Here is a 57,671-nt window from a genome sequence, read left to right as displayed (position 1 = left end):
GCAGCTGAAAGGGAATGATCCGCGGGTCGATTTTCAAGAAATCGTTCTTTACCATTTTACCGATGACGGTGCGGAGAAAGCCAAACTCTACAAAAAACAGGTTAAAACAGATTTGGATCGGTGTTTAGGGATCCTTCATAAAGCGGTAAACGATAATTTTTAAAAAATAATCTGAATGGAATGCAGCCAAAGGAGGAATGACCTCGTGAGCAAGAAACTGCGCTTTGGAATTATGAGTACTGCTCGGATTGCAAGAAATTCAATGATACCAGGCATATTGAAATCGGAACGCTGTGAGGTCGGGGCGGTTGCTAGCCGCAACGCAGAAAAAGCAAGTGAGCTCGCCGAGCGATATCATATCGGGAAATACTATGGTTCTTATGACGAGCTTCTGGAGGATCCCGACATTGATGCGGTATATATTCCTTTGCCGAATCACCTTCATAAACCTTGGACCATCAAAGCCGCACAGGCCGGCAAGCATATCTTATGCGAGAAACCGGCAGCCCTGACCGAAGCGGATGTCCGTGAAATGGCTGAGGCTGCTAAAGCACACAACGTGCTTTTTGCGGAAGCCTTTATGTACCGATATCATCCGAAACACGCGCGTGTACGCGAAATCATCGAAAGCGGCGAAATCGGGCAGCTTCGCGGAATTCACGGATCGTTCACCTTCAACAATGCGGAGGATAAAAGCAATGTCCGTTACAGCAAGGACATGGGCGGAGGCTCAATCTATGACGTGGGATGCTATCCCATCTCGGCAGCGCGAATGATTTATGGGCAGGAGCCCAAGGCAGTAACGGCCCATGCTTTTTTCTCTGAGGAGCATGACGGAGTGGACATGATGGTCCACGGGATGGTGGAATTTGAAGATGGATTGGGGCTTACGTTTGAGTGCGGGATGTGGACCTATTCCAAATGCTCTTTAGAGATTGCAGGTACCGATGGCAGGATTGAGCTTCCTTCAGCTTTTGGATGGGAGAGGATGGAGGACATGGCCCAGATCTGCGTTCATACGGCCAAGGGCTCCCGCGAGGAGAAGGTAGGGATTTACAACCACTTTGCACTGCAAGCGGATGCTATGGCAGCGGCCGTAATGGACGGCACGCCGCTGCCCTATGGTCCGGAAGATGCCATCAGCAACATCAGGGCCATTGAAGCATGTCTTCAAGCAGCCAGATCCTCATCGCGAGTGATCATTAAATAAAGAAGAATCGTTGTCATCCGTGAGATCGAATAAATCGCCATGTTGGCGATTTATTTTTTTTGCCTATTGCATTCCTCTTCGAAATCATTAAAATAAACTTAACGATAAAATAATTTTAACGTAATTATTATTTTAACGATCTGAAAAAGTTTAATGTTGTTATCCATTTAACGAAGAGGAGAAGGAAACCATGCAAAATGCCGCTGTTTTGGAAAAGCAAGGCTTTGGTCAGCTCTTGAAAATCCGCCCCTATCTGATTTATTTATCTGCCCAGGTCATTACCCGATTCGGGGATTCCCTGGACTCCATCGCTTACAGCTGGATGGTCTATATGCTCACAGGTTCTGAACTATTAATGGGTACATTGTTCGCCTTTAACTTTCTGCCCGGATTGCTTTTCAGTTTGTTTACCGGGACCTATGTAGATCGCTGGCCGAAGAAATTGGTGCTTGCCTTAACCTATCTCAGCCGCGGCATTGTGGTTTCGCTAACGGCCTTTCTGTATGCTGTGGGGTCTCTTGAAGTCTGGCATTTGTTCCTGTTCACGTTTCTAAATTCCACCCTGGAATGCTTCTCCAGACCCGCCGAGACTTCCATCGTCCCCCGGTTGCTTCCCAAGGATAAACTGCTTGCAGGCAATTCCTTCTCAACTTCCGTAAGTCGGAGCGCTGAATTAATCGGTTTATCTATCGCTGGTGCTCTCATCGCTTTGGTCGGAATTTCGGGGACTATCCTGATCGATGCCGTAACGTTTCTCATTGCCGCCACCATTATCGCTTTTATGCCGAATCCGGAGGCAGCCGAACAGGCTGAAGCCAAGGAAGCCTCCGCACGGCCTACGACAGAGATGACGAAAACGGTGTTCGGCGATATTAAAGAGGCTCTTCTTTTTGTGAAGCAGCATACGCTGCTCCTCATAACAACGGTGCTCGCCATGATCAATAATTTTTGTTTGGCACCGCTGAATGTACTGCAGCCGGTCTACGTTAAAGAGACCTTGGGTGCCGGAGCCGGAGGTCTGAGAGTACTGGGAACGGCCCTCCTGATCGGCATGATTTGCAGCGGGCTATGGATTGGACGTTACGGGAAGAGCTTCAAAAAGAGCACCTTGATCATGTCAGGATCTATCCTGCTCGGAATCGGTTATTTTGCGTTAGGGATTCCAGGACATCTGCCGGCATGGCGGGTGGAGTCTGCAGCGTTCTGCATGTTCATTACCGGTTTTGCCGTCTCTATGCTTACCGCCCCTATCTCGACGTATCTGATGGAAGTAACGCCAAGGCATATGCTCGGCAGAATAGGTGCCCTTATGACGGTAGCTTGCACAGCTGCCATTCCTGTGGGGAGCTTGATTACTGGATTTGTAGCGGAGCAGTACTCCCCTCCCATTCTGTTTTCGATCATGGGATTCATCATGATGCTGCCCGTGATATTCCTCATTCGGAAGAAGAGTTTCCGTGCCATTTAAATCCTCAGCGTTTTGTAATTTCGACATTCTCGGCCTATAATGAAAAGAAGTGAAAAATAACATGAAGCTGAGGTGTACGGTGTGGAAACGAAGGAACTGACTACACTGGAAGAGATCAAAATATATTCAGATCCATATCGGCTCCAGATTTTGAATGTATTGAATAAGATGGACCGTCCGGCAACGGTAAAGGAAGTCGCGGACAAGATCGGGGATGTGCCGGCTAAAGTTCATTATCATATGAAGAAGCTGGAGCGAATCGGACTGGTCAAGATCGTATCCACGAAAGAGATCAACGGTATCATCGCTAAATATTATGAACCTTTTGTCGGTACGGTAAAGATCAAACGAGGGGCAGATTCCGACGAGCCGGTCATCAAGGAATTAATTCGATCCGAAACGAACAAATTATTATCCGAGTTGTTTGACCAGAATAGAGACCGTTTCTTCAAAAATATGAGTCAAGAGGGCGAAACGACCTCCATGTTGACCAATACAACCTTGTATATGAGCGAAGATGAAGCGCGCGAGTTTTTTGTTGAGCTGGATAAAATGCTGACCCCTTATAAAAAGAAACGCGGGGAAGGTTACGACGAATATGAGTTTTTTGCTTCCAATGTTCGGACTCGTAAAGAATCCTGATCACGGAAAACAAGCTGGTACCTAACGTGCAGGTACCAGCTTTCCCTTCTATTTTGCTGTACCGGTTCATACATTCTTCTTATAATCGTCTTGTCCGGGTTTAATGGACATGCCGGGCGACGTCGACGTTCCGTAATCTTCAACGGCATCCCACGCGCCTGCATCATCAAATTTACCGTCGGCCGCTTGGCGGTTGACGCCTGCTCCGGAAGGGGGCGGTGTCATGATATCCTCTTCTACCGGCCGGTTGTCGTTGATATCTTTCCGCGGCGCATGTTCGAGGCAATGGGCCGTATAAGGCAAAGCTTCCAGCCGCTCATACGGAATTTCCAGGCCGCACACGGCACAGGTTCCGTATTCGCCCTGGTCCATTCGCTGCAAGGCAGAATGGATCTGCTCCAATTCATGCTCTAGCGTTCCCTGGATGGCCAGATCACGCTCGCGTTCGAATACCTCAGTCCCTACATCTGCAGGATGGTTATCGGCTGCACTCAGCTCACCTGTAGACTCCCGGAGAGAGTAATCCCTGTTGGTTTCATCGCGGGACTCCAGCTGCTCTTCCAATCGTTCTTTATCACTGAGCAACCGCTGTTTAAGTTCGTTGTATTGTTGTTTTGTCATCGTTGTCATAGAAAAGTCGCTCCTCTCTGGGTTGAAGTACGTAATATAGCTCCTTATGTACAATCAATACCCGAAATGGATTGGTAACAATCACATGAACCATGGGAACGGCAGCCTCTCGTTTTTGGAACATTCTCCAAAAAAGCCCCGGAGTGTTTTAATCCCAGTGCTTAATATGATATAAACAAAGATAGAGAGAGAAGGCTAAAAAAAGTAGGGCTGCACCAATATTTGGAGGTAAATCATTATGGATGAACACATGAAACGCCGATTGGATAAACAGAAAAAGCTATTTCGGCAACTAGGCATTCAACTGGACGCTTTGTCTATCCATGAAAAGAATTTTTCGAATAAACTACGGGGTTATGATCAGGAGGAAGTGGATTCCTTTCTGGACGAAGTGATTCAAGATTATGAGCGGTTTTATGCCACCATCTCCGATCTTATGGATAAATGGCAGGAGCAGCAGATTACCATTCGCGATCTCAGGGCTGGCGTTAAGCCAGAGGCAGAACGTCCGGTGCTGAACCCGGAAGAGATTGAAGAAACGGTGGCGAAGCTGGAAGCCGACCTGCGCACTCTTAAGAAGCAGATCCGCCCTGAACAAAGATTTTATATTGATTGATGTTATACGTTGCGATCGAAATCATTACATAAAAAGCGTCTCTACAACAATAACCACACATGGCCGATCACCGGCTGCGTGTGGTTTTGTTATCTGGATGCCCGGTTATGAGTAAGGGTGGGGCCGGCAGAGGTCCGCCTGAAACGTCGCTCTCCGTCTTTTTATGTAACGGGACAGGTGTTATAAGCGCCTTCGAATGAGGTTTCACGTTCACGCAATTGCATTGCAGCGCTTCTGCTTCCATAAGCGTATTAGCCCAGACTGGCGCTATGTCCATTTGGTGTGGGGACTCGGTGTTATAGATCAACAGCAAGATCGTTCCAGGGGTTAGCGCAGTTACCCAGTGACACCAACCAATGGGAGCGTGAACCACCTGACCGGGTACTACCTGATATACAAGATTCTGATGAGTGTCCGGATCAATTAGGGAATAACTGATTTCTCCGTGAATGACATAACACAATTCGTCCGTGTCCGGGTGGCTATGGGGAGAGAGACCCTTACCGCGTTCAAGATGGGTTTCTGACATCATCATGCCTTGCAGAAGGGGCAGCTCCAGTGACGACACATTCGCAACTCCAAGGCCGGCTAAACGCTCTGCCTGTTTCCTGGAATGATAAACATGCCTTGTCAATGCAGTATCCCCGCAAGCGCTCTTAAGGTCATCATATGAGGTACTCTCCTTTTTTAAGAATGAGAACGAAGGATGTTGTACAAGCGTGTTCCTTTATAATATATGCCCAAACGTTTATAAATCTGACTGCCTACGACTAAAGAATCATTGATGGCTTCAAAACTGGTTTTGCTTGTAAACCATTTTCATAACAATTACTATGAGGATAGGAGCAGACTTAGACTGATAGATGACAAGGGAGGTTAGCCATTTGTCTAACAACCTGAAATTCAACATCCGCAGCAAGATCGTAGTTGGATATTTAATGATATTATTATGTCTTGGAGCTTTTCTCTGGATTGTATCAGACCGCATCTCTTCACTGCAGCAAGAGGCGGATTTTATAGAGAAGCACGATATCGAAGTACATAATCTCACGCACGAAATTGAGAAGAATTTACTTGAAATGGAAACCGGTCAGAGGGGGTATGTCATAACAGGGGATGATACCTATCTGGAGCCTTTCAATCAAGCGCTGTCGTCTTGGCAGATTAACTATAACAAGCTGTACAAGCTTGTTAGCGATAATTCGGAGCAAGCCAATCACCTTGAAAATATTAAGGAGAATATCAAGGAGTGGATTACCAACGCCGGTCAGCCTGCTGTCCAATTGAAGCAGCTCGGACAGGATGAGGAGGCTCTTCATTTCTTTATTAACGATCCCGGTCAGCAAGCGATGAACTCGATTCATGAGCTGTTTCTCTCGTTTCGAAGCAAGGAGAGAGAACTGACAACCAGCAGAATCGAAGAGATGAAAGATAGCAATACCCATTTATTGTATACGATGTATCTCCTGTGGGCGGGAGCAGCACTGATTACCATATGTGCAGCTTTGGTGATATCGAAGAGCATTGTGAGGCCGATCACGCAGGTAACTCATATCATCTCCGATATTGTCAAAGGTGGGAATATCTCCCAGCGGATTCACGTGCGATCTAATGATGAGGTCCGCCAGTTGGCGGACACAACCAACGAACTTCTTGCACAGGTCGGCAGGCAGAACTGGGCCAAGGATCATATTTCGGTTATGTCGACGCTTCTCCAATCATCCGATCGCGTGGAGACGGCCGTACAGTTTTTCATTCATAAGCTGGCTTTGATCATGAAGCTGCCGTACGGTGCCGTTTTTATAAACCGGGGTGGATCGGAACTGGTAAAGGCAGCTGCTTTTGCCGATCCGGACGGTGAGCCTTGGAATAAGGTCAGAGATCGTTTTTTACCAGGAGAAGGTTTGGTGGGACAATGCATGCTGGAGCAGCGCATGATTATTCTGGACGATATACCACCTAACTATGTGCGAATTGAGTCGGGGCTGGGTGATGCTGAGCCTACCACGCTGCTGCTGGCGCCTGTTATGTTTGAAGGACAAGTTCTGGGTGTGATTGAATTGGCCAAGTTTAAACCGTTTGACGAGCTGGAAATTCAGCTGATCGAACAACTGAATTTTCAGCTTGGGGTAACATTGAACTCGATTCAAAGTAAGATGGAAATCCAGCAATTGTACCATGAATCCCAAACGCTGAATGAGGAGCTTCAGAGTCAGACCGAAGAGCTGCAGGCGCAGACCGAGGAACTGCAAACCCATTCTGCGGAAATGTATATGCTGAACGAACGATTAGGAGCCCAGAAGGAAGCCGCATTAATCGCGGCCAGCGAATTGGAAAAATACGCGAAAGAGCTGGAGAAGAGCTCGAAGTACAAGTCTCAATTTCTGGCCAATATGTCCCATGAACTGCGGACACCGCTGAACAGCATGTTAATTCTTTCCCAGATTTTAGCTGAGAACAAGCAAGGGAACCTGACGGAGGAAGAGCAGCATTACGCTTCTGTCATTCATAATTCAGGCAGTGAATTGCTGAATTTAATCAACGATATTCTCGATCTGTCTAAGGTTGAGGCCGGTAAGATGCAGATCGAAATGGACTTGGTTAATTTGACCGAGCTTCCAGAACTGATGGAAGGCTATTTCTCTAAAAGCGCGGAATCCAAAAATCTGGAATTTGAAATTGAGATGGCCGACGACTTGCCTGACATGATATACAGCGATGGAATGCGGCTTCACCAAATTCTGCGTAATCTGCTCTCGAATGCAATTAAGTTTACGGAGAGCGGCAGCGTTAAACTACGGGTGAAAAAGATGAATTCCATTGTAACCTCGGATTTCGCGATCAGTGGCGACGTCATTGCTTTTTCCGTTGAGGATACTGGCATCGGGATTGCTGCAGAGCATCTTCAACCGATCTTCGAAGCGTTCCAGCAAGGCGAAGAGACTACAGCCAGAAGATTTGGGGGGACTGGTCTCGGCTTATCCATATCGCTGCATTTGGCGAAGCTGCTTGGCGGGTATATTACCGTGGAGAGCGAGGAAGGAATCGGGAGCACGTTTGTTTTATATTTACCGCTGCTAACGGAATATGGCACCAATGAAAGTTTGTTTATGCTGCCTGAAGTGGCTGCCACCACGAGCAACGCCAGTTGGAGTGATCTCCCAATGGAGGCATTCGACATGGAAGTAACTACCCGATTGGAACACAAAACCGTATTGATCGTGGATGATGATATTCGGAACGTATACGGTTTGACTAATGTGCTGGAGAAACTCCAGATGACCGTGCATACTGCCCAGAACGGGTTCGAATGCTTGGAGCTGTTATACAAGCATCAAACCATCGATGCAGTGCTGCTGGATATGGTAATGCCGGAAATGGACGGAGTCGAAACGATGAAGCGGATTCGCGAGAACCCGGAATGGGCGGAACTCCCCATCATCGTGATGAGCTCCAACACAATGAGGGATACGGATCAGTTTATAGCAGACGGCGCGAATGGATATCTGCACAAGCCCATTCATATCCAAGAAGTGATCCATGCGTTACAACAATGGATCGGGGCTTGAGGAGATTTTTTTACCCGTTGCGGTAGCTTAGCATATTGTCGTAATGTCGTATGTTGACGAATGCAAGCCAATTGTTTTATGATGGATTCATAGCAGGAACATAAGACGGCGTGTTACCTTAACAGGGCATGAGCCAAGAAGAGACAGCTTTCACATGGGGTCTTTTCTTGGCTTTTTTAATGTTTTGGGGAATCGGTATGCAGCATTTCTTCGTATATGAATCCTTCGCTGTATCTCTGATTAAACTTAAAGGAAAGGGGGAAGTTAATGAGCGGGATCGAGTTGTTTACAGTCGTACGTGTTATTGGTAACAATGTCGTGATGGTCACAGGCGGTAAGAAAGAATCGGAATACGTCATCCTGGGCAAAGGGATTGGCTTTGGCGCCAAAGCAGGCGGAACGATCGCTTCGGACGATAAGCGGATTGAGAAGCTCTTCAGGCTCGAGGATCGGGAGCAGTGGAGTCAAGCTCATCATCTGCTTGAAGAATTTGATCCACTGGTGATGGAGATCACGGATCAGATACTCAATCTCATTGGACAAGAGTTTCCGGGCACATTAAATGATAAGGTGTACCTGGCGCTTCCAAGCCATATCCAGTTTACGATATACAGAATCCGCAAAGGCATGGATATTATTAATCCTTTCCTTGAAGAGACCCGGATCAGCTTCCCAAAAGAATATGATATTGCAGCCAAAGCAGCGGAATTGATCGGCCAGACCTTCGATATCGAAGTTCCGGAGGATGAGATCGGCTTCTTGACCTACCATGTGTATTCCGCCGTCAGCCATGTGCCCGTAGGCCATCTGGTGAAGGCATCGAATGTGGTGGGAAACCTGGTAAGGTATATTGAGGAGGAGCGGCAGGTCGCTTTTGACCGGGGAAGCATGGATTATGTCCGTCTTCTGATGCATTTGAGGTTCTCGGTAGACCGGATGCTGAATCAAGACATCCAAGTGGATAATCCGTTCGCGGACCAGATCCGCTCCAAGTTCACGAATGAATATGGTCTGGCTACACGTCTCGCAGGCATGATGGAGAAAGAACTCGGCAAGAAAGTACCTGAAGCGGAGGTTTGCTTTCTAGCGATGCATCTATATCGGCTCTTCACAGGCCGGCTACAGCAAAAGAATCAACCCAGGGAGGAATCTTAACATGTTTGATCGTTGGAAAAAGAAAAAAACAGCTACTGCTATTCAACTCACAGCACCATTGTCGGGTAAAGCTGTGCCTTTATCGGAAGTACCGGATGAGGCATTTGCTGCTGGTCATATGGGCAAAGGCATAGCCATCGAGCCTTCCGAGGGCAAATTAATTGCGCCTTTTGACGGGACGGTTGCGCATGTCATCAAATCCAAGCATGCCGTGATGCTGGAGGATCCGGCGACCGGTCTGCAGTATTTGTTCCATATCGGGATTAATACAGTCGGTTTGAAAGGCGAAGGTTTCACAAGCCATGTTCAAGCAGGCGATCAGGTGAAGTCGGGTCAGACGCTCATCGAATTCGACATGGCCGCAATCCAAGCCGCAGGTTATCCGACGATTACCCCGATTATCGTGACCAATGCGGATGAGGTGGCTTCCAAGGWTGACGGTCAGACCGGCAGTGTCGTGATCGGCCAGGATCCTGTCATGACCATTGAATTGAAATAGTTCAATTCTATAGGCGAATGATTTAAATATTGGTTATTGACAAAACAGGAAGTCGTGAATTAAGATAACAACATCAAATGAATACGTTTTAAGGCGTGTTACCATAAACATGGGCATGAGCCAAGAAGAATCGGACTATAACATTTATAGTCACCGTTCTTCTTGGCTTTTTTTATTGGTATCGACTCATGATGGCATCCATGCCGCCTTAAAATGATGAATATATGTACGACCAAGGAGGAGGATTTTCTGAGTTTTTTGTTCCTTGAATGGAAGGCAATAAATGGTTATTCATTCGACGCATTATGTAAACGTTTTCAGTAAAAAGCTAAATTATTGAAGTTGAAAGGATGATTGACATGCTGGCTAAATTGCAAAAGCTGGGTAAGTCCCTTATGCTGCCGGTGGCCACCTTGCCTGCTGCAGGGATCTTGCAGGGGCTTGGAATGATCGACTATCAAAAAGATATACCTTTGGGAGCTCTAGGCGCTTTTCTAAATCAATATGTAACTCCGTTCATGACCTCTGGTGCCCTTGCGATTCTGGATAATCTGCCGTTTATCTTTGCGATCGGCGTTGCAATCGGGTTCGCCGGAGACGCCGTTGCGGCTCTATCTGCTCTTATTGGGTACATGGTGCTTACAAGAGTGCTGGAACAAGTACCGCTGCAAATGCCGTTTATACCGGATGACGTGAAGCTCAATATGGGCGTTCTTGGCGGTCTCTTTGTCGGTATGTGGTCCGCATATCTGTATAATAAATTTCACAAGATTAAAATGCCGGATTGGCTGGGCTTCTTTGCGGGTAAACGATTCGTTCCGATTATCACAGCAGCTTCTACCATGGTGCTTGCGGTTCTGATCGGTATGATTTGGAGCCCAATTCAGGATGGCATTTCCGTCTTCGGCAACTGGGTTGTCGGCCTTGGAGGCATCGGATCGTTCATTTTCGGTACGGCCAACCGCTTGCTGATCCCTCTGGGTCTTCACCACGTATTAAACTCCATCGCATGGTTTCAGATCGGTGATTACACGAATGCCGCGGGCGAAGTCGTGCACGGTGACCTATGGCGTTTCTTTGCTGGAGACCCGACGGCTGGTATGTTCATGTCCGGTTTCTTCCCGATCATGATGTTTGCGATGCCGGCTGCGGCGCTGGCCTTTATGCATACCGCCAAGCCGTCCAAACGCAAGCTCGTCGGCTCCATCTTTATCGGTTCGGCAGTAGCATCGTTCCTGACGGGAATCACCGAACCGCTTGAATTTGCGTTCATGTTCATTGCACCTGTATTGTATGTGGTGCATGCGATTTTAACAGGGCTTTCCGGATTGATCATGTATGTCCTGGATGTGCATTTGGGCTTCTCGTTCTCGGCGGGCCTGATCGACTACCTGGTGAATCTGAAGCTGTCTACCAATGCTTGGCTGCTTCTCCCGGTTGGTTTGGCTTTCGGTGTTGTTTACTATCTGCTGTTCAGAATCCTCATCGTCAAGCTGAACTTGAAAACGCCAGGACGCGAGGAAGATGACGACGTGGATACGATTTCTGACGATGCTGATACAGATGCCCCGTCCCCATCCGGCGCAGCATCCAATGAGTCTAAGGCGGCCAAGGTGCTGCAAAACATCGGCGGAGAAGATAACATCGTCAGCGTTGATGCTTGTATCACACGCCTTCGTTTGGTTGTTAAGGACGAGAAGGCCGTGAAGGATTCGGAGCTGAAGAAGTTAGGAGCATCCGGTGTCATGCGTCTGGGTCAAGGTGCGGTTCAGATCGTATTCGGACCGCAGGCGGAATCCATTAAGGACGACATCAAGGAAATTATGAAGAAATAAAGAAACAACAAAAAGAAGCAGGCCGATAAAGGTCTGCTTCTTTTTGTTGTTTTCACATTTCAGGTACATGCAGCAGTTCATAGAGCCGCGTTCATCGGTTCAAGCTTTTGCGCTGTCCCCAATATCGGAGATTGACGTCAACTTCAAGCTCAAGAGGCGTTTCATCATAAATCTCCTTTTTCTGTTCCACTAGTTTCTTCCAGAGCTTCGGATCGGTTCGGTACAATTGGAGACATAGCTCGTACGGATCCGCGTGTAGCAATGCTGCTTTATGGAAGGTATTATGCATTTCTTTACGCAGGGTCTCTTCCGTTAAGCGTTTCATCTCCTCAATTCCAACCTTCTTGTACATTGTCTGTACCGTCCCGGTTACGTTAAGCTTGATTCGATATAAAGCATCGTTGGGTCTGCGGATAACTTCAATCGAAGAGTGCGGGTTCTCCAGTCTTATACTCCCGATGGCTTCGCCATCCGCCTGAACGATGACAGCAGCGTGAGTATTAGCCGATGCTAACCAGCGGGTCCCCAGCAGGTCGGAACGTTTGAGCCAGCCCATCAATTCCTTGTTCTTGATCAGAAATCCGCCGTTGACTTCCAGAATCGGATGCTGCTTCAGATTTTCCGACCAGTTCTGCGTTGAAATATGAAGGGAAGGCAGTATAACGGTGGCGGCTTTTTCCCGGTAAAGACGAATAAAGTTCACGAATTGAATCGGACGAATAAACGAGAATTGGACATAGCTTTCCCTGGGTTCATGAAGGAGCGAATGCAGGGGGGAGAGCTGAAAGAACGGAGACACCGTAAAGAGATCCTCCATCTTATCCTGGGTGCCGTAAACCCATTTCGTATACCGGATTTCCTGCGAACGGTTGGTCAGGTCAAACACTTGGGACAACTGCTTGGGTTGTAATACGGATTCCGCAAGCACCAAGGCCGTGACATGGCCCCAAGAGACCCGCTGCTGACTCGATGTATACAAATCAATAAGGGCCTCAGTCAAAGTGGTACCGGTTCCCCGGCCGACCCATATTGGCGCTTTTTCAGTTGGCTTGCTGCTTTCTTGTTTGGCAATCGTGGCGAAGTCCAGCATCTGCACATAGATAATATACTTGTCGTCCTTATAATCGATGCCCAAAGCGGTGATATAGTTGATATCCTGTACTTCTTTGTTGTCCCAGCAGCCGGAGAGCAGCAAAGACAGCATACTCAGGAGTAACAATACCCGTTTCATAGCGCGCCACCCTTTTTTCGCTTTCCCGGAAATCGCATGAGATTTCCAATGATTTTGGAAATGGAGAACGGGGAGAACGGGGCAAGGTACGGCTGTCCGAAGGGATTGTGGTGGGCTGCATACTGAACGATTAAGAAGAGCGATATGAAGAAGCCGAATAACCCGAACACCGAGGAAAGAGTTAGGACAAAAATGCGAAGGATCGTCTGCGTGACAACAAAATCCTGGTTGGAATGGGTGGAGCCCGCAACGAAGGAAAGTGCAGCGACCACCGTCATCGTCGGAGAAAAGAAACCGCCCCGAATGGCAGCGTCGCCGATAATGATACCGGATACAACCGTAATGGTTGACGCGATAGGAGAAGGCATCTGCATGCCGGCTTCTCGAAGCAGCGTGAGCAGAAACAGGATGATCAGCATCTCAAACCCGGTCGGAACAGGAAGCCCGAGCCTGGTGTTTGCAATCGTGGCCAGCAGCGGAAAGGGAATTTGATCCTGATGAAAGGACAACAGCGTTATATAAAATCCTGGAAGGAAAATGGAAAAAATGAATCCAACCATTCTCAGAATTCTCCAGGGCATGACGAAGTAAAACGGCATTTGCGGATCTTCTGCGGCAAACAGGAGCTGCATGAAGCTGGCAGGTGCAATCAATAGCACGGGGCTTCCCTGCATAATAATGACTAATCGGCCGCGAGTTAACGAGTCGTAAGCCAGATCCGTCCTGCCCGTATAATCGAACATCGGGAGCACCGTGAAGCGATACGGCGACAAATGCTCGGCAAGCTCGCCGATCCCCACGGGAGGGTCCCCGGAGTAATCATTTAGTTTATCTACGACTGCCTTGACAGTTTCCGGTATCACCTTGTCCTTTAAGTACATGATGCCGACAGAGGTTTTGCTCTTATCGCCCAGCTTAAAGGAGGAATAGACAAGTCCGGGAGATTTCAGCCGTTTGCGAATAAGAGATACATTGATATCCAGATCCTCGACAAATCCGTCACGAGGTCCTTTGACAGAGGTTTCTGTGGCACTTTCTTCAGGTGCACGTCCAATACTTTTGCTTGCGCTGTAAGCATACAGCTTGTTGTCCTTTGGAAAATACAACGCAACATAACCAGAGTATACAATATCATCGACCGACTCCATGGTGGACTCGGAAGTGTCAAGGGTAAGATGATATTCCAGATGTTTTGGATCGAACGGGTGTCTTTGGGAGACCGATATGTTCCATTCTTTACTGACAACAGGCAGCAGAATCTTCGACATCAGTTGTGAATCGCACATTAACGGACTGTAAACTAGGATCGCCCATGGCAGTAAATCGCCTTCCACACCCGGATAAGACGTAATGTAGACGTCATCGGAATCGGTATAGCGTTCTCGAAGTTGTTGTTCTGTTAAGGTCATTGTTGAGATTCTCCTTTCGCTGAAGTAGAATTCTGTTGTTGCTGCGGGGGCTTGCGGATCAGGAAGAACAGCAGCAAGCTTAAGACGGTGATATAGATGGCGGATGCCGGCAAAAAATAATCAGCCATTGCATAATACATTTTGAGATTGCTGATTGGGGAGGCGCACAAAATAATAAGTAACGTAGAGATAGCTAATATGCCGACACTTTGCTTGGACTTTGGAAGCATGGTTTCGCAGAGCATAAAAATCGAAATCGATATCGAGATGTAAGCACCGCTAAGCCACTGGAAAATGGATAAAAAATCGACATGCTCTACGAATTTGCCTAACTTTACGAGACGCCATTGTTCATAGGCAGGATATCGCTGAAGCTTCATTTCTTCCGGTCCAAATTCGGCAAGGCCTCCGACAGTGGGTCCGAACGTCAGGAATATGAGGACGGCATGAATGAGTAGGATCGTAAGAAAACTAGGCTTTTTCTGAAGATGGGGTCGCAAGAATAATATCAATATAAACTGGGATAGCCCTCCGAACATAACGGGGATCCCGCTTATCACCGGCAGGAAGCCGTCCTCCAGCACGGGCAGCAGATAGTTATAGTTTTTTACTTTAACGTTGGATAAGGATACGAAGATCCCCAGCAATACAACAAAAGGAAGCAATATGCCTGCGGATACGCCGATGGTCTTTATGCCGTGATTGATACTGACAAGACATAACACCATAAGCATTAATGCCGTTGCAATGACGGGAGTTTGGATCATATAGGAGGACTTCGTCCAATCGATAACTTCCTTCAAGGTATAGAAGGCAAAGGCGAAAAAATACAAACCTGACATACTCATCACCAGCAAGCGGAACCCTCTGCCGCTGCTTTCGTCTAACGCCTGCGTAATGGAACGATTGCCGATCTTATTGATGATCCCGTAAATAAGCAGAACCCAGGGCAAGAATAATACGGCGGACACCATAATGGTGATCCAGGCATCCCGTCCGGATTTCTCCAGAAGCACGGGTATGATCATGACATGATTGGTCAAGCCGGCCGTAAGCATCATAATCATAAACGCCTGATTCGTTGGAATACCGCGAGCTCCTGACATGTGTGATCCCCCAATTCAGCTTTCTTCCGTTTATGGTTCTCGGAGAACAACCATAATATGCGAGAGAACCCAGCAAGAGGTTAGGACATCAGCCTTCCGTTTTTCGAAAAAGGTATTTTTAGGTCAGCCGCCTTTTACATAAAGCACGGACGTTCCCTTCATAATAAGGAAAGTTTTGAACGAACCCATAACAATATTCTGGAGGATTGAACCGTGAACAAAGGGGCGAAGACGGAGGCAGGGAATTTGAAATGGTGGCAGCTATCGCTGCTGGGGGTTGCATCAACGATCGGCACAGGGTATTTTCTCGGATCCGCATTAGGTATCCGGCTGGGAGGACCGGCTTTTCTTCTATCGATAATACTGGCGGCGACAGCCACCTTCTTCGTATTCGATGTGCTGTCGCGGATGACGGCCGAGGACCCGCAGAAAGGCTCGTTCCGAACCTATGCCAAAAAAGCCTACGGCCGATGGGCAGGCTTCTCAACAGGGTGGATGTACTGGTGTTCCGAAGTGTTGATCATGGGGAGCCAGATGACGGCGCTTGCGATTTTCTCGCGTTTTTGGTTTCCTGGCGTTCCGATGTGGATATTTGCGTCAGGTTATGCCGTATTGGGATTGTTTGTCATATGGATCGGGAACAAAGGCTTCGACCGGCTCGAGAATGTATTGGCTGTGATTAAGGTCGCCGCGATTGTCATGTTTCTGGTCATTGCTGCCGCCGCCTTGATGGGGTGGTTAAAAGGAGGATCGAAGCTGCACGTTCCTGGCAGCCTGAACGCAGTTTTTCCGGCAGGCGGCATGGGCATGTGGTCGTCCTTGATTTTTGCGTTTTACGCCTTTGGCGGAATTGAAGTCATGGGGGTCATGGCGATTCGCTTGAAGAATCCGAAGGAAGCACCCAAAGCGGGTAGAGTGATGATACTGCTGCTATCCATCGTATACGTTCTTTCTATTGGCATGGCGGTGGTCATGGTAGCCTGGAATCAATTCTCCACGACGAAAAGTCCCTTTGTTGTCGCGCTTAGCTCTTACCAGCTTCCTTTTATCCCGCATATCTTTAATGCTGTATTGATTATAGCCGGTTTCTCGACCATGGTTGCCTCGCTGTATGCAGTGACCACAATGCTCGTTACGTTATCCGAAGATAAGGACGCTCCCAAGCTTTTTTCCAAGAAAAAGTTTAAGCGGGATACGCCCATATACGCACTTTCCCTTACAGCTATCGGATTGATTGTATCCATTGTGTTGTCTTTGCTCATGCCAGGCAAGATTTATGAATATTTAACGACCGGTGCAGGACTTATGCTGCTGTATAATTGGTTCTTCATCCTCATATCGGCGGGCCGGCTCATAGAGCTTACGGTTTGGGGCAAAATCAAACGGTATATCGGGATGCTTTTGATTGCGGCTGCCGTCAGTGGAACCGCGCTGCATCCCACAAGCCGCCCGGGGCTCTGGATCAGTCTCGGGTTTATCCTGGTAATCGGCCTGGTCGTGCTATTCATGCGATCCGTGTGGAAAAAATCCGGGCAAGGCCGCGCGAGAGAGGCGGACAAGCCCAAGTTCCGTCCTAAGCCGGCCCGTTAGAATATGAGCGGATATAGCAGGGCAAGAGCCCGGATTCCAAAATAAACGCCGAAGATGATCAACGAGAGTCCGGAAAGAATGGAGACCAGGGAGAGGGCTCTATTGCTCAAATATCGGCGGAATACACTGCCGAGGGCAGCCATAAACAAATCCCATATCACGACTCCTGCGATAACGGCTACACTGTAAAGAAACAGATTTCCGGATCCCTCGTCCGCCGCAGTTTTGACGAGAATGGAGCCGTAGATGCCCAGCCAGAACAGGATTGTCATCGGATTGGATACGACATGAGAAACCCGGAGAGAATACTTCTCCATAATGAATCTTCATTACTCTCTTGGCTGATCGTCACTTTATTGGCATTCAGGATGCTTTCCAGCCCGGAATAGATAAGTACAAAGGCACCGAACAGCCACAGAAAGGTCTGCATGAAAGGCGTATTCAGAAAGTGAACAACGCCCAGGTAGACAAGGATCATATAAAGGATGTCCGCCAGGACCGCACCGATGCCGAACAACCAGGCATGCCAAAAACCTTTCTTGATCCCTTTGTCGAGCTGCGCTGCATTGACCGGGCCTACGGGGGCTGATAGAGAAAGTCCCAGAATCATGTAGCTAATAAAAATACTCATTGACTTCCACCTCTCGTCATGAACATGGATAAGTATGAAAGCTTGTACCTTCATGCTCATACATTGTATTCAGCACGTGGACAAACTAAAACTTAGAATTGGAATTTTTTTCTGTCAGGTAACCGACTAACAAACCGCGCAGCTCACTCTGCGCGGTTTTGTTTGGATTCGATTATTTGGTAGGATATAGATTGGTATTAGAAAGCAGATTTCTCAGCATTTCATATCATGAAGAAGGGGGTCATCAAGATGAGTCATCCATTTCGGATTACGGTATTGTCAGACACCCATATGTCAAGAAAAGCGAAAGAGCTCCCTGCCTCGCTGCTTGAAGATATAAGGCATTCGGATCTTATCCTTCATGCTGGTGACTGGTCCAATTGGGAGCTCTATGAACAGCTTAGTCAATATGCCACGGTGGAAGGTGTAGCCGGAAATGTGGACGATGAGCGGATCATCGAACGTTTAGGTTACAAGAAGCTGGTCGAAATCGAAGGGAAACGCATCGGTATGGTGCATGGGCACGGACAAGGAGGAACAACGCCCTCCCGCGCAAGGAAGGCTTTTGCGGACACGGAGGTGGATTGTATCTTGTTCGGTCACTCCCATATCCCGTTTAAAGAACATGTGCAAGGGGTGCTGCTCTTCAATCCCGGTTCCGCCACGGATAAAAGGCGGCAGCCCCGGTACTCCTATGGAAGGATGCTCATCGAGAACGGAATACTGGAGGTGAATCATGTTTTTTACGATCAGAAGTAAGCGTATATGAAGGCGTTGGTAAAATCAGTAAGGGGTAGCCTGCTTTTGAAATATCCCGCTTGAGGTTAATTAATAGAAGTCCCCGATATGGTAAATCATGTGGATGAGAGGATTGTTATGTTAAAGGAAGAAAAGCATGAGCGTGTAATTCAGGTGGGCCTGTCCGGATGGGGAGATCATGACAAGCTGTATGATGAAGGGGCGAGGCCTTCGGACAGGCTGGAAATGTACAGCCGGCATTTTCCCATCGTGGAGATGGACAATTCGTTCTATGCCATACCGTCACCGGAACAAATGAATAAGTGGGCAGCTGCCGTCCCGGACCACTTTGGTTTTATTGTAAAAGCATATCAAGGCATGACAGGTCATGCACGCGACCAGGGCAAGGACAGATATCCTAGCGTCAAATCGATGTTTGATCATTTGCTCTCGTCAGTTGAGGAATTGCGGGCTGCGGACAAATTAAGGACCGTTCTGTTTCAATACCCGCCCTGGTTCGGGTGCGAACGCAAACACGTGGACATTCTGAAGCGTACGCGGGAGTGGATGAAGGATGTGCCCGTAGCCTTGGAATTTCGGCATCAGAGCTGGTATGCGCCGGAGTTTCGGGAGAAGACGCTTGAGTTGATGCGAAGCGAGGGCTGGATTCACAGCATCGCCGACGAGCCGCAAGCAGGCATAGGATCCGTACCGGTCGTGCTTGAGACAACCAGTACGGAGGCTGTGATGGTCCGGATGCATGGCCGTAACGCCGAAGGGTGGCACTCCAGCGGTCAGCCCAATTGGCGCGAGGTGCGATATTTATACCGTTACAGCTTAGAGGAATTGGAGCAGTGGAAGGTATGGATAGAGCAATTGCTTGAGAAGGCGAAGCAGTGCTGGATTATATTCAATAACAATTCGGGAGGCGATGCTTCCGATAACGCCAAACAGCTTCTCCAGCTGATGGGGATGGATACCGGACCTGAACCTCTGCGGCAGATGGACTGGCTGGAAGTGGATATTTTTTCAGATAAATGACTTTAATTGGAACCCTATACAGAGAATTGGGTGGTTCGTGGACAAATCGTCAATAAATTGACGCAAATTCATCTGTTTATGAGATCATTATTATATATAAAGGGTATTTTCGGTATTGAGGCCAAGTGTATTATAATGTAATCGTAAGAAAACGTTTATTTAATGTAAAATGCAGTACGTAAAATGTAAAATTAGAAATTCCGTCCTTGAGCAATCAAAATAATCTGACGGAGGGAGTCAGCGATGAAGACCCTTGACAGAATGACAGATGGACCTTGGCAGAAATATCACGGTCCGAACTTGGGGTACATTCAAGATCAGTATGAGAAGTTTTTGCAAGACCCGCAATCTGTGGAGCCAGGATACCGTGAGCTGTTCGCCAGCTGGGGACCGCCTCCATCTTTGGAAAACAATGAAAAGAAAGCGGATTCGCAGGGACAAGGTGTTAGCTACGACCCGCAATTACTGAAAAAAGGGGTAGCTGCCGGCAAACTGGTATGGAACATTAGAACCTACGGTCATCTGGCCGCCGACATTGATCCGATTGGAATTGGAAACGAAGCTGACACGCGTCTGCTTCAACCAGAAAGCTACCAACTCAGCCAAGCGGATTTGGCAGCCCTGCCTGCAGAGATCGTCTGGGAGGAGGCTCCTAGCGATATCAAGAATGGCTTAGAGGCAATCCAGCGGCTGTTACAACTATATACAGGCTCCATTGCCTATGAATTTAGCCATGTTCACGATGAAGAAGAACGCAAATGGCTCAACCAGCAGGCCGAATCGGGACGTTATTTGTCCGCCATGAGCGTAGAAGAGCGCAAGGGGCTTTTGAAAAAGCTGCTTGAGGCCGAGCAATTCGAGGAATTCCTGCACCGCACGTTCGTAGGTGCGAAACGCTTCTCGGTTGAGGGCAACGAAGCACTCGTACCGCTGCTTGACGAGATCGTTCGCCAAATGGCCGAAGTGGATGTCAATTCCATCCTCGTGGGGATGGCACACCGCGGTCGCTTGAACGTCCTGGCTCATGTACTGGGCAAGGATTACAGCAAGATTTTCTCGGAGTTCATGCACTCTCCGAATAAACATCTCGTTCCATCCGAAGGCTCCATGGGCATTAACTATGGCTGGACAGGTGACGTGAAGTATCATTTGGGCGCGGACCGTTATCTGAAGAAGGATGAAGCACGGCAGGTTCGGATTACCCTTGCGAACAACCCGAGTCACCTGGAGTATGTCAATCCGGTGGTAGAGGGCTTTGCTCGTGCTGCTCAGGAGGATCGCAGTGAAGCGGGTTATCCGAAGCAGGATGTAAACAAAGCGCTGAGCATTCAGATTCATGGTGATTCCGCGTTCCCTGGCGAAGGGATCGTGCCGGAAACCTTGAACTTTAATAAACTGCCGGCATTCCGAACGGGCGGATCGATTCACATTATCGTGAATAACCGTATCGGATTTACGACAGAAGGCAAGGATTCCAGATCCACTCATTATGCGAGTGATTTGGCGAAAGGATATGAGATTCCGATTATCCACGTGAACGCGGATGATCCGGAAGCATGTATCGCGGTTGCTCGTTTAGCCAGCGATTATCGCAACAAGTTCAAGAAGAGCATTCTGATTGATCTTGTCGGTTACCGGAAATATGGCCATAACGAAACCGATGATCCGGAAACAACCCAGCCGCTGATCTACCAGAAGGTGAAGAACCATCCAACCGTCAGCACGATTTATATGAAAAAACTGGTGGATGGAAACATTCTGACCCAAGAACAAGTGGACGGTCTGAAGAATAGCGTTCTGGAGGTCCTGAAGAATTCTTACGAGAGCGTGAAGTCGAAGGATCCTGTTGATCAGATCCTGCTTGGACTGAACGCTACTGACGGTAAATCCAAGACGGAAGTAGCTACGAATGTGTCTGCAGAAGTGCTGCGCGGGATTAATCGCGAGCTCCTGCAGTGGCCGGAAGGCTTTACGGTATATCCGAAGCTTCAACGTATTCTCGAGCGCCGCAGCAATTCGCTCGACGAGGGCGAGAAGGTGGACTGGGGCCATGCCGAAACGCTGGCTTTCGCTACGATTCTTGCCGATGGCAAGCCGATCAGGATTACAGGACAGGATGCCGAACGTGCAACGTTTGCCCATCGTAACCTCGTCCTTCACGATGCGGTTAATGGGGAGACCTTCTGCCCGCTGCACCGGTTGCCGCAAGCTAAGGCATCGTTTGCGATCCATAACAGCCCGTTGACCGAAGCAGCCGTCGTTGGATTTGAATATGGCTACAATGTGTACTCTCCTGAGACTTTGGTGATCTGGGAAGCGCAGTATGGTGATTTCGTTAACTGTGCCCAGGTTATCATTGACCAGTTCATCACAGCCGGCCGCTCGAAGTGGAGACAGAAGTCCAGCTTGGTTATGCTGCTTCCTCACGGGTATGAAGGAAATGGTCCTGAGCACTCCAGTGCAAGACTGGAACGCTTCCTCCAGCTGAGTGGAGAAGACAACTGGACGGTTGCGAATCTGACTTCCGCTGCTCAGTATTTCCATCTGCTGCGCAAACAGGCTTCCTTGACCGAAACGGAAGATGCCAGACCGCTGGTGATTATGGCACCGAAGAGTTTGATTCGTAATCCGCGCGTGGCATCGCCTGTGAACGCGTTCAGTGAGGGCGGTTTCCAGAAAGTGATGGAGCAGCCGGGTCTTGGCCAAACACCGAAGAAGGTAGAGCGTCTTGTTCTGTGCTCGGGGAAAGTTGCCATCGATTTGGAGGACGCGCTGGATAAGCAGAAGGATCAGGATCAGTCCTGGATTCATATTCTTCGTGTGGAACAGCTGTATCCATTCCCTAAAGAAGAAATTTCCCGTGTGCTGCAGAAGTATCCAAACCTGAAAGAGATTCTGTGGGTTCAGGAAGAACCTCAGAACATGGGCAGCTGGAGCTTCATGGAACCAAGAATTCGTGAAATTGCACCTAAAGGCACAGAGGTCCGTTACAGCGGACGTCCTGAGCGTTCGAGCCCTGCTAGCGGCTATCAGGATGTTCATGCTTATGAGCAACAGACCATCATTTCTTTTGCCCTTAATCGTAAAACTATAAATCAAGAGATCTCATTGGGGAGGTAGCGGCTGTGAGCGAAATTACTGTACCAGCTATGGGCGAATCCATCACCGAAGGAACGATATTCAAATGGCACGTTAAAGAAGGGGATAGCGTTAACATCGGTGATGTGCTGCTCGAGTTAGAAACGGATAAGGTTAATCTTGAAATTAGCGCAGAGTCTGAAGGCGTTGTGGAAAAAATCCTTCGTCAAGAAGGGGAGAATGTAACGATCGGTGAAGTCATCGGTCAAATTTCTCCGCAGGAAGGCGTTGCAAGCGCTCCGGCAGCGAAGGCGGCTGAAGCACCAGCATCCGCACAAACGGAGGCTGCTCCGGCACCCGCAGCAGAAGCACCGAAGCCGCAAGCTCCGGTACCGGCTCAGAACGAGGAAGGAGCGGGTCTAACTGCATCGCCATCCGCACGCAAACTGGCTCGTGAACGCGGGATTGATCTGGACCAGGTACAGGGCCGCGACCCAATCGGTCGGATTTACCATGATGATGTGAAGAATCATAATGAAGCCAAGCAGCCTGCTGCACCGAGCAAGCCTGCAGCTTCCACTGCTGCACCGGCAGCACAAGCTCCGGCCGCTGAGTATGGCAAGCCGGTAGAACGCACTCGCATGTCCCGTCGTCGTCAAACGATTGCAAATCGTTTGGTCGAAGCGCAGCATACGGCTGCCATGTTGACTACCTTCAACGAAGTGGATATGACAGCGATCCTGGATGTGCGCAAGCGCCGTAAGCAAGCTTTCCAAGAGAAGCATGACGTAGGCCTAGGTTTCATGTCCTTCTTCACCAAGGCGGTTGTAGGTGCGTTGAAGAGGTTCCCGCATCTGAATGCCGAGATCGATGGCGATGATATTGTTGTGAAGAAATTCTATGATATCGGTATAGCGGTGTCCGCGAAAGAAGGACTAGTTGTTCCGGTCGTGCGCGATGCAGATCGTCTTGGCTTTGCCGAGATTGAGAAGGAAATCGGCAATCTGGCTGCGAAGGCTCGTAATAATGCGCTGTCCTTGTCTGAACTGCAAGGCGGTACATTTACGATTACGAATGGCGGCGTCTTCGGCTCGCTGTTGTCTACGCCGATCCTGAATACGCCGCAGGTGGGTATCCTCGGCATGCACAAAATCCAGCTTCGCCCGGTAGCGATTGATGCTGAGCGTATGGAGAATCGTCCTATGATGTACATCGCATTGTCTTATGATCATCGGATCGTTGATGGTTCCGAAGCGGTTCGCTTCCTGGTAACGGTTAAAGAGCTCCTTGAAGATCCAGAGTCGCTGCTTCTGGAAGGCTAACTCCCCAAGCTTTGCGACACAATCATAATAAGAAGGCCGCATGGACATTGCCATGCGGCCTTCTTACATTAGCGATTATGATTTTGATTTATCGTTATCGTTCGGATCGGGGAGATCCCGAGGGTTCCAATTTTCAGCCTGAGGCTCCACATCCTGATGTTTCTTTACCTTGTCTCTTTGTTCCTGAGAGTCATTCTCCGCATTCTGCTGATTGCGTACTTCCTCGCTGTTGGGTTGTTTCATGGGAATACCTCCTTCAGTCGATATAATACATACATACCCGGTATGGCAAAAGACAAACAGGCCTCGGACATCAAGTCATTTGATTTTCATTGGGGTTGAAGTTAACATGGTAACTGATAGTCCATTACATAAATCATGATCATTATAGATAAACGAGAGGAGAGATAGGCATTATGGCGAATCCATCCCAGCGTACGCTGCTGTTTACAGGTGCGTATGCGGAAGACAACCAAAGCGGAGTATGCGTATATGAATTTAATGAGGATAGCGGCGAATTGAAGCTGCTTGATGAGGTGTCCGGCATTAAGAATCCGACCTTCCTGAACGTGGACCCGGAAGCCAGACGTTTATATGCCATTGGCGAAATTTCAGAGGATGGCGGTAAGGCTGGCGAGGTCATCAGCTTTGAGATTGACCCTGTTGCCGGCAAGCTGACCGAACGGAGCCGTGTTCGCAGTGTGAGCAGCTCTACTTGCCATATCCAGCGTGATGAAGCGAGTAAGTATCTGATTGTTTCGAGTTATCATGGAGGCTTGGTAGGTCTTCATCCGATCGGTAAGGATGGACAAGCCGGTGAACTGCTGGATGAGAAGAGACATGCCGATCTCGTATCCGTGCGGGAAGATCAGCAATCCAGAGCGCATTCGGCGTTTTATAGTCCGGATGGTCAATACGTGTTCGTACAGGACTTGGGACTGGACAAAATTCTCGCTTACACGGTAAATGAGAATGCCCAAGAACTGAGCTTTCATGGCGAAACCCAGCTGGAAGCGGGCGTAGGCCCTCGTCATCTGGCGTTCCACCCAAGCGGTGCTTATGCATATGTCATCAACGAGCTGAATTCCAGTGTCACGGTGCTGCGCTATATCCAAAACGACGGTCGTTTTGAGGTCCTGGAGACGATATCGACACTGCCTGCGGATTTTGAAGGGGAGAGTTACTGCGCCGAAATCGCCGTGTCTGCGGATGGCAAAACGGTATATGGATCTAACCGCGGACATGACAGCCTTGTTGTATTCAACGTGCATGAAGATACCGGTCGCTTAAGCCCGGTCCAATATATTTCGACAGAAGGCGGGCACCCGCGTCATTTTACACTCATGCCTGGGGGCAAGTTCTTGGTTGTTGCTAATAGAGATGGGAATAATCTTGTATTATTTAAGGTGAATCCGGAGGATGGCAAGCTTGCCTTTACAGGATATACGGTTTCGCAGTCCAAACCGGTATGCGTAAAACCAGCGGTATTCCAGCTTTAGGTTCGAAAGAACAAGTAATCGCATAGCGAATGAACTTAGAGATCGTTCTTACGGCTCAAGTGGTAAGCTGTTTGCCATGATGAGTCGAGGAGCGGTTTCTTTTTTGCCTGACAGGAAATTTTGGGCAGAGATGAAATTGATTACGTAAACGGATCATAACAGCTCGAGGCACTAAGATTCAGACACGGACTCGTTGGGTTATCTATAATCAGGAAAACTTAAACGAGGAGGTTGTGGCAATGTCAACTAATCAACGTTTGGATGGTAAAGTAGCCATCGTTACCGGTGCTGGTTCCGGAATCGGCCAGGCCGCAGCCCTTCTTTTGGCGGAGCAAGGAGCTAAACTGCTGTTGATCGATATTGATCGTGAACGTGTGGAGAAGGTTAAACAAACGATTGAACAAGGCGGGGGCGAAGCGCTAACCGGCAACTGCGACATTTCCAAAGCGGAATCGCTGAAAGATTGCTTTAGCCAGGCTGCCGAGAAGTGGGGAAAGATTGATATCGTGTTTGCCAACGCCGGGATCAACGGGACCAAGGCCCCGATCGAGATCATGGAGCTGGATGAATGGGATGCTACAATCAATACCAATCTAAGAGGAACGTTTGCCACGGTTAAATACGCGATTCCCTATTTGAAGGAGCATGGAGGAAGTATCATCATTACGAGCTCCATTAACGGTAACCGGGTGTTTACCGGCTTTGGTTTCTCAGCCTACAGCACCACGAAGGCCGGGCAGGTGGCTTTCATGAAGATGGCGGCTCTGGAGCTTGCACGTTATAAAATCCGGGTGAATGCCATTTGCCCTGGCGCGATTGCCACCAACATTGATGAGAGCACCATCGCGAAGCCAGAGCTGGACGAGGTGACGATCCCAATTGAATATCCGGAAGGAGACCAGCCCTTGGCGGATGGACCGGGACAGCCTTCACAGGTTGCCCAGCTCGTAGCATTTCTTGCATCCGATGATGCTTCCCATATTACCGGCACTGAAATCTACATTGATGGGGCGGAATCCCTCATTCATTGATCATCTACAAAGACCGATTTGACAAAACCGGACGTTTTCCTCATAATAAATGAACGTATTGTCAAATTGAATAGTGGTGATGAAGATGGGGATGGGGATTGTTGTTGTGGAAATATGCGACAGCAACTTGATGAGTGCTTTGGAACTTGAGCATCTTGAGGAATTGTATCCCGAAATCGCTGTCCTGCGGGCTGATTGCATGAATCTTTGCGGTCTATGCAAGCTGCGGCCATATGCACTGGTGAATGGTAAACGTGTATTCGCGGCAACGACGGAAGAATGCGTCGAGAAGATCAAAGCTGCTATCGAAGCTGAACTGGCTGTTTTCCATGATATTTAATACGTCTGAATGTAGACGAGATTGTATAGTAAAAGGGCAAGGTGCGATTGATTCGCACCTTGCCCTTTCGTTTGGTTATAGCATTTATGGCTGGCTTGGCTCAGGAAGCATTGTGGCTTGCAGCCACAATTTCTTCACACTCCGCAGAGCAGCAGCTATGATGAAGCTCCTCACACTCTTCGCAGCATACATGCTGCAGGTGACAAGCGTCGTTATCGCAATTGATATACCGATCTTCAGGCTTTCCGCAATGGTGGCATTTACCAACGATGACATCCTCGTCCGTTTGATTGATCGGCACGGCAATACGCTCATCAAATACATAACATTTCCCGTCGAACAGACGGCCTTGGACTTCAGGGTCTTTACCGTAGGTGACAATGCCGCCCTCAAGCTGGGCAACGTCTTTGAAGCCTTCCTTAAGCATGAAGCCGGTCAGCTTCTCACAGCGGATGCCCCCTGTGCAGTAAGTCAGTATGGTTTTATCCTTGTGCTCGCTCAGGTTCTCGCGAATCCACTCCGGAAACTCACGGAAGGATTGCACCTCTGGACGTATCGCATTGCGGAAGTGGCCGATATCGTATTCGTAGTCATTCCGCCCGTCGATGACGATGACATCATCACGCTGCAAGTGTTCAAAGAATTCCTGGGGCGACAAGCGTTTTCCGCTAATCTCGTTAGGGTCGAGCTCATCTTCCACCCGGAAGGTAACGAGTTCTTCGCGGTGACGGACAAACATCTTTTTGAATGCGTGCCCTTCGGAAGGATCAATCTTAAACACCATGTCCGCAAATAGCGGGTTAGCGTGCATATCCTGCATATATTGCTCAGTTTGTTCAATTGTGCCGGATACCGTGCCATTGATGCCTTCGGAGGCAACCAGAATTCGTCCTTTGAGTCCGAGATCTTTGCAGTATTGCAGATGCTCGTCTTTAAACGCTTCAGGCTCCGGGATTTGAACAAATTTATAATAGAGAAGGATCTGATAGTTCTGTTGCTCTGACATGATTTAATCACCTGTTCTTTTTATATATTCAGCCATACGTGTACCTATAGAATTGTAGTGAATTCACTCCACATAGTCAACTTAAATGTATAGAAAGTTTGGCATGATATGTGAAATTAAAGGGTTTCATGAACGCCTGAAAGCGGTTATGATGAAGGGGTGAGCAGGAGAACACTTTCATTATTGGAGGCGTTGAACAGCATGGTACATATCGAACAGAATGCACTCGTATTGTTTCAGGGCGACAGTATTACCGATTGCGGTCGAAATTACGAGGAGTCGGACAGTTTGGGGAACGGATATGCGCTGATGGCTGCTGCCCGGCTAAGCATGGAGCTGCCTTTGAAAAGGCTGCGTTTTGTAAACCGCGGAATCAGCGGTAACCGGGTCGTCGATTTGCGGGGGCGTTGGGAGGAAGACTGTATTGATCTGGATCCGACATGGGTATCCATCCTGGTCGGTATTAATGAGACCGGCAGGAAGTATAACCGGGGTGAAGCAACGTCCGTGGAAGCCTACTATGAAGGATATCGTGAACTGCTTATCCAAACCCGCGAGTTAACCGGTGCGAATTTTATTCTCATGGAGCCGTTCTTGCTGCCTGTTACGGAAGCGAAGAAGGAATGGCGGGAGGATCTGGATCCCAAGATTCAGGCCGTTCGGGAATTATCGCGAGAATTTGAGACGTTGTACGTTCCACTCGACGGCATTTTTGCTGCAGCCAGCTCCAAGATGGAGATGAGTTATTGGGCATCTGACGGTGTTCATCCTTCACCGGCAGGTCATGCGCTCATGGCCGAAGCGTGGTTAGCGACGATGCATGGCCGATCGATTTTGTAGACGTTAATTTTTTTCTACTATATAAATAATACTTCATTTGGCTGACATCCCCGGAAGCATGTGACATCCGGGGATGTTCTTTATGTAAACGATCATACGCTTTATAAAATCTTGATTGACGAAAACAATTGGGTACATATAAAATGTTCATAATAGACCGTTGTTCAATTGGAACGACCTATTTTTTGACTTTAATGCTTTCGTCGATGAAAGCGGGGAAGCGTTGTCGCTTTATGTAGAAAATTATGGTTTAAGAACGAAGCGGTTACCAATGAGAGGGGAATCATGATGAAGAGAAAAATGTGGTTATCACTAACACTCTCCGCACTGCTGGTTACGGCGGTAGGATGCGGGGACAAGCCGGAAGGCGGCGGTACGACTCAAACGGGAAGCGGCGGAGAAGCGGAGAAGAAATCCTATAGTATCTCTATTTCTCAGATCGTAGAACATCCATCCTTGGATGCAACGCGTGAAGGCATTCTGGCAGCATTAAAGGATGCCGGAATTTCCGAGGATGACAATACGCTAAAAATCGATTACAACAATGCGCAAGGCGATCAAGCGAATAACCTGTCGATCGGTCAGAAGCTGAAGGATACGAAGTCGGATCTGGTGGTCGCTATTGCAACCCCGTCCGCACAGGCCGTGGCTGAGAACGTAAAGGAGAAGCCGGTGCTGTTCGCAGCGGTGACGGATCCGGTTGACGCGAAGCTGGTGAGCGACCTGCAGAAGCCGGGTGGCAACGTCACCGGGGCATCGGATACTAATCCGGAGGCAGCTAAACAGCTGATGGATTTCATCAGCACTAACTTCCCGGACGTGAAGAAAATCGGCCTTGTCATTAATGAAGGGGAAGCCAATGCAGTGGTGATGGCAAAGACGGCTGAAGAGGCGCTTGCCGAGCATGGCATCGAGCTGGTTAAGGCAGCTGTCACAAACACTTCGGAAGTGAAGCAGGCCGCAGAGTCGTTAGTCGGCAAGGTAGATGCTTACTATATCACGTTGGATAATGTCGTGGTCAGCGGCGTTGATGCGATTATCCAAACGGCACAAAAGAATAAAATTCCGTTCTTCTCCAGCGACCGCGATACGGTGGAGAAGGGGGCTTTTGCAACCGTCGGATTTAAGTATTACGACCACGGCTATCAAGTTGGACAAATGGCTGTAGAGATCCTGAAAAACGGCAAAAATCCGGCGGACATGGAAGTGACGAAGCCGGATAAGCTGGATCTGATTCTGAACACGAAGGTTGCGGCTGACTATGGTATTGAAGTGACCGACGCTATGAAGCAGGGAGTCAAAGACCCGGACAACAACATCATCGAGTAACTGTAAGGCGCGGAGATAACAGCCCGCGCCTTGCTTAATCCTTAAGGAGGTCAATGACATGCTGGATTTCGTGATGAAGCTGGATGGTCCGATTGAATTGGGGCTGCTGTATGCGCTGATGGCACTCGGCGTATATATTACGTTCCGAATATTGGATTTTCCGGATTTAACAGTGGATGGAAGTTTTACGACAGGCGCAGCGATTGCTGCGATTCTGATTACCAACGGTGTGAATCCATGGCTTGCGACGCTGGCTGCATTTGCCGGAGGCATGTTAGCCGGTATCTGTACAGGCCTGCTGCATACCAAGGGTAAGATCAACGGTTTGCTCTCCGGCATTATTATGATGATTGCCCTGTATTCAATCAATATGAGGATCATGGGTAAACCTAATATTTCGTTGAGCCAGGAAGCGAATATCTTCGGGTCGATCGATCCGATCTATATAATGTTGGTGATCGTAATTATCGGAAAACTGCTGCTGGATGCATTCTTCCGTACGGATCTTGGTCTTGCGCTTCGTGCGACAGGAGATAACAAGCGTATGATCCGCAGCTTTGGTGCCAACACGGACACCACAACCATTCTGGGGCTCAGTATCTCGAACGGCTTGGTGGCCTTATCCGGGGCGGTGGTTGCCCAGCAGTCCAGTTTTGCCGACATCAGTTCCGGTATCGGAATGATTGTTATCGGTCTGGCATCCGTTATTATTGGCGAAGCCGTACTGGGGACCGGTTCGGTATTCCGGACGACGCTGGCTGTAGTCTGCGGTTCGATTATTTATCGGATTGTTGTTGCTGCTGCTTATGAGATCCCATGGCTCGAAGCGTCGGATCTGAAATTGATCACCGCGATCATTGTCATTATTGCTCTTGTGGTTCCGACCATCAAACGGGCGATGAAACAGCGTTCACAGGCACGGAGGCGCTCAACCGAACTGTTAGCTACGCAAGGGAAGACCAAAGGAGGTGCGCTCTGATGCTGGAAATGAACCGTGTGTCCAAGCTGTTCAATCCGGGAACCGTGGACGAGAAGATTGCCTTGATGGATATCAATCTTCACTTGAAGCCGGGGGATTTCGTAACGGTTATCGGAAGTAATGGTGCAGGCAAATCCACGCTGATGAATATCATTTCCGGGGTAATGAAGCCCGATGCGGGCGAAGTGCGCATTGACGGCACTTCAATTGGCCATCTGCCGGAATATCGTCGCAGCCGCTGGATCGGCCGGGTATTTCAGGATCCGATGGCGGGGACAGCGCCGCATATGACCATTGAAGAGAATCTCGCGATGGCTCATCGCCGCGGCCAGTCCCGCGGGCTAAGCATTGGCGTTACAGCTTCCAAACGCGCCAGTTTCCGCAAGCATTTAGAGCGGCTCGGCATTGGTCTCGAGGATCGGCTCCGAGCCAAAGTAGGGATGCTGTCCGGAGGGGAACGTCAAGCGCTAAGCTTGCTGATGGCGACCTTCACGCAGCCACAAATTCTGCTGCTGGATGAACATACGGCAGCGCTTGATCCGGCGCGTGCGGAGCTGATCACCCGAATAACCGATGACATCGTACGCGACATGAAGCTGACCACGCTCATGGTCACACATAACATGGAGCAAGCCATCCGTCTAGGAAATCGCCTCATTATGATGGACAAAGGACGTATCATTCTGGATGTGAACGAAGAGCGCAAGAAATCTCTGACGGTGGAGCAGCTGCTCGGGGAATTTGAGCAGATTAGCGGTCATAAGCTGTCGGATGATCGTTTGGTTCTTGGGTAAGCATCTTGCGCGGAGACGGGAATCATTTTAACGAATATAACGCTAAGCCTTCAATCTTGACAGGCTTAGCGTTTTTTTATACGCTAATTTTTTCCTGGGCAGTTATCTATCGATGCCGGTTAATAATATGACTGGTTTCAGTTCCATCGCTTTTTGCAAGGATTCCTGATAACGTGTTAATGTTGGGTGAGCCACATCTTTAATCGGGAATAACATCAAGAGTGTGCTTTGAAATGCCTGACGACCGCTAAGCTTGAACTAGCGGACATTTGAATGTAGGAGGCTTATTTCTTCATGGTCGTTCGTAAAGATGATCTGCAGATGAAAATATTATTAGTGGAAGATGATAAAACAATTGCGTCCGGGCTGGAATATTCGCTGCAGCAAGATCGCTTTTCTACCGTTCTTTGCTATGATGTTGAATCTGCAAAAAATGTGCTCACTGAAGATATAGATCAATTCGCTCTATGTTTATTTGATTTATCGCTTCCGGATGGAAGCGGTTATGAATTGTGCAGAATGGTGAAAGACCGACGAGATATTCCGGTCATCTTTTTAACGGCGATCGACGATGAGGTCAATGTCGTGATGGGGCTTGATATGGGAGCCGATGATTATATTACAAAGCCTTTTCGTATTCGCGAGCTTCTCTCGCGGATCAAGTCTGTCCTGCGGAGATACCATAAGTCGCCTCAGAACCAAGGGATCATTAACCTGAACCAGGTTCGCATGAATACGCTGGAAGGAAAAGTGTATAAAAACGGCGCCGAAATTTCATTGACCGCTTTGGAGTATCGCTTATTGTTGATTTTTGGTAACCATATTGGGCAAGTTCTATCAAGAAATCAGCTTTTGGAGCAGATTTGGGACGTGGCAGGCGACTTCGTGAACGACAATACGCTAACGGTATATATCAAAAGGCTGCGGGAAAAGCTGGAGGATGATCCGCAGCATCCCACGATGATCAAAACGGTACGCGGTTTAGGATATAAGGTTGGTGATTAGATGCTGCGTAATCGAGAGATTCGGATTTTATTGTTGATCATGGGTTCCATCAGTTTAGCGGGGGGCGTTGCGGCTGCTTTTATTTCGTCTGTAGCTGCGGCGCTCGTTTTCATCATGTCTATTTTACTTATGGGAAGCAGTCTGTTATTCACGAGATGGAGATACCGCGAACTTGAAAAGCTGTCCGTCTATTTGCGTGAAATTAGCAGCGGTAATTATTCACTTGACGCTCGCGATAATCAAGAAGGCGAGCTTAGCATTTTAAAGAATGATATTTATAAAGTGACGCTTATGCTATCAGAGCAGCGGTCGCTTCTGCAGCGAGACAAAACAGGGCTAACGGATGCCATTTCCGATATCTCGCATCAGCTTAAAACGCCCCTTACCTCCATGACGGTTATGGCGGATTTATTAAGCAAACCCGACCTGCCCCCCGCGAAAAGAACAGAGTTCACTCGCAATATCCGTATTCAGCTTGAACGAATCGATTGGCTTGTTTCTTCCTTGTTAAAGCTATCGAAAATCGAGGAAAAGACAATCCAGTTCAAAGAAGACCAGGTATTCGTTAATAAGCTTATACAAAAGGCATTAGAACCGGTGTTGATTCCGTTGGAAATCAAGGACCAAACGGTAACCGTCAAGGGTGATGACAACGTCTCTTTTGTCGGTGATTTCAAATGGACGGCCGAAGCGCTCATTAATATATTGAAAAACGGCGTCGAGCACACGCATGAAGGCGGAAGCATAGCCATTTCTTTTTCCGAAAATGCGCTATTTACGGAAATTATCATTGCCGATAACGGTAAAGGAATTCCAAAAGAAGATTTACCTTATATATTTAAGCGTTTTTATAAAGGGAAAAATGCGAGTGAGGGGAGCATTGGCATTGGTCTTGCGATGGCTTACAGCATCATTGCAAGCCAGAACGGAGTGATCGATGTGACAAGCAGCAGCGACAAGGGTACGCAATTTCGAATTAAGTTCTATAAACAAGTGATTTAATCGTAAGTGACTGAATTGTCACCTTCATCGTCACTGAAAAGTCATTTTAGACAGATAAAATGATATTCAACAGATGAACGATGGAGGTACGACCATGCATTTGAAGCAACAACGCCAGATTATTTTCGCTATCACGATTTTCTACACCCTGTTTATTCTTTATTTTTTGTTTTTCGCTTTCGGCAGAGTAGGTAAGGTAGATCAAATCTCCGAGTACACCTTTATATTTTTGCCTGACAGTTTTTTCAGGTTGCCAAGACTAGATCTTCTACATCCTACGCTGATGGATCTTGTGGGTTTCGGGAACATCGCCGCGTTCATTCCTTTTGGCATATTGATTCCGTTGTTATATCGGACTAGCATTGTTCGCTTTATGACCTTGTTCGTCCTATCCATTCTCGTGCTGGAGACCATTCAGGCGCTAACATTCCTCGGCAGCTTCGACATGAACGATGTCATACAGAACTCATTGGGGGCAGCCGTAGGCTTCGGGGCGTACAAACTTGGCTTTCGCACAAACAATAAGTGGAAAAATATCGCTTATGCCGGTTTTTCTGGTTTAATCCTTATGCTCGGGGTGTGGGGTGTCTTTGGGATCGTTGACCAAGTGTTCACCAAAGAGATGGGCCCCTTTGTAGCGATAAACGATTTAAGGGATAGTACGGGGAATCTTTCAACGGGAACCAAAGTGAACACTCTTAAGATAAGCGGTCAAGACGTGAAACCCCAATATAATGTGTACAGCATCGAAGGCAAAAAGGAAACGTACACGTATACGTTTGGCAACAAGAAGGAGGTGTACCTCTTTTTGAATTATGGGATTCCCGATCAGGAGGATTCCCGAGGCAGCATTAGGGTTACCGCTGATGGACATGAGTTCTTGACTGTATCTGTAGAAGCCGGACGCCATGAGCCGGATATGAGCTCCATTTATCTCCCTCAGGCCAATGAGCTTACGATAACCATTGAGGGAAATGTAACCCTGTGGGATGTTGGATATAAAGAGATGGTTTATAGCTGGAATTGAGCATGAAGGGAGGGAGATATAACAATGGAAATTTTAAAAATCGAGCATTTGTCTAAAATATACGGCACAGGCGAATCGGCGGTAAAGGCGCTTGACGATATTTCATTTTCGGTCCGAAAAGGTGAATTTGTCGCGATCATCGGCCCGTCCGGATCGGGGAAATCCACGCTGCTGCATATGCTGGGCGGTGTGGATCGGCCGACTAGCGGCAAAGTCCTCGTAGAGGGTACGGACATGTATAACTTGGACGAAACGCAGTTGGCCATCTTCAGGCGGAGACAAATCGGCCTGATCTACCAGTTTTTCAATCTGATTCCCGTCCTGACGGTGGAAGAGAATATTACGCTCCCGCTCCTGCTTGATAACCAAAAGGTAGATCAGAAGCAGTTGGATGGTCTGGTGAAGACTCTGAATCTGCAGCATCGTTTAAACCATCTGCCCAATCAATTATCAGGCGGACAACAGCAAAGGGTGTCGATCGGCAGAGCGGTCATTAGTAATCCTGCCATTATGCTGGCGGACGAACCCACCGGGAATTTGGACAGCAAGAATAGCAGCGAGATCATCGACTTATTACAAATGTTGAATAAAACCTATCGCCAGACATTGATCGTGATCACGCATGACGAACGAATCGCTTTGCAAGCGGACAGGGTCATTTCGATTGAGGACGGAAGAATGGCCAAAGACGAGGTGATTCGCCCTTGAATATTGTCAATAAACTTACCGTCAGACATTTGAGGCAAAACAAGAGACGAACGCTTGTAACCATTCTGGGTGTCATGTTGTCAGTTGCCATGGTGACGGCTGTTGCAACGCTTGGTTTTTCTTACTTGGATTTAATGAAAAGGCAAACCATCGCGGATGAAGGGGAATGGCATGTCCTATACCAAGATGTCAACAAGGAACAGCTTGGAGCGATAAAAAACGATGATGCAACCAAGACCCTTACAATCACCAAGGATATTGGCTATGCCCCATTAGAAGGGGGACAAAATACAAATAAGCCGTATTTGTTCATCAAGGCGTACGATGCACAGGGTTTAGCGCAATTTCCAATTGAATTGAGCAAGGGGCGTCTGCCGCAAACAGACAAGGAAGTTGTGATTTCTGAAGCCGTTGCGACAAATGCCAAGGTGAAAAACGAACTCGGAGATCGTCTCACCCTTCGCATCGGCAAACGATTCGAAGTAGGGAACGATCAACCGCTGGATCAAACCGAATCGCTGCGTTTCGTAGATAACGAAAAGAACGAAACGCTGCAAAATATAACGACAAGGGATTACACGGTGGTAGGCTTCATCAAGCATCCCGTATGGGAACCGGCGTGGGCCCCGGGATATACGACCATTAGCTATGTCGATGAAAACCTCATGGGGGCAAACGATCGAGTCCATGCGGCGGTGGTCTTGAAAAAAGTCAATCAGTCCTTATTCGCTCATGCGGCAAATTTGGCAAAGGACAACCATATCGAAACGGTCCAATATCATCACGATTTGCTTCATTATTATGGCGTCTCCAAAAGCGAAGCTTCGTACAGCACGATGTTCTCATTATCGGTGATCCTGATCGCGGTTATTATGATCGGCTCGGTTTCGCTCATCTATAATGCTTTTGCGATTTCCGTCTCGGAACGTTCCCGCCATTTAGGGATGCTGGCAAGCGTGGGGGCTACAAAAAGGCAGAAGAGAAAATCGGTGTTTTTTGAAGGTGTCATTATTGGCTTGATCAGCATTCCTGTTGGAATCCTATGCGGTCTTGCCGGGATCGGCATTACTTTTCAGTTTATTAACGCTACAATACAAGGAGCTTTAGGCATTACTGAAAAGCTAACGGTAATCGTCACGCCGTTATCGCTTTTGATTACCTGCGCTGTTTCGATGTTGACGATTTTCATTTCGACGTATTACCCGGCCGTCAAAGCATCCCGGATTTCCGCCATGGATGCGATACGCCAAACAACCGATGTGAAGCTTACGGGCAAAACCGTGAAAACATCGAAATGGATTCGAAAGCTCTTCGGAATCGAAGCGGAGATCGGATTGAAAAACTTAAAAAGGAACAAGCGGAGGTACCATGCCACCGTATTCTCGCTCGTGATCAGCATCGTTCTGTTTTTAACGGTATCATTTTTTACCAGCAATCTGAAACAATCCTTGGCCATGTCGCAGGAAGGCGTCAATTATGATATTGAGCTATCCTATGGCAATGAAAAAAGAATAGACGATCGGTTGGTTCAATCCATTGCATCCCTTTCGGATGTGTCGGAATACAGCGTGATTCATGAGTTGTACAGGAACGCTTGGATCGAAGAAGCGTCCATCGCCGATGAATTGCAGGAGGCGGTCAAGAAGGATAAGAGCATGCTGAAGGACGGAAAATATCCTTATGATATTAAAATCGCTGCACTAAATGATTCGAACCTGCGGGCTTATGCCAAAGCAGTCGGCGCAGATTACGAGTCACTGACGGATCCGGATCATCCCGCCGCCATCGTGATCGATACGATCGATTATAAAGATATGGATACGGGAAAATATGTCCGAACGAAGGCTATTCATGCGAGTGTCGGGCAAAGTCTCGATTTGACAACGATCCATGAGGAAACGGAGCAAGAGACGGATGTAAGTAAAGTGTACATTGCGGCGTTGACGGATCGATCTTCGATGGGGATGAGCTTAGTCGGAACAGGCGGGCTAAATATAGTCGTTTCGGAACAGGTCCTGAATCAACTGGCAGACGATAAGAGCGGGGAGTTCGTTCAAACCTTTCTCTATCTGAAAAGTGCGGACCCGCTGAAAACGCAGCAGGAAATCGAAGATATGAAAGAGCCTAATCTGTATGCGTATAATGTGTATCAATCCAGAAAACAGGAAGAACAGATGATACTATTGGTGTCCGTCTTTTCTTATGGCTTTATCGTATTAATTTCAGTGATTTCGATTGCGAATATTTTTAATACGATCTCAACGAGCATCTCCCTTCGAAAGCGGGAATTTGCGATGCTGAAATCCGTTGGAATGACGCCAAAAGGCTTTGCGAAAATGATGAACTACGAAAGTGTAGTTTATGGGGCCAAATCACTGCTGTTCGGGCTTCCTATCAGCTTCATCGTGATGTATGGGATCTATAAGGCATTTGCGAACAAATTTAGCTACGGATTCGTCCTTCCCTGGATGAGTATTCTGTCTGTCATTGCGGCCGTATTTGTCATTGTCGGTTCTGCCATGCTATATTCCAGCGCGAAAGTAAAAAAGGATAACATTATCGGCGCGTTAAAGCAGGAGAGTATATAAAAATGACCGACTCTGACTTGAAACTGCAAGGAAAGACAGTGTCAACCATCATTAGAATAAAGTCATAAGGGGGACCTCGTCTTGGGGATTGATGCAATCTATACGAATCTACGTATTTTAATGCTGCCGGTCATCGTAATTATCGGGATCGAATTCGTTCTAATCGGGTTATATTATTATCTTTATTATAGAAAACAACAATCAGAGGGAAAGCCAAGGATTCATATGAAAAAGCTTTTTCTTGGCGCCTTGTTCATCGGATATGTTGTATTTGTGCTTGAGCTAACCATGCTCGGGCGCGGCCATTCTCATTTCTTGCAGATGAATCTCCATCCATTCAGCGATTATATCGAAGCGTGGAACAAATATTCCTTACGTGATCTTCAGAACGGCATATTTAATATCATCATGTTTATCCCGATGGGAATATTGCTGCCCTTCATCAGCCGGAAATTTAAAGCGTTTAAGTGGCTTCTTCTAGTCGTGGTAGGTTCCACGCTCTTTATTGAAACCTATCAGACGCTGTCAGGTGCAGGGCTGTTTGAGCTTGCTGATATTATGAACAACACGCTTGGTGGTATTTTTGGATATCAGTTATACAGACTTGCTGCTTCCATTATTAATAATAAAAGAGTAAAAATGAAAAGTCTGTTGGGAAATCTGGCGATACCTCTAATCATGGGTTTGTTTTTTGTCGGTATGCATATTGTGTATTCCCAACAGGAGTTCGGCAATCTGGCCATAAACTCATATACCCAATGGAATATGACAGATGTTGAAGTGACAACATCCCTTCAGCTAAGCTCGGCACCTGTGGTCGCCCCCGTATACAAGAAAATCACTCAGCGGGATAGTGTAGAAGCCCTGCTGCAGCAAAAGTTAGGATTATCTGTGTTGAAACTTAAGGAGCGAGGCGGCGATCGTGAGGTTCTAATGGAAGACAAATCAGGAACATCATATACATTCTATCAATCCCAAGAGGGGAACTGGTCGTTAACCGAGAACAATTATATACCAGATCGGGCTTCATTCGCTGACCAAGAACCGCTGCTCTCAAAAGCCAAAATCATGATGGCCGATCTTGGCATACTCCCCCAAGAGGCTGATGTTACAGCGTTGGAGGACGGAGAATTTCAATGGACCCTCACGGATAAAGCGGGGTTAACCGAAAGTTACTGGACTGGCGAATTGTTACTCGGTCTTAAACAAGATGGCAGTATCTATTCGATAAATAACGGGATCCAAGAGAATCGATTCATTAAGGAAGTAGATATCCTGTCTCCTGCAGAGGTATATGAGCGTATCAAGGATGGAGAATTTCCTCAAATCAAAAGAAATGCAATATTAAAGCCTGATCAACTCGTCATTAAAAAAGGTGATCAACTAGATATAACAGGAATCGAGCTTACGTTTATATATGACACGAAGGGCTTCTATCAGCCTGTATACAGAGTACACGGTGTATTTAATGGGGATTCGGATTGGTTCACATTAATTCAGGCAAGAAGGAGCTAGAGAGGATATAGTAAGTAGCGGCCCTGACTTGATTGAAGTTAGGGCCGTTAAGGTGTAATCCAACTTTCAAAGCGCTTCCGAAAATTTCGGAGCGCTTTTTCTCATCGTAGTGATCCATATGACGATATATAAATAGTAAAGAAAAGTGCTGAATTTGGCATTTTTAAATTGTATTGGTTATTTTTTGTAAAAAAATGACGTAAATAAGTATTGACCGCTGGAATATTAATCAATATGATTACTGTATAGAGAAATATACTAATATTTGGGTTCGATCCTAGAGGGTGGTGTTAGCTTGGAAAGGACAGCCACGATTCGCGAACAAATGGAAGAGTTTCTACATAAGCACGAAATGACGATTAATCGATTTGCTGAGATATCGGGGGTCAATAGCGGCACACTCAGCAACATTCTGAATGGGAACCGTCCGATTTCCATGCAGCAGTTGGACCGGATTACGTTAGGTATGGGTCTGGAAGAGGGTTATTTTTACGAGCTGTATATAGATGAATGCATCTTTCATGCTACGCCGGATTGGCGTCGGCTGGGTCCGTTTCTTCACCGATGCGCGGAGCTGGGGAAGCTGAATTGTCTGGACAAGGCTGTCCGGATGACGATGGATAATATCTCTTATTCCCCCTTACTCTTTGAAACGGCAGAGCTTTTTTTCAAAGAGGGAAAACATGAGGCGGCTGTACTGCTGTATAAAAGTGTGGCGGAGAGTGAACGATTTCAGCATTCGGAGCGGTTGGCCCTTTGTCAGTATCGGTTGTTTGTATTAGAACTCACAGATGATCAGGATGCAAACTTGCAGGCTGCCGTTTATTTTGAGCCGTTTGTGGATCGTTTAGATGAAATGTATCAGTTGGATGCATTAAGACAATTGATCAATATAAATGTATCGCTAAATCGATGGGATAAAGTTGAAGAATTAGCTAAAAAAATGGGTAGTAAAGCAAAGATTCAGTATCAGAATGATGTGAAAATGTATGATCTAGAGGCAGGAGAGGTGAAACCTTTAATATTCTATATTTTGTACGCTCAATTAATTCAAGCAAATGTTTGTCGAGAAAGAGGAAATTATGAGCAAGGATTATACTATGTATCATTATATATGAATCCTGACTGGGTTACTGAGCCTTCTATAGATGAAATTCGGGTTATCAATCAGTTTAAGGACTGGGGAGAGGCTAATAAATATCTCTACCAGCTTATGGTTGGACAAGTTGAGGTTTTAACTGATTACGTAGAATACATTTCGACTAGAGAAAATGAAATTTTCACTGCACTGTGTAATGTAATGATCGCTGCCAATCGTTTTGACTTGAACGTAGAACAAATATTGGAACGTTTTGAGGTGTATTTAATACTTAAAGATCAATCAAGTAATATAGGCACCATTAATCGACAAGTTAATACTGAAAGATATACCCGACTTTTGTCTGAATTAGGAATATATTATTTGAATTCAAAAAATTACGACAAAGGTTTACAATTTATATTGGAAAGTTTAGACAGATCTATTACAATAAATAGTAACAGGGGTATGCTAAGATGTATGGGATTATTTGAACAGTTTCGCGATTTTTCTTCGTATGAATGTCAGAAACGCTATAAAACTTTAGTAAGTGAGGTGCAGGATTTAAATGAAAAGAAAATTGGCTTGTCTACTAGCTACATTTAGTATTGTAATGCTAATAACATTACCCGTTATTTCAAACAATGCGGATCTGTTAGATCCGACACATCGGGCAACATTATCACATGATCATGGTGTCGGAAGCTAATAAGTTAGGATACAGTGATAATACTGGTACTAAAGATATCTTAAAGAAGATAGTTCCTGAAAAACGAGGGACTATCTTCTTTTTATTAATGTATTTTTCGAATTATAAAAAAAGAGCAATTCATTATCACTATTGACCAAACGAATGTAAAATAATAGCATGTAATTATTTACTATACTAATACTTGGTTTTCCATCTGGGGGTGTTGTTACTTGGAGACGACAGCCACGATTCGCGGAGAAATAGTTAGATATTTGCAGAATCATCATATGACGATCAACCAATTTGCCAGGTTATCGGGCATTAACAGCGGGACACTTAGTAATATCCTGAATGGGAATCGTCCCATGTCCATGCACCAGTTAGACCGGATAACCGAAGGGATGGGTCTGGAAGAGGGGCATTTCTACGAACTTTACATAACGGAAAGCATTTTTCATACGACTCCGGATTGGCGAAGGCTTGGACCTTTTCTTGAGCGATGTGCAGAACTGGATAAATTGGATTGTTTGCATAGAGCTGCACGAATGACGATGGAAAACATTAACTACGCACCGATGCTTTTTGATATGGCGGAGACCTTATTTAACGAGGAGAAGCGTGAAGCCGCAGCTTTGTTATACGAGTGCGTTGCCGAGTGCGAAAAATTTCAGTATTCCGAACGGTTAGCTCTTTGCCAGTATCGACTATTCTTAATCAGGTTAGGTGAGAACCAAGAGGAAAATTTACAAGCAGCTGTATACTTTGAGCCTTATATTGATAGGTTAGATGAAATCTATCAATTGGATGCGTTAGTTAAGCTTATTAATTTAAATATATCTTTGCAGCGAATGGATAAAATCGAAGCTCTAGCCAAAAGAATGGAACATCAAGCCAGAATTCATTATCAGCAAAATAGAGATACGTTTGAATCGCTTGAATTTCCAAAGAGACCTCTTCTTTTTTATTTACTATATTCGTACCTAATTCAGGCATTTGTGTATCAAGAACGAGGTGATTACGATCATGCTTTCCACTATGTATCATTGTATGATAAACCAGATTGGGTAATAAATCCGAGCCAAGAGGAATCTCTGATTTTGGAGCAGTTCAGCGAATGGGCTGAGGCTAATCGATATATGTATGGTTTAATGAGTGGGCAGCCAGGTTCTCTGAATCAGTATGTAGATTATGTTGAATCAAGAAATGATGAGATCTTTCTAGCTCTATGCAATATCATGGTCGCAGCCAATCGTTATCAACTTCAGGTTGATCCAATTTTGGAACGCTTTAAAGAGCATCTGCATTATAGATCGCAGCAAAATCAACTTGGAAAGGTTAGCGATCAGGTCACATTAAACCGATACACCCGCCTCCTCGCCGAGTTAGGGATATACTATTTGAATGCTAAACAGTATGATCGGGGGTTATCCTATATCCTGGACAGCCTCGAGTATTCGATCAGAACCAAAAGTGATAACGGGATGCTGCGGTGCATGGGGATCTTCGAGCAGTTCCGTCAGTACGCATCCGAGGAAATACAGAAACGGTATAATGAATTCATTCGTGATGTCCAAAAGTTATCCGTGTACGCTTGGAGCCCGCTTGTGTAGGGCTCTATACGTGCGTCTACAGGTTAATGTACAACGCTGAATAGGCGACAGACTGGCCCTAAAAGCTGCCATGAAGCTTCCCGAGGCTATAGCCTAATATCCGGGTTTGTGATAAACTCGGATAAGTTTATTTTTACATATCGCTTGAAAGTAAGGAGTTCATGTCATGACATCAAGAACATCAATAGATCAAAACACAACTTCCGCCGGGCGCACATGGATGATGTTTGCAGGTATTATCCTGATTGCCATTAACCTGAGAGCGGCGATTACATCGGTCGGCCCGCTGATCGGGATCATCCGCGACGATACGGGAATCTCGAACACCTTGGCGGGTATGCTCACTACGCTGCCGCTACTAGCCTTTGCTTTATTGTCGCCAATGGCACCGGCCATGGCTAAAAAATGGGGGCTGGAGACTACTCTTTTACTAAGTATGGTGGTGCTGACATTCGGCATCGGCATCCGCTCGATATCATCCCCTTATACGCTGTTAATCGGTACCGCATTTCTCGGAATGGCTATAGCCGTTGGGAACGTGCTGCTTCCAAGTCTGGTCAAGCGGGATTTCCCCCGGCATATCGGATTGATGACGGGGACGTACTCTGCCTCGATGAACCTGCTCGCCGCGATCGCATCCGGGATCAGCGTTCCGCTGGCTACCCAAGCTGGGCTTGGTTGGCAAGGGTCCCTATTAATCTGGGGTTCGTTATCCGTCTTGGCTCTCATCGTATGGATCATCCAGCGCCGGAGCACCGGAAGAACCGCTGAGGTCAGTTCGGCTGCGACCAAACATCAGAGTGTGCTGAGGTCACCGCTTGCTTGGTACATTACTTTATTCATGGGTCTTCAATCGTTTACGTTCTACGTGAACATCTCATGGCTGCCCGAGATTCTGAGAAGCCAAGGCATGGATTATAGTGCCGCGGGCTGGATGCTCTCGATTCTCCAATTTGTCAGCCTGCCATTCTCCTTTATTATTCCTGTTCTGGCTGGCCGGAATCCCAATCAGCGCATGCTGGTGACGATCTCTGCCTTGTCTATGCTGACCGGATATGCAGGCTTATTTTCTGGCCTGACTTCATTAAATCTGCTATGGGTGATGCTGGTAGGTATTTCAGGCGGGGCCAATTTCAGTTTATCCCTGATGTTCTTTACCCTTCGTACGAAATCGGCTCAAGAAGCTGCCGCTTTATCCGGTATGGCCCAGTCGCTGGGTTATTTATTGGCTGCTGTAGGTCCGCTGCTCATCGGATTCCTGCATGATGCAACAGGCGGATGGAAGGTGCCTCTGGCGGTATTATCCGCCATTGTCGTTGTATTGTTCATTTTTGGTTTTGGCGCTGCGAAACCAGGGTATCTGTCCGTGCCGAACGAAACGAAGCCGGAGGCTTAACGTTATACAAGTCACATATAATGGCGCATACATTGAATAGGAACATAAGAGCGATCCATGGACATAAGTTCAGCTGGGTCGTTCTTTTTTTAGTACATATACCGGAATTTCACACGATATCACTCAAAATTCTTTAGATTTTACATAGCGTTTACATAAATGGGTAGATTGATCATGAGAGTTTGGTATACTCTGAAATTTGATAAAGATGACCTGTATACTTAACGGTTAACGGGTTTACGATTTCTATTACAAGACACCAAGCATATGGGGAGCGATGAATATTGAATCCGGAGACAGACAAAGAACAAGTTCAAGCTCAAGTTGGCAATAGGCAGCACTCTGGCAAGTGGCGTGCCCTCGGCGAAACCTGGTGGACCGCTCTGCAACTGGGGCTCACATCGTTTGGCGGACCGATCGCACATCTTGGATACTTCCACCAGACTTATGTGCGCCGCAAGCAATGGTTGGACGAAAAAAGCTATGCGGATCTGGTGGCCCTGGCCCAATTTCTTCCCGGACCCGCCAGCAGCCAGGTGGGTATTGGTGTTGGGATGATGCGAGCGGGCATCTGGGGCGGCATCGTCGCCTGGCTTGGCTTCACATTACCGTCCGTGCTCATGCTTATGATCTTCGCCTATTTGATGCAAACCTTCGATCCCGGCTCGGCAGGCTGGATTCAAGGGCTGAAAATTGTCGCAGTGGCCATCGTGGCGCAGGCGGTTCTGGGTATGGCAGGAAAGCTGGCCTCAGGCCCTGTAAGGGCGGCTATAGCGTTAATAGCCATGGCAGTCGTTCTGCTGTGGCAGAGTCCCATTTCTCAAGTGACGGTCATCGCTCTTGCCGGCTTATCGGGACTGTGGTTATTCAAGCGTCAAGCGAACGAAGAAGCAGTACCCGAGATAAAGATGCCGATCGGACGGAGAGCCGGACTCTTTTGCTTGGGCCTGTTTGTTGTGTTATTAGTGGGTCTGCCGCTCCTTAAAGGGCTGACCGATAATGGTTGGGTAGCCATTGTTGACAGCTTCTACCGAGCCGGATCGCTTGTATTCGGCGGAGGACACGTCGTTCTCCCGCTGCTGGAGAGTGAGACGGTGCTGAACGGATGGATGTCTAAAGAGGATTTCCTGACGGGTTACGGAGCAACACAGGCAGTACCCGGTCCGTTATTTACTTTTGCCGCTTACCTCGGGGTCTTGATTCAGGGGATTCCTGGAGGTGTCGTGGCTACACTGGCTATCTTTTTGCCTGGATTTCTGCTTATCGTAGGGGCCATGCCTTTCTGGAACAGCATCCGCAGAAACCCTAAGCTGCAAGGCTTGCTGACAGGCATGAATGCGGCAGTGGTCGGGATTCTGCTGGCTGCTCTGTACCATCCCATATGGACATCCTCCATCCACAGTCCGCTTGAATTTGTGATCGGCGCGGGGCTGTTCGGGATGCTGATGTTCTGGAAGAGCCCTCCGTGGCTTGTTGTGATTGCCGGTGCATTAGCCGGACAGCTTCTCCTGTAATTCATTGGTTTGGACCTCGGCGCTGTGTGCCGGGGTCTATTTGATTTTTAGGAGTAAATCACGGCAGATTGGTTAAATATTTAGGGTGTACCTCTCTTCTTGAAGTATATCTTGAAGCAAAGAGTTCTTGCGCTTAATTCGATATAGAAATGAGTGGATAAACCTACATGTTGGATACCGAAGTGAAGGATTGCATTATCATTGGCGGCGGAATTGCAGGTCTGCAGGCGGCTATACAGCTGGGGCGGTATTCTGCCTATGATGTCCTGGTGATCGACCGGGGAACGGGGCGGTCCACCATCTGCAAGAGTTACCGCAATATCCTTGGATGGCCAGATGGGGTCTCTGGTGAAGAGCTCAGGGGGCGGGGGCGCCTGCAGGCGGAATCTGTCGGCGTTACGTTTGCAGCCGATGATATCTGGAAGGCGGAACGGGATGAATCGGAGTATTTTGTGTTAACTGGTAAAGATGGAGTTCATTACAGGGCCAAAACCTTGCTGCTCGCAACAGGCGTGATGGACCGTTTTCCCGAGCTGCCAGGCCTGATGTCCACGCTGGGCACATCCGTCTTTGTATGTCCTGATTGCGATGGTTATGAAATTCAGGATCGCAAGACCGTCGTAATGGGATCAGGTGATTCCGGTGCCAGTATGGCTGTGCTGCTATCGGAGCGAACCCAGGATATCATTTACATCAATCATGAGGGGGAGCCGGCTTCTTCCGAGCATATGTCCCAATTGGCGGAGCTCGGGATTCCGTATATAGAGAAAAAGGTGTCGGAAATTCGTGAGGAAGGCGGCATCCTATCGGCCGTTGTGTTGGAGGATGGGAGCATCGTGCCTGCGGAGCGGGGGTTCCTATCTTTTGGCGGGAATATGATCCATTCCGAATTGGCCGAGCAGTTGGGGGCAGAGCTGGAGCACAACCGTCATGTCAAGACCGATCCAAGGTCCAAAATGACGAGTGTCGAGTCACTTTGGGCCGCGGGTGACCTGGGCGTCCATTCCGAATTAACCACCGTGGCGATGGGGGAAGGCGCAATGGCTGCGATCTGGATTAACAAGACTCTGAAGAAGATGACTAGCGGAGCCGTTACATGAGGATGTTATAGAAATAGATCAGAACAATCCGAAAATCTCGGTACGAACCAGTCGATGCAGTAGTATTTAAAAAAACCGCCTGTTCAATTACGGCAAGTAGTGAGAATGGCCGTGGATCAAGGCGGGTTTTGTTGTCTTCTGAGAAAATAAACCGATCCGCGTTTACAGACCGAAGCGGGTGATATGATCTTCGAGGTTATACTTTTGCAGTAATTCGGTTTGCTTGGGACCGATCAGATCAAAATGCGGGTAAGGCAGACGGTAATGGATATATTCCGGATTAAGTCCGTTGGATACACACCAGTCTTCCAGGCGCTGGATGTTCGAGCATCCTACTTTGGTTACGGTATTAAACTCCGGAAACCGTTTGTCGAACCAATAATGGGTCAAAAAAGCGATGTCTCCTTGTGCAACCTTCTGCTTCCATTGCTGCAATTCCTGTCTCGAGATGCCGAATGCCATGTTTGTCTCATCCTTATAAGTGTATTCATGCTTCTCATTATATCAGCATATACTTGACTGCACCTACTTGTTTGTTTTCCTAGGATGACGCTGCTATATACAAGCGTTACATTTTACCGTTGATCGGATGGATATCGAAGAGGGGGATACGATATGATACTGGAATCAGCGATACTTTATATCAAACCGGGGCTGGCAAGCGAGTTTGAAAGTGCCTTTCGGGAAACTTCCGGCGTTCTGTTATCGAAAAAGGGATACGTAAGCCATGAGCTTAACAAGTGCGTGGAGAACCGGGATGAATATATATTCCTTGTCCGCTGGAGCGGCATTAAGGATCATCTGATCGGCTTCCGCGGGCATCCGGACTATAAGCTGTGGAATGCGTCCCTGGAGCCGTTTTATGCCCGGCCGCCTGAGGTTAAGCATTATATCGATATCCGGATCGATCGTCGCGAGCAGGCTGAAGCGGAGCTGACCAAACTATTGATTCCAGAAAGCAGGACGGATTCGACTTCTTCACAGGAAGAAAGGACGGCAGAATAATCAGATTTTTAAATATCGGATGATCCGTCCATAGGGTGCACTTTCGGAAGCTGTCCTTGGACAGCTTCTTGCCGCATTTGAAAGGACGGGGGAGCCGAATATCCGGCAATCGCTCTTATTTTGCCCCGAGTAACAGGAATTATGGGTTGTGATGACGAACTTTGTTGTAAAGTTAAACTACATAAGGAGTGGTTACAATTACTATAGATTATCATGGCGTTCGCCGTCTTGCCGACGACATTCGAGCAAACGTTTCCAAAGTTATGGTAGGTAAAGAGCAGCTGATTGACAGACTGTTTATTGCCATGGTCACTTCTGGTCATGTTCTGTTGGAGGATGTGCCGGGTACAGGCAAGACATTGCTGGCCAAATCCATCTCGAAGTCGATTGATTGCACGTTTAAGAGAGTACAGTTCACGCCGGATTTGCTGCCGTCGGATCTGAGCGGCATCTACTTCTATAATCAACAATCCGCGACGTTTGAATTCCGTCCGGGTCCTCTGTTCACGAATATCCTTCTAGCCGATGAAATCAACCGGGCGACACCTCGTACGCAGTCCAGTTTATTGGAGTGCATGGAGGAACGCCAGATCAGCATTGACGGAGTAACCCATCAGCTGAAAGAGCCGTTTTTGGTGATCGCGACGCAAAATCCGCTGGAACAGCAAGGAACGTTTCCGCTGCCGGAGGCACAGCTGGACCGCTTTCTGTTTAAACTGAATATGGGATACCCTACCTCAGAGGAAAGCGTGAATATTCTGAAGCGATTTAAAGATGATCAACCCTTGGAGTCCCTAATGGCGATTGCAACGTCTGAGCGGATCGTACAAGCCAGACATATCGTCAGCAAAGTACATGTCAGTGATGTGATGTTATCCTATATCGTTGCGCTTTCCGAGCATTCAAGACGGGATGAGGCGGTTGCCTCGGGCGTAAGCCCAAGGGGCTGCCAAGCCTTATTGAAGGCGGTGCAAGTACAAGCCGTCCTGAAGGGCAGGGAGTTTGTTACCCCTGATGATGTGAAGGAATTGGCTGTGCCGACATGGGCGCATCGGCTGAAGCTTCGAGGGACGCTTCACAGCCGCGGCGGTGCGGCCGCGGCGGAAGAAGTGATCGAACGGCTGCTGCAGCAGGTTCCCGTACCGACAGAAGAAGGCATTTCGTCGTAGGGGGCGGATGGCGATGGGAGCCTATTGGATATTGTTAATCGCCGCTGTGGTCATCGTTGTGCAGGCCAAGATTTTCAAACGGACGGCACTCAAAAAGCTGAACTACAGCCGTTCCTTCAAGGTGTCGACCTGCTATGAGGGAGATTCCGTGGAATTGATCGAAATCATTGAGAACCGCAAAGCGCTGCCTGTGCCCTGGTTAAGAGTAGAATCCCAATTCCGCTCGGGGCTGGCATTTGATAATCAATTGAACCTGGATATCAGTGAGGGGCAATTCAATCAGAACCACAAGAGCTTCTTCAGTCTTCTGCCATGGACCAAGATCCTTCGCAGACATCGGATTACCGCTAAGCGCAGAGGTCTGTACAAGCTGGGTACGGTATCGATGACGACGGGGGATCTGGTCGGAATGGAGTCGATTGTCCAGAGCAAGACGTTGTCCGGTGGCATTATCGTGTACCCGATGCCGATGGATGTGACGGACATGGCCCTCCCGGTCCAGACCTGGATGGGCGAAATGCTGGTGCGAAGATGGATCTTGGAGGATCCTTTCCTGATATCAGGCGTACGCGAATATCGGGACGGCGATCCGCTGAAGGATATTCAATGGAAAGCGACCGCACGGACGGGCATCTTGCAGGTCCACAGGCGGGATACCACAGCGGACAGCCGACTCTTGATCTATCTGAATATAGAGGATCATGAGCAGATGTGGAGCAAAGCGACGCGGCCCGAGCCGATCGAGTATGGCATCCGACTAGCAGCGGGCATTACAGCTCATTTATTATCGCAGGGCATGGAGATCGGAATGGGAACAAACGGAACGCTTGGCGAGGATTCAACCGATGAAGCATTCGTCCCGGTTGCAGGCGGCATGACACAGCAGCATCTGATATTTGAAATGCTGGCGAGACTGGAGCTGACCCGAAAGGCTTCTTTTCATGATTATCTGGCCTCTGAACTGTCCCGGCATGAAGAGGCTAGAGATATCCTCATTCTAAGCACTTACGTCAGTCCCAGGCTGGAAGAGATGTTTCAGCGTTTTCGGGACCATGGGCACACGATTCAGGTATTTCCTCTCGGTGAAGCGCCGTCTCCTGCGAAGGAGGTGTCTGCATGACCTCTCGAGACACTGGATTTATAAAAACGTTCTTGCAGGGATTCGTGGAATGCGTGCTCTATTTTCCGGTACTCTTTATTCCGGCGTTCTATCTGCTGCCTGAATCGCACCGATGGGTATGGCCTGCCCTAGTATTAGGCGGGTACTTACTTGGCTACACAGGTGCGCGATGGTTCAAGCTGGATCGACAGTTTAAGGCAACCTTATGGGCGTGCCTGGTTTCCATTACGGCAGCCATCGCCTTTGTAGGCGTAGATATCACCCTTGCTTATTTCATCCCCCTTATATTTATTGCCAGTTATCGCGGCAGCCGAATGGAGCAGGCAAGCTGGAATCTGATGTTTCCGGGGACGTATTTCTTAATAGGATTGATTTTGTTCGGGGTCAGCAGTTTTATATTAAGTTTTATGGATTCATTCCAAGGTGGTATATCCTCTCTGACCTGGATGGGGGCAGCGGCGTTAGGATTAACCCTGTTGCTTGTCAATCGGCAGTTGGTGTTGGATGAAACACTGCCAGGCAATGATCAGCCCGTGTTGGAACGCCGGGTTCTGCGTTACAATCGCTGGTTTATCCTCGTATTGCTGCTTCTGGTTGCGGTGGTCGCCTTCTTGCCGCAGCTGCAGCAATGGGTCTCTGATATGGCGAGAGGGATCGCTGCATGGATCTCCGGATGGTTCAGCTCCGGTGCGGAGCAGACTCCGGAACCGCCTTCGTCGTCGGAGCCTCCTCCCGAAATGTCGTTTCTTGATGAAGAAACCAAGCCGCAGAGCCCATGGATGAAAGTATTGGAGCAAGTGCTGATCTATGGCGTGTTCACCGTTATAGGGATCGGGATGATGTATGTTCTGTTCAGGTTTGGCAAAGTCCTGCCTAAACTATATAGAAGATTCTCTGCATGGATGAACAGGATGATGAACAGACAGAACGTTCAGCCCTCGTTAGGTTATGAGGATGAAGTGGAGAATATTGAACATGACCCGGCATCCAAACGACTAAAACGGATGTTGTCCGGTATTCGTATCGGCGGAAAGTTTCGGGCGGGAGAAGGATCGGAGCATTTGAACGAGAAAATTCGCCGAATGTATCGGATGATACTTTCCCGAAGCATCAGGGAAGGCTATAATTGGAAAGCATCGCTAACGCCGCGGGAAACCGAAAGCGATCTTAAGGAATGGAATGGAAGGAAGGATCGTATTCCACAATCCTTGATTGAGCTTTACGAGGAAGCCCGATATGGTAACCGTACCATTACGGAGGAAGAAGTTGAACGGATACAATTGGATAGGAAGCATACATGAGGAGTGAACATCTTGTCGGTACAAAAAGAAAGCAACGCTGTTATTCACTACGGAGATCCCGCGGTCACCGGGGGAGTCTCCGTCTTTGATAAAGAATTTGACAAGCTATTTTATTATGATGGAACGGATCTGGGTTTAACCTACCAACCTGAAGAGTCCACGTTTCGACTGTGGGCACCGACGGCAAGCGAGGCATACGTTCTGCTGTATCCGGATTGGCAGGCAGCAGAAGCCCGGCGTTTCGCGATGACTCGTGATGTGAAGGGAACTTGGCTGCTGAAAGTAGGAGAGAATCTTCAAGGCAAGTTCTACACCTACCAGGTCCTTATCGGGGATCAATGGAACGAAGCTGTCGACCCTTATGCTGGCGCCGTAGGCGTCAATGGGGACCGTGCTTACATCTTGGACATGGCCTCGACCGATCCTAAGCACTGGACAGAAGACAAACCGCCGCTTCATAGTCCTCTAGATGCCGTGATCTATGAGCTGCATGTTCGTGATTACACCATTCATCAAGGCAGCGGAGTGAAACATAAAGGCAAGTTTAAAGGTCTGGCGGAGACAGGTACCCGAGGTCCCGGAGGGATTCGTACAGGGCTTGATCATATTGTTGAGCTTGGGGCTACGCATGTAGAGCTGCTCCCGATCTACGATTTTGCGACGGAAAGCGTGGATGAAACCAGGCTTCATGAGCCGCAGTACAATTGGGGATACGACCCGAAGAACTACAATGCTCCCGAGGGCTCGTATTCTACGGATCCGTATGTGCCGGAGGTTCGGATTCGTGAATTGAAGGAGTTGATTCAGACATTCCACGATCAAGGCCTACGGGTCATCATGGATGTGGTGTATAACCATGTATATGACGGGTATCTGGTCAATTTCACGAAGCTGGTCCCCGGATATTACCTGCGTTATACGAAGGACGGCAAATTTTCCAACGGATCCGGGTGCGGTAACGACACGGCATCCGAGCGTCCGATGATGCGGAAATTCATTGTGGAATCCGTTCTGCATTGGGTGAAGGAGTACCGGGTTGACGGTTTCCGATTCGATCTGATGGGATTGCTGGATGTGGAGACGATGAATGAAATCCGGACGCGCTTGGATGAGATGGATCCGTCGATCATCACGATCGGCGAAGGCTGGGTCATGAATACCGAGCTGGATGAGAAGAAGCGAGCGAATCAGCAGCAAGCAGCCGTGATGCCGCGTATCGCTCACTTTAACGACGGATTCCGCGATGCCGTTAAAGGAGATATTTTTCATTTTGAATATAAGGGCTTTGTGAGCGGCGGCAGTGGATTACTTCATAAAGTGAAGCAAGGCATCGTGGGCGGCATTCCGTATTCCAAAGATATTAAGGCGTTTGCTACTGAACCGGATCAGTGCGTAAATTACGTGGAATGTCATGATAACCATACCCTATGGGACAAAATTATGCTGTCGACCAAAGGGGAAAATGATGCGACACGCCGTTATATGCACCGGCTGTCATCGGCCATGATCCTAACCAGTCAAGGAATCCCTTTCCTGCACGCCGGCCAAGAGTATTACCGCTCCAAGAACGGAGTGGAGAACAGTTATAACGCTAGTGATGAAGTGAATCGGCTGGACTGGGGTATGGCATCGGAGCACCAGGATGGAGTGAAATACATTCAACGGCTCGTTCAGCTCCGGAAGAATCATCCGGCATTCAGATTGAGGGATGCTGCGTCGATTCGTAAGCATCTTCGGTTTGAACCATGTCCTGAGCATGCTGTCGCTTTCACGCTTCGTGATCATGCGGGCGGGGATCCAGAGAAACATATCTATGTGCTCTATTATGCCGGACGGAAAGAGTCCTCCCTTGCTTTACCTGAGCTGGGCGAATGGAAGATTCTGCTTGGCGAAGAGCATATTACGCGTTTAACCCGGGATTCCCTTGTTGTAGAAGGGATCGGTGCGGTTATCTTATCCTGTTAAATCTATACCGGCAGTGAATATTACCAAGAAATGAATAATGCCTGATTCTATGATCATCTGATATGCTGATGGTATCAGATGATAGAATAGAATCGAGGCGTCCCTTTGAAAAAATATTTCCTGTCACTTTGTTTGCTGCTGTCATTTTCATCGCTTTTTGGCCATCTACAGGCATCCGCGGCTCAAGCTCCTAGTCCGACCGGTTTTCACGATATCTCGGCAAGCTTTGCCAAAGACGCGATCCAGCGTCTGGCCAAGAGAGGTATCGTAAGCGGGGATGGCACAGGAGCTTTTTTGCCGCGAAATCCGGTTACCCGGGCCGAATTCATTGCCATGATTGCCAGAATGCTCAAGCTGGAGCCTGTTCCAAACGATTTGTCCGCGTTTCGGGATGTTTCCAAATCCGCATGGTATTATGGCTGGGTTCACGCGGGACTTAATTTATCCATTGTTGAGGGGAATGGTTACCGGTTCTACCCGAATGCTTCCATAACAAGGCAAGAGGCTGCCGTGATGGTGATTCGTGCTATGAAAGAAAATGGATACTATAACGGAAATACGACCAACTACTATACGGATTCTGCTTCCATCGCGGAATGGGCTTGGAATGCGGTGGGTAAAGCGACGGATACAGGCTGGCTGCAGGGAAGCAAGGGACAGTTCAGACCCCAGGACGCAATCACCCGGGAAGAGACGGCAATGCTGCTGGACCGGGTCTTGCAGTCAGGAAATGTGCTGACCCAGATTAACCTTCAAACTCCTGCAAATGTTCATATGGGCTGGTTGTATAATGGTACGACCCAGCAATACATCACCTATGCCAAACGGGCCGGCTTGAATGTTCTGGTACCGCGCTGGTACTACATGGAGGCAAACGGCAAGGTGACGGACCATACCGACAAGGAGCTGTTGAATTGGGCTCACAACAACAGTCGGCAGGTGTGGGCTATGGTGGGAAACCGCGGGAATGCGGAAGGAACTCACCAAGTACTGAGCAGCGCTCAGTCCCGGAAGTCTGTCGTTGACCGTATTGCAGCGAATGTATCCCGGTATCGATTGGACGGGATCAATATTGATTTTGAGAACGTCATGCCGCAGGATCGCCAGAATCTGACGGCCTTTATCACGCAATTATCCATAGAGATGAGGCGGCTCGGAGCCAAGCTATCCATCGATGTTTCACCTGATCTGAATACGGATTGGACGGCTGCATTCGATTACGCAGCTCTTGGCACACAAGTGGACTATATGGTACTCATGAGTTATGACCAGCACTGGGGCGGTTCACCCAAAGCGGGCTCCGTTTCCTCGCTCCCTTGGAGCGAATCTGGACTGAGCAAGCTGCTGACCCAAGTTCCGGCGAAGAAGAGCATCATCGCGTATCCGCTGTACACGAGGGATTGGAAGATCGCTTCCTCGGTGTCCTCGCAAGACATTACATTGGCTGAGCAGGGACATCGCATACGCCTGAACAAAGCTTCATTCACATGGAATAAGAGCGTGGCGCAGTATGAAGCAGCTTATAACAGCGGCGGCATTCCGCATCGCATATGGACCGAGGAATCCCGTTCTTTATCGATGAAACATCTCATGGCCGCCAAATATCAGATTGCCGGTTATGCCTACTGGTATCCGGGCGCCGAGACGACGGACGTATGGCAGGCCATTCATAACGCGGAGCGTTATGCATCTTATTCGTTCCGGATCTAAACATCAGACATGTTGTTGAATTCAAGACCAGCCTCGATGCGTGTGGTTGGTCTTTTTTTACTTGTAAATGGGCCATTCCGTGATACAATAGTTGAAATTTAGATAGAATATTTTTCCTGTAGGAGTGATCACATGACCGTTCATGCCGAGGAACGTCTGGAGCAGCTGGGTATCAGCCTGCCTAAAGCAGGCTCGCCAGCAGCCAAGTATGCCAACTATGTCATCGTTAACGGGTTGATGTATGTTTCAGGCAAGGGTCCCTCAGGACAGCCGAGAGGGAAGCTCGGAGAGCATTACACAACAGAGCAGGGGTATGAATATGCCCGTCTGACCGGGATTGAAGTTCTGGCCGTATTAAGGGAAGGGCTGGGATCACTTGATAAAGTGAAGCGCGTGGTCAAGGTGCAAGGCTTCGTTAACGCAACAACCGACTATGAGGAGCATCATAAGGTGTTGAATGGATTCTCGGACTTGATGCTTGAGGTGTTCGGGGATCAAGGAATTCACGCCAGATCCGTATTCGGAGCCGTATCCTTACGGGATCAGCTGCCCGTCATTGTAGATTCGATCTTTCAAGTGGAGGAATAGGCATGGGACTCGTATTAAGGGAGCTGCAGGTGCTGGAGGATGAAAGTCTGCTGTTCATGGTCCAGGAAATCGGCCAGGGCGGGAACGGATTCGTTAATGGTCTAAAAAGCGGGAGCATGGAAGAGTTCGCTTCCAAGGTGCAGCGCAATTACGAAATGGCGAGAGGCATCGATCTGCCGGAGCAGTATGTTCCCCAGACGATATATTGGTTATACGATAACGACAAGCCCATAGGATATGGTAAGCTGAGACATCGCTTGAATGACAATCTGCTAGAGCTAGGGGGACATATCGGGTATGTCATCCGGCCGTCGGAGCGTAGGAAAGGATATGGCAAGCGGCTGTTGGCGGAATTGGTCAAGAAGGCCAATGAGAAGAACATAAGCCGGGTCCTTCTGACCTGCGATGAATCCAATCTGGCTTCCCGCTGCATCATTGAATCGAATCACGGTGAGTTAAGTTCCATTACGAACGGGACGTGTAAATACTGGATTGAGACGGCTGCTGGGCACAACTAGGCGGAAGAAATGCCAAACAAATCATGTGCTTGGAGAGAGACAAGAAGAAGTTGAGGAGCGCTCCTCAACTTCTTCTTATTTCTTCAACCAGTCGAACATCCGGTTGATCGCCGCTGCATGCTGCGGTGGCGGGAAGTGATGTCCAAGCCCTTCGTACAGATGCGCTTCCGGCTGGTGCCCCTGTTCTTGAAGCTTGTCCAGCATCCGGTAACTATGCTCCACCAGGACTTGCTCGTCCCGCGTCCCATGGACAAGCAGGACGGGACATCGGATACGGTCTGCATAATGGATCGGCGATCGAAGAAGATACTGCTCAGGTACTTTGGCAGGCGTTCCGCCAATGACGCGTTTCATCATTCTGCGCAGATCTATCCGTTCTTCGTAGGTTTGTGCCAGATCGGAGACGCCGCTCCAGAGAATCATTTTGGATACATGTGGTGACAGAGCGGCTGCCACGGCAGCATTGATCGCACCGCGGGAAAAGCCCAACAGATGAATACGACGGTTATCTATCCAGGAAATGCTCGATAGCCATTCAATTGCGGAGATCACATCCATCGTATCGGCACCGCCGAATTCATCCCTGCCCTCGCTGCCTTCATTTCCGCGATAGGCCGGAGCAAACACGGCATATCCTTGCGCAGCGAATTCTTCAACCCACTTCAACCTTACAGCGCCAACCCGTCCAATGCCGCCGCGGCAATACAGGACCAAAGGAAGCTTAGGCTCAGTCACTGGCTTAGGTGGTTCGTGTGAAACAGGATCCAAGTTTAAGGAGCATGCCAGCGTGCCGGTTATTGTAACGCCGTGAATTGCGTTGAACGCTTTGGACATCTCATGGGCGACAGAACGGGGCAGTTGCGGCGGCAGACCAAGATACCCCTTGATATGCAATCCCTCCGAGACATAGTCAATATGATAGATCATCGCTGTGCTTCCTCCCGTGCCTTATATCATCATGTTGTATCGAATAAGGGCGCTATTATCTGATAGTTGGAATCAAGTAAGTATAGTATGTTCTTTCCGTTGAAATCAAGAATGGGATGTAAGAAATTACAATTTGCCAAATAGCTAAATATCTGATAAATTATTATCTCGGGCATATGAAATGCTCAATATCATGGCGGTCGTGGCGAAGGGGTTAACGCACCGGATTGTGGCTCCGGCATTCGTGGGTTCAAGTCCCATCGATCGCCCTCAAAGTAAGTATACATAAGGAGAAGGAGAGCCGAGAGGCTCTCTTCAGGCTGTCGAGAAAGTCTCGACAGCTATTTTTTGCGTATTTAATTCAACACGACACCGCGTTAATATTGTATAATATTTGTAAATAAACCGTTCGGAAGGGTGTTAAATATGTTGCGTTCTAACCGAGAAAAACAGCAGGCTTACGATATTGTATAATATTTGTAAATAAACCGTTCGGAAGGGTGTTAAATATGTTGCGTTCTAACCGAGAAAAACAGCAGGCTTACG

Annotated in this window: 49 protein-coding genes, 1 tRNA gene and 1 pseudogene (1 of these 51 running past the window's edge); 41 read left to right on the top strand and 10 right to left on the bottom strand. The window is 48.0% G+C overall.

All coding sequences use genetic code 11. The features are described 5' to 3' along the window. The 4 genes from ACPV3A_RS13150 to ACPV3A_RS13135 form a co-directional block, all read left to right on the top strand. Nucleotides 1-163: the final stretch of a helix-turn-helix transcriptional regulator gene (locus ACPV3A_RS13150; RefSeq protein ID WP_071220214.1), read on the top strand. 197 nt of this gene lie to the left of the window's left edge; 163 of the gene's 360 nt are visible here — the last part of the coding sequence; the start codon falls outside the window, past its left edge; its stop codon occupies nucleotides 161-163. A 42-nt stretch (nucleotides 164-205) separates the two neighbouring features. Beyond that, complete coding sequence (locus ACPV3A_RS13145; RefSeq protein WP_216531941.1) at nucleotides 206-1,210, top strand: Gfo/Idh/MocA family protein; 1,005 nt, start codon at nucleotides 206-208, stop codon at nucleotides 1,208-1,210. 190 nt (nucleotides 1,211-1,400) lie between these two features. Next, nucleotides 1,401-2,678: an MFS transporter gene (locus ACPV3A_RS13140; protein WP_426199909.1), complete on the top strand. Its 1,278-nt coding sequence runs from the start codon at nucleotides 1,401-1,403 to the stop codon at nucleotides 2,676-2,678. Nucleotides 2,679-2,759: 81 nt separating this feature from the next. Further along, on the top strand, nucleotides 2,760-3,320 hold the full coding sequence (locus tag ACPV3A_RS13135; RefSeq protein ID WP_071220217.1) for a winged helix-turn-helix domain-containing protein: 561 nt from the start codon (nucleotides 2,760-2,762) through the stop codon (nucleotides 3,318-3,320). 66 nt (nucleotides 3,321-3,386) lie between these two features. Here ACPV3A_RS13135 and ACPV3A_RS13130 read toward each other — a convergent pair whose 3' ends face one another. Continuing rightward, nucleotides 3,387-3,950, bottom strand: coding sequence for a TraR/DksA C4-type zinc finger protein (locus ACPV3A_RS13130; protein ID WP_426199908.1), 564 nt, complete (start codon nucleotides 3,948-3,950; stop codon nucleotides 3,387-3,389). A gap of 238 nt (nucleotides 3,951-4,188) precedes the next feature. Between ACPV3A_RS13130 and ACPV3A_RS13125 the strand changes: the two genes are divergently transcribed. Further along, nucleotides 4,189-4,566 carry a DivIVA domain-containing protein gene (locus ACPV3A_RS13125; protein WP_426199907.1) on the top strand — a complete coding sequence of 126 codons (378 nt, stop codon included), beginning with the start codon at nucleotides 4,189-4,191 and terminating at the stop codon, nucleotides 4,564-4,566. A 67-nt stretch (nucleotides 4,567-4,633) separates the two neighbouring features. Here the strand turns inward: ACPV3A_RS13125 and ACPV3A_RS13120 are convergent, their stop codons facing one another. Further along, nucleotides 4,634-5,200 carry a cupin domain-containing protein gene (locus ACPV3A_RS13120; protein WP_426199906.1) on the bottom strand — a complete coding sequence of 189 codons (567 nt, stop codon included), beginning with the start codon at nucleotides 5,198-5,200 and terminating at the stop codon, nucleotides 4,634-4,636. 250 nt (nucleotides 5,201-5,450) lie between these two features. Here ACPV3A_RS13120 and ACPV3A_RS13115 point away from each other — a divergent pair, with 250 nt between their 5' ends. From ACPV3A_RS13115 to nagE, 4 genes are all read left to right on the top strand, one after another. Next, nucleotides 5,451-8,135, top strand: a complete 2,685-nt coding sequence (locus ACPV3A_RS13115) for a CHASE3 domain-containing protein (RefSeq protein ID WP_426199905.1) — start codon at nucleotides 5,451-5,453, stop codon at nucleotides 8,133-8,135. A 267-nt stretch (nucleotides 8,136-8,402) separates the two neighbouring features. Further along, the gene (locus ACPV3A_RS13110; RefSeq protein WP_071220221.1) at nucleotides 8,403-9,290 is read left to right on the top strand and encodes a PRD domain-containing protein; all 888 of its coding nucleotides are present in this window, start codon (nucleotides 8,403-8,405) and stop codon (nucleotides 9,288-9,290) included. Nucleotide 9,291: 1 nt separating this feature from the next. After that, on the top strand, nucleotides 9,292-9,789 hold the full coding sequence (locus ACPV3A_RS13105) for a PTS sugar transporter subunit IIA (protein ID WP_426199904.1): 498 nt from the start codon (nucleotides 9,292-9,294) through the stop codon (nucleotides 9,787-9,789). A gap of 359 nt (nucleotides 9,790-10,148) precedes the next feature. Continuing rightward, nucleotides 10,149-11,624, top strand: a complete 1,476-nt coding sequence (nagE, locus tag ACPV3A_RS13100) for an N-acetylglucosamine-specific PTS transporter subunit IIBC (protein ID WP_194543485.1) — start codon at nucleotides 10,149-10,151, stop codon at nucleotides 11,622-11,624. Nucleotides 11,625-11,715: 91 nt separating this feature from the next. On the opposite strand, the gene ACPV3A_RS13095 is transcribed toward nagE, so the two are convergent. The 3 genes from ACPV3A_RS13095 to ACPV3A_RS13085 are packed head-to-tail and all read right to left on the bottom strand — an operon-like array spanning nucleotide 11,716 to nucleotide 15,370. Continuing rightward, a complete protein-coding gene (locus ACPV3A_RS13095; RefSeq protein WP_426199903.1) occupies nucleotides 11,716-12,855 on the bottom strand; it encodes a Ger(x)C family spore germination protein in 1,140 nt (379 codons plus the stop codon). After that, nucleotides 12,852-14,264, bottom strand: coding sequence for a spore germination protein (locus tag ACPV3A_RS13090; protein WP_426199902.1), 1,413 nt, complete (start codon nucleotides 14,262-14,264; stop codon nucleotides 12,852-12,854). Before ACPV3A_RS13090 ends, ACPV3A_RS13095 begins: the two co-directional genes overlap by 4 nt. Further along, entirely contained in the window at nucleotides 14,261-15,370 is a 1,110-nt protein-coding gene (locus tag ACPV3A_RS13085) for a GerAB/ArcD/ProY family transporter (protein ID WP_426199901.1), read from the bottom strand. Before ACPV3A_RS13085 ends, ACPV3A_RS13090 begins: the two co-directional genes overlap by 4 nt. Before the next feature lie 213 nt (nucleotides 15,371-15,583). Between ACPV3A_RS13085 and ACPV3A_RS13080 the strand changes: the two genes are divergently transcribed. Beyond that, a complete protein-coding gene (locus ACPV3A_RS13080; RefSeq protein ID WP_426199900.1) occupies nucleotides 15,584-16,960 on the top strand; it encodes an amino acid permease in 1,377 nt (458 codons plus the stop codon). On the opposite strand, the pseudogene ACPV3A_RS13075 reads toward ACPV3A_RS13080, so the two are convergent. Continuing rightward, nucleotides 16,957-17,591: pseudogene (locus tag ACPV3A_RS13075) on the bottom strand (LysE family transporter). The gene ACPV3A_RS13080 and the pseudogene ACPV3A_RS13075 sit on opposite strands and share 4 nt — an antisense overlap. A gap of 249 nt (nucleotides 17,592-17,840) precedes the next feature. Between ACPV3A_RS13075 and ACPV3A_RS13070 the strand changes: the two are divergent. From ACPV3A_RS13070 to odhB, 4 genes are all read left to right on the top strand, one after another. Then, the gene (locus tag ACPV3A_RS13070) at nucleotides 17,841-18,350 is read left to right on the top strand and encodes a metallophosphoesterase family protein (protein ID WP_426199899.1); all 510 of its coding nucleotides are present in this window, start codon (nucleotides 17,841-17,843) and stop codon (nucleotides 18,348-18,350) included. Nucleotides 18,351-18,467: 117 nt separating this feature from the next. Further along, a complete protein-coding gene (locus ACPV3A_RS13065; protein WP_426199898.1) occupies nucleotides 18,468-19,370 on the top strand; it encodes a DUF72 domain-containing protein in 903 nt (300 codons plus the stop codon). A 243-nt stretch (nucleotides 19,371-19,613) separates the two neighbouring features. Continuing rightward, complete coding sequence (locus ACPV3A_RS13060; RefSeq protein ID WP_426199897.1) at nucleotides 19,614-22,490, top strand: 2-oxoglutarate dehydrogenase E1 component; 2,877 nt, start codon at nucleotides 19,614-19,616, stop codon at nucleotides 22,488-22,490. A gap of 5 nt (nucleotides 22,491-22,495) precedes the next feature. After that, the gene (gene odhB, locus ACPV3A_RS13055; protein WP_194543476.1) at nucleotides 22,496-23,770 is read left to right on the top strand and encodes a 2-oxoglutarate dehydrogenase complex dihydrolipoyllysine-residue succinyltransferase; all 1,275 of its coding nucleotides are present in this window, start codon (nucleotides 22,496-22,498) and stop codon (nucleotides 23,768-23,770) included. Nucleotides 23,771-23,845: 75 nt separating this feature from the next. On the opposite strand, the gene ACPV3A_RS13050 is transcribed toward odhB, so the two are convergent. Further along, a complete protein-coding gene (locus tag ACPV3A_RS13050; RefSeq protein WP_181469796.1) occupies nucleotides 23,846-24,013 on the bottom strand; it encodes a hypothetical protein in 168 nt (55 codons plus the stop codon). A gap of 173 nt (nucleotides 24,014-24,186) precedes the next feature. Between ACPV3A_RS13050 and ACPV3A_RS13045 the strand changes: the two genes are divergently transcribed. The 3 genes from ACPV3A_RS13045 (at nucleotide 24,187) to ACPV3A_RS13035 (ending at nucleotide 26,640) form a co-directional block, all read left to right on the top strand. Then, nucleotides 24,187-25,269: a lactonase family protein gene (locus ACPV3A_RS13045; protein ID WP_426199896.1), complete on the top strand. Its 1,083-nt coding sequence runs from the start codon at nucleotides 24,187-24,189 to the stop codon at nucleotides 25,267-25,269. 239 nt (nucleotides 25,270-25,508) lie between these two features. Continuing rightward, nucleotides 25,509-26,300: an SDR family oxidoreductase gene (locus ACPV3A_RS13040; protein WP_194543474.1), complete on the top strand. Its 792-nt coding sequence runs from the start codon at nucleotides 25,509-25,511 to the stop codon at nucleotides 26,298-26,300. Nucleotides 26,301-26,391: 91 nt separating this feature from the next. Next, complete coding sequence (locus ACPV3A_RS13035; RefSeq protein ID WP_015736210.1) at nucleotides 26,392-26,640, top strand: DUF1450 domain-containing protein; 249 nt, start codon at nucleotides 26,392-26,394, stop codon at nucleotides 26,638-26,640. Between the two features lie 100 nt (nucleotides 26,641-26,740). Here ACPV3A_RS13035 and ACPV3A_RS13030 read toward each other — a convergent pair whose 3' ends face one another. Then, the gene (locus ACPV3A_RS13030; protein WP_426199895.1) at nucleotides 26,741-27,646 is read right to left on the bottom strand and encodes a rhodanese-related sulfurtransferase; all 906 of its coding nucleotides are present in this window, start codon (nucleotides 27,644-27,646) and stop codon (nucleotides 26,741-26,743) included. Nucleotides 27,647-27,847: 201 nt separating this feature from the next. Between ACPV3A_RS13030 and ACPV3A_RS13025 the strand changes: the two genes are divergently transcribed. From ACPV3A_RS13025 to ACPV3A_RS12955, 15 genes are all read left to right on the top strand, one after another. After that, nucleotides 27,848-28,486 (top strand): SGNH/GDSL hydrolase family protein, encoded by a 639-nt coding sequence (locus tag ACPV3A_RS13025; RefSeq protein ID WP_426199894.1) that lies wholly within the window; start codon nucleotides 27,848-27,850, stop codon nucleotides 28,484-28,486. Nucleotides 28,487-28,774: 288 nt separating this feature from the next. Further along, nucleotides 28,775-29,815 carry an ABC transporter substrate-binding protein gene (locus tag ACPV3A_RS13020; RefSeq protein ID WP_216532463.1) on the top strand — a complete coding sequence of 347 codons (1,041 nt, stop codon included), beginning with the start codon at nucleotides 28,775-28,777 and terminating at the stop codon, nucleotides 29,813-29,815. Nucleotides 29,816-29,873: 58 nt separating this feature from the next. Further along, nucleotides 29,874-30,794, top strand: a complete 921-nt coding sequence (locus tag ACPV3A_RS13015) for an ABC transporter permease (RefSeq protein WP_426199893.1) — start codon at nucleotides 29,874-29,876, stop codon at nucleotides 30,792-30,794. After that, the gene (locus ACPV3A_RS13010) at nucleotides 30,794-31,588 is read left to right on the top strand and encodes an ABC transporter ATP-binding protein (RefSeq protein ID WP_426199892.1); all 795 of its coding nucleotides are present in this window, start codon (nucleotides 30,794-30,796) and stop codon (nucleotides 31,586-31,588) included. Before ACPV3A_RS13015 ends, ACPV3A_RS13010 begins: the two co-directional genes overlap by 1 nt. Nucleotides 31,589-31,909: 321 nt before the next feature. After that, entirely contained in the window at nucleotides 31,910-32,593 is a 684-nt protein-coding gene (locus ACPV3A_RS13005; RefSeq protein WP_426200006.1) for a response regulator transcription factor, read from the top strand. Further along, the gene (locus ACPV3A_RS13000; protein ID WP_426199891.1) at nucleotides 32,594-33,595 is read left to right on the top strand and encodes a sensor histidine kinase; all 1,002 of its coding nucleotides are present in this window, start codon (nucleotides 32,594-32,596) and stop codon (nucleotides 33,593-33,595) included. 94 nt (nucleotides 33,596-33,689) lie between these two features. Beyond that, the gene (locus ACPV3A_RS12995) at nucleotides 33,690-34,622 is read left to right on the top strand and encodes a VanZ family protein (RefSeq protein ID WP_426199890.1); all 933 of its coding nucleotides are present in this window, start codon (nucleotides 33,690-33,692) and stop codon (nucleotides 34,620-34,622) included. 24 nt (nucleotides 34,623-34,646) lie between these two features. After that, on the top strand, nucleotides 34,647-35,330 hold the full coding sequence (locus tag ACPV3A_RS12990; protein WP_426199889.1) for an ABC transporter ATP-binding protein: 684 nt from the start codon (nucleotides 34,647-34,649) through the stop codon (nucleotides 35,328-35,330). After that, complete coding sequence (locus ACPV3A_RS12985) at nucleotides 35,327-37,918, top strand: ABC transporter permease (RefSeq protein WP_426199888.1); 2,592 nt, start codon at nucleotides 35,327-35,329, stop codon at nucleotides 37,916-37,918. Before ACPV3A_RS12990 ends, ACPV3A_RS12985 begins: the two co-directional genes overlap by 4 nt. Nucleotides 37,919-37,999: 81 nt before the next feature. Then, nucleotides 38,000-39,433 carry a VanZ family protein gene (locus ACPV3A_RS12980; protein ID WP_426199887.1) on the top strand — a complete coding sequence of 478 codons (1,434 nt, stop codon included), beginning with the start codon at nucleotides 38,000-38,002 and terminating at the stop codon, nucleotides 39,431-39,433. A gap of 295 nt (nucleotides 39,434-39,728) precedes the next feature. Beyond that, nucleotides 39,729-41,117, top strand: a complete 1,389-nt coding sequence (locus ACPV3A_RS12975) for a transcriptional regulator (protein WP_426199886.1) — start codon at nucleotides 39,729-39,731, stop codon at nucleotides 41,115-41,117. A gap of 315 nt (nucleotides 41,118-41,432) precedes the next feature. Continuing rightward, complete coding sequence (locus tag ACPV3A_RS12970) at nucleotides 41,433-42,812, top strand: helix-turn-helix domain-containing protein (RefSeq protein ID WP_426199885.1); 1,380 nt, start codon at nucleotides 41,433-41,435, stop codon at nucleotides 42,810-42,812. A 166-nt stretch (nucleotides 42,813-42,978) separates the two neighbouring features. Then, nucleotides 42,979-44,208, top strand: a complete 1,230-nt coding sequence (locus ACPV3A_RS12965; RefSeq protein ID WP_426199884.1) for a CynX/NimT family MFS transporter — start codon at nucleotides 42,979-42,981, stop codon at nucleotides 44,206-44,208. Nucleotides 44,209-44,492: 284 nt separating this feature from the next. Continuing rightward, nucleotides 44,493-45,722 (top strand): chromate transporter, encoded by a 1,230-nt coding sequence (locus tag ACPV3A_RS12960; RefSeq protein ID WP_426199883.1) that lies wholly within the window; start codon nucleotides 44,493-44,495, stop codon nucleotides 45,720-45,722. Nucleotides 45,723-45,889: 167 nt separating this feature from the next. Continuing rightward, on the top strand, nucleotides 45,890-46,822 hold the full coding sequence (locus tag ACPV3A_RS12955) for an NAD(P)/FAD-dependent oxidoreductase (RefSeq protein WP_426199882.1): 933 nt from the start codon (nucleotides 45,890-45,892) through the stop codon (nucleotides 46,820-46,822). A gap of 162 nt (nucleotides 46,823-46,984) precedes the next feature. Here the strand turns inward: ACPV3A_RS12955 and ACPV3A_RS12950 are convergent, their stop codons facing one another. After that, nucleotides 46,985-47,284 (bottom strand): hypothetical protein, encoded by a 300-nt coding sequence (locus tag ACPV3A_RS12950; protein WP_194543461.1) that lies wholly within the window; start codon nucleotides 47,282-47,284, stop codon nucleotides 46,985-46,987. 153 nt (nucleotides 47,285-47,437) lie between these two features. Between ACPV3A_RS12950 and ACPV3A_RS12945 the strand changes: the two genes are divergently transcribed. The 8 genes from ACPV3A_RS12945 to ACPV3A_RS12910 all read left to right on the top strand — a co-directional run bounded on the left by ACPV3A_RS12945 (nucleotide 47,438) and on the right by ACPV3A_RS12910 (nucleotide 56,198). Then, on the top strand, nucleotides 47,438-47,827 hold the full coding sequence (locus ACPV3A_RS12945; RefSeq protein ID WP_426199881.1) for an antibiotic biosynthesis monooxygenase family protein: 390 nt from the start codon (nucleotides 47,438-47,440) through the stop codon (nucleotides 47,825-47,827). Nucleotides 47,828-48,015: 188 nt separating this feature from the next. After that, nucleotides 48,016-48,996 (top strand): AAA family ATPase, encoded by a 981-nt coding sequence (locus tag ACPV3A_RS12940; protein ID WP_194543459.1) that lies wholly within the window; start codon nucleotides 48,016-48,018, stop codon nucleotides 48,994-48,996. Between the two features lie 13 nt (nucleotides 48,997-49,009). Further along, on the top strand, nucleotides 49,010-50,116 hold the full coding sequence (locus ACPV3A_RS12935) for a DUF58 domain-containing protein (RefSeq protein WP_426199880.1): 1,107 nt from the start codon (nucleotides 49,010-49,012) through the stop codon (nucleotides 50,114-50,116). Beyond that, entirely contained in the window at nucleotides 50,113-51,417 is a 1,305-nt protein-coding gene (locus ACPV3A_RS12930; protein WP_426199879.1) for a DUF4129 domain-containing protein, read from the top strand. Before ACPV3A_RS12935 ends, ACPV3A_RS12930 begins: the two co-directional genes overlap by 4 nt. Before the next feature lie 12 nt (nucleotides 51,418-51,429). Next, on the top strand, nucleotides 51,430-53,382 hold the full coding sequence (pulA, locus tag ACPV3A_RS12925; RefSeq protein WP_426199878.1) for a type I pullulanase: 1,953 nt from the start codon (nucleotides 51,430-51,432) through the stop codon (nucleotides 53,380-53,382). A gap of 105 nt (nucleotides 53,383-53,487) precedes the next feature. Beyond that, nucleotides 53,488-55,092 carry an S-layer homology domain-containing protein gene (locus ACPV3A_RS12920; protein WP_339218210.1) on the top strand — a complete coding sequence of 535 codons (1,605 nt, stop codon included), beginning with the start codon at nucleotides 53,488-53,490 and terminating at the stop codon, nucleotides 55,090-55,092. 132 nt (nucleotides 55,093-55,224) lie between these two features. Next, nucleotides 55,225-55,680 (top strand): RidA family protein, encoded by a 456-nt coding sequence (locus ACPV3A_RS12915; RefSeq protein ID WP_127592381.1) that lies wholly within the window; start codon nucleotides 55,225-55,227, stop codon nucleotides 55,678-55,680. Nucleotides 55,681-55,682: 2 nt separating this feature from the next. Beyond that, nucleotides 55,683-56,198, top strand: a complete 516-nt coding sequence (locus ACPV3A_RS12910) for a GNAT family N-acetyltransferase (protein WP_426199877.1) — start codon at nucleotides 55,683-55,685, stop codon at nucleotides 56,196-56,198. 75 nt (nucleotides 56,199-56,273) lie between these two features. Here the strand turns inward: ACPV3A_RS12910 and ACPV3A_RS12905 are convergent, their stop codons facing one another. Further along, the gene (locus tag ACPV3A_RS12905) at nucleotides 56,274-57,125 is read right to left on the bottom strand and encodes an alpha/beta hydrolase family protein (protein WP_426199876.1); all 852 of its coding nucleotides are present in this window, start codon (nucleotides 57,123-57,125) and stop codon (nucleotides 56,274-56,276) included. A 196-nt stretch (nucleotides 57,126-57,321) separates the two neighbouring features. On the opposite strand from ACPV3A_RS12905, the gene ACPV3A_RS12900 reads away from it, so the two are divergent. Continuing rightward, nucleotides 57,322-57,394 (top strand) — tRNA-His (locus tag ACPV3A_RS12900). Nucleotides 57,395-57,671: the final 277 nt, after the last annotated feature.

Source organism: Paenibacillus sp. Dod16 (assembly GCF_049893405.1).
Classification (GTDB): Bacteria; Bacillota; Bacilli; order Paenibacillales; family Paenibacillaceae; genus Paenibacillus_AQ.
This window is presented reverse-complemented; position numbering and strand designations above follow the sequence as displayed.

Bases quoted from the DNA above. Each gene is read 5' to 3' on its own strand.
- ACPV3A_RS12945 (WP_426199881.1), top strand. From the start codon at position 47,438: ATGATACTGGAATCAGCGATACTTTATATCAAACCGGGGCTGGCAAGC.
- ACPV3A_RS13070 (WP_426199899.1), top strand. From the start codon at position 17,841: ATGAGTCATCCATTTCGGATTACGGTATTGTCAGACACCCATATGTCA.
- ACPV3A_RS13060 (WP_426199897.1), top strand. From the start codon at position 19,614: ATGAAGACCCTTGACAGAATGACAGATGGACCTTGGCAGAAATATCAC.
- ACPV3A_RS13125 (WP_426199907.1), top strand. From the start codon at position 4,189: ATGGATGAACACATGAAACGCCGATTGGATAAACAGAAAAAGCTATTT.
- ACPV3A_RS12990 (WP_426199889.1), top strand. From the start codon at position 34,647: ATGGAAATTTTAAAAATCGAGCATTTGTCTAAAATATACGGCACAGGC.
- ACPV3A_RS13000 (WP_426199891.1), top strand. From the start codon at position 32,594: ATGCTGCGTAATCGAGAGATTCGGATTTTATTGTTGATCATGGGTTCC.
- ACPV3A_RS13050 (WP_181469796.1), bottom strand. From the start codon at position 24,013: ATGAAACAACCCAACAGCGAGGAAGTACGCAATCAGCAGAATGCGGAG.
- ACPV3A_RS13140 (WP_426199909.1), top strand. From the start codon at position 1,401: ATGCAAAATGCCGCTGTTTTGGAAAAGCAAGGCTTTGGTCAGCTCTTG.
- ACPV3A_RS13085 (WP_426199901.1), bottom strand. From the start codon at position 15,370: ATGTCAGGAGCTCGCGGTATTCCAACGAATCAGGCGTTTATGATTATG.
- ACPV3A_RS13030 (WP_426199895.1), bottom strand. From the start codon at position 27,646: ATGTCAGAGCAACAGAACTATCAGATCCTTCTCTATTATAAATTTGTT.
- ACPV3A_RS13095 (WP_426199903.1), bottom strand. From the start codon at position 12,855: ATGAAACGGGTATTGTTACTCCTGAGTATGCTGTCTTTGCTGCTCTCC.
- ACPV3A_RS13035 (WP_015736210.1), top strand. From the start codon at position 26,392: ATGGGGATTGTTGTTGTGGAAATATGCGACAGCAACTTGATGAGTGCT.
- ACPV3A_RS12955 (WP_426199882.1), top strand. From the start codon at position 45,890: ATGTTGGATACCGAAGTGAAGGATTGCATTATCATTGGCGGCGGAATT.
- ACPV3A_RS13045 (WP_426199896.1), top strand. From the start codon at position 24,187: ATGGCGAATCCATCCCAGCGTACGCTGCTGTTTACAGGTGCGTATGCG.
- ACPV3A_RS13065 (WP_426199898.1), top strand. From the start codon at position 18,468: ATGTTAAAGGAAGAAAAGCATGAGCGTGTAATTCAGGTGGGCCTGTCC.
- ACPV3A_RS13130 (WP_426199908.1), bottom strand. From the start codon at position 3,950: ATGACAACGATGACAAAACAACAATACAACGAACTTAAACAGCGGTTG.
- ACPV3A_RS13005 (WP_426200006.1), top strand. From the start codon at position 31,910: ATGAAAATATTATTAGTGGAAGATGATAAAACAATTGCGTCCGGGCTG.
- ACPV3A_RS12935 (WP_426199880.1), top strand. From the start codon at position 49,010: ATGGGAGCCTATTGGATATTGTTAATCGCCGCTGTGGTCATCGTTGTG.
- ACPV3A_RS12930 (WP_426199879.1), top strand. From the start codon at position 50,113: ATGACCTCTCGAGACACTGGATTTATAAAAACGTTCTTGCAGGGATTC.
- ACPV3A_RS12915 (WP_127592381.1), top strand. From the start codon at position 55,225: ATGACCGTTCATGCCGAGGAACGTCTGGAGCAGCTGGGTATCAGCCTG.
- ACPV3A_RS12950 (WP_194543461.1), bottom strand. From the start codon at position 47,284: ATGGCATTCGGCATCTCGAGACAGGAATTGCAGCAATGGAAGCAGAAG.
- ACPV3A_RS13110 (WP_071220221.1), top strand. From the start codon at position 8,403: ATGAGCGGGATCGAGTTGTTTACAGTCGTACGTGTTATTGGTAACAAT.
- ACPV3A_RS13090 (WP_426199902.1), bottom strand. From the start codon at position 14,264: ATGACCTTAACAGAACAACAACTTCGAGAACGCTATACCGATTCCGAT.
- ACPV3A_RS13010 (WP_426199892.1), top strand. From the start codon at position 30,794: ATGCTGGAAATGAACCGTGTGTCCAAGCTGTTCAATCCGGGAACCGTG.
- ACPV3A_RS13015 (WP_426199893.1), top strand. From the start codon at position 29,874: ATGCTGGATTTCGTGATGAAGCTGGATGGTCCGATTGAATTGGGGCTG.
- ACPV3A_RS13025 (WP_426199894.1), top strand. From the start codon at position 27,848: ATGGTACATATCGAACAGAATGCACTCGTATTGTTTCAGGGCGACAGT.
- ACPV3A_RS12965 (WP_426199884.1), top strand. From the start codon at position 42,979: ATGACATCAAGAACATCAATAGATCAAAACACAACTTCCGCCGGGCGC.
- ACPV3A_RS12905 (WP_426199876.1), bottom strand. From the start codon at position 57,125: ATGATCTATCATATTGACTATGTCTCGGAGGGATTGCATATCAAGGGG.
- ACPV3A_RS12910 (WP_426199877.1), top strand. From the start codon at position 55,683: ATGGGACTCGTATTAAGGGAGCTGCAGGTGCTGGAGGATGAAAGTCTG.
- ACPV3A_RS13040 (WP_194543474.1), top strand. From the start codon at position 25,509: ATGTCAACTAATCAACGTTTGGATGGTAAAGTAGCCATCGTTACCGGT.
- ACPV3A_RS12995 (WP_426199890.1), top strand. From the start codon at position 33,690: ATGCATTTGAAGCAACAACGCCAGATTATTTTCGCTATCACGATTTTC.
- nagE (WP_194543485.1), top strand. From the start codon at position 10,149: ATGCTGGCTAAATTGCAAAAGCTGGGTAAGTCCCTTATGCTGCCGGTG.
- ACPV3A_RS13020 (WP_216532463.1), top strand. From the start codon at position 28,775: ATGAAGAGAAAAATGTGGTTATCACTAACACTCTCCGCACTGCTGGTT.